The organism is Rossellomorea sp. NPDC071047 (assembly GCF_050270195.1).
Taxonomy (GTDB): Bacteria; Bacillota; Bacilli; order Bacillales; family Bacillaceae_B; genus Rossellomorea.
In genome coordinates, this window is sequence record NZ_JBNNJT010000007.1 from 57,672 (window position 1) to 115,342 (window position 57,671).

The window sequence follows — 57,671 nt, forward strand, 5'->3', positions numbered from 1 at the left end:
CTGAGCTTCGTGGCATTCCATGGCAACCCCCGGGCCGATGACTTCACTTAAGCCATAAATGTCACACGCTTTAATATCGAGCTTATTCTCCAACGTTTCTCTCATCGCATTCGACCAGGGCTCTGCCCCGAATATTCCATATTGTAAGGATAGTGAAGCCGGATCCTTCCCTAGTGCTTCCATTGTTTCTGCCAAATTGAGTACATAGGACGGTGTGCCGCATATGACCGTCGGCTGAAAGTCTTCCAGCAAAGTGATTTGTCTGGACATGTTTCCACCTGATACCGGTACTGTGATCATTCCAAGCTTCTCACTTCCATAATGAAGTCCCAAACCTCCTGTAAACAGTCCGTATCCGTATGCATTATGCAGGACATCCCCCGGTTTTCCACCTGACATGGCAATGGCCCGGGCCACAATTTCTCCCCACATGTTGATATCGTTTTGGGTATACCCTACAACCGTTGGCTTTCCACTTGTTCCGGAAGATGCATGGACCCTTACCATTTCTTCACGCTTGACCGCGAACAGGCCAAAAGGGTAATGATCTCGTAAATCCCCCTTTTTTGTAAGCGGTAACATTTTTAGGTTTGACAAAGACTTTATATCCTGTGGCTTCAGACCTCTCTTGTCAAATTGTTGCCGGTAAAAAGGGACTCGTTCATACACGTAAGCAGCAATATGTTGTAATTTCTCTAGTTGAAGGCGTTCCATTTGCGATCGACTGGCAGTTTCAATCTCATGCAAAATCAACGTATCGGCCTCCTGTCACTATATAAAAATATATTTATATAACGTTATTAATTCGTTTATATAATTATGTGTTATATTTATCTACTCAAAAGATAACGTTTCTGCTGAATATTGTCAATATATTTTCAGAAAATTCCTTCAAAGAAAATTCGGTTAAGGATAGGTGAGAAGCGAGCTTGTGAACAGGTATCTTTATTGGAGTCGGGCATAAAGGGGTTTGAGAATCCGTTTCGCCGTTAAAATCAAAAGTTCGCCGTTATTTGTACCCAATTTAAATAAACCAACTAAATATACTCCAGTGGTTCACTCCTAAAGAAGGACATCCCATACCAATAGAGAAATCTTACATATAACAAGGAGGCTATAATATGACCACAAACGCAGGAACAAGACAGATCCAGGCTTTAGAGCTGGAAATCATGGAAAAGAAAAAGCAGCTGGCACAGCTACGCAGACAACAAACACCGCAAAAGGTTGAAAACTACCTCTTTTTAACAACTGATCAAAAAACCGTTACACTAGAGGAACTTTTCAAAGACAAGGATGAACTTATTATCATTCATAATATGGGGAGGAATTGCCGTTATTGTTCCATGTGGGGGGATGGTTTTAATGGGGTGTATCATCATTTGTTAAGCCGTTGTGAATTTGTTCTATCCTCTCCAGACGATCCGGCCGTTCAAGAAGACTTTGCAGCTTCAAAAGGGTGGTCCTTTCCACTTGTATCATCGAAGGAAAACCATTTTTCACAAGATCTCGGGTTTAAAAACGAGAAAACCTCCATGCCAGGGGTATCCACTTTCAAGAAAAATGAAGAAGGGATCATTTATCATTGTAGCTCAGCTTACTTCGGGCCCGGAGATGAATATTGTGTCATTTATTCCTTACTGGATTTATTACCGGCCCCATCAGAAGATTTCGTCCCTAGACTGAAGCATAATCATCGTTCATCCTTTCAACTCACTAATAATGTTGCAGTTGGAGTGAAGCATTATCATGAGGCGATTCAATTTTACACAAATATCATTGGAATGAAGGTTGAAGAGCAGGGATCAAAGGAAACAAAGTTCTCGATGAATGGTCGGAATTTCTTCATTGAAGATAGTGATCATAACACCGTCCATTTCGAATTTGCTGTGGATGATTTTGAAAGAAGCAAGCAAAAGCTTCTGGACAGCGGCTGTAAGGTAGATCACGTCTATCACGCGAAAAGTGAAATGATATCTGATCCGTTTGGATTAAAGTTTCATTTGTATGAAGTCCGTAAAACCAACTAATAAAAAGCTTGCTTTGAAATTCAAAGCAAGCTTTTCTTATTATTCAGTAGCCGGTTTAAGCGTTGTCTCCTCTTTGATCGCTTCTTCCTGCAACTCTTTATCTCGTTTGATTCTTCCATTTCCGACTGACAGGGCTACTCCCACGCCTATCGCGATAAAGATTAAACCAGTTAAGAATACAGTTGTGAAGGCATCAGACCATGCTGTTTCAATGGAAGCAATCACGATGCTGCCTACCTCTTTCGGAACATCTAGTAAACCTGGTGTTACAAGCAGGCCGAACAGGGCATCTGTTTTCTCACTTAACCCTGCAAGGATTTGACTTGCAGCTGGATTATCCTGCTGTGCCGTCACTTCCTTCATATTCTCTTGAAGTGATTGATTCATAACGGCGTTCAATACTGTAATCCCAATCGTACCACCGATCGAACGGAAGAAGGTTGCCGATGATGTCACAGCCCCCAATCGGGACTTAGGGAATTCATTTTGAACAGCAATCATAAGTGTCGGCATCACCAGACCCATCCCGAATCCCATGACCACCATAAAAAAGTATGCTGTATATTCTTTAGAATCCGGACCCATCGTACTCATCAAGAAAAAGCCGACTACAGTAGTGAGCATACCTGCCGTAAGGACGGTACGGTATTTCAGTTTCAGTAATAATCTGCCTCCGATGATACTTGCCATGATCATCGCGATCATCATTGGAGTCATCGTAGAACCTGCCTGGGTTGGTGTAACTCCGAGAATCCCCTGCATGAACATCGGGACGAACATAATCGCTCCGAACATTCCTAGACCAAGCAGGAAACCTAACGCATTCGTCGTCGCAAACACTCTGTTCTTAAACAGGCTTAGATCCAGGATCGGTTCTTTTGCTTTGTTTTCGATGAAACCAAATAGAAGTAGTAACACGATGGAACCACCAAAAATCAGAAAGCTTGTTCCTGACGTCCACTCGAATTTGTCTCCTCCGAAATTCAACCCTATCAGTAAAAGCACTAACGCCGGAATCAAGGTAATGATCCCTAAATAATCTATGCTCACCTTATCGGTCGGGCGTCCAACGTTTTCATACTTCAAACCGATGAACAATAGAAGCGCAGATAATAAACCAAATGGTACGTTAATCAAGAAAATCCAGTGCCAGCTGATTGTATCAACAATAAAGCCTCCAATAAATGGACCGATAACGGAGCTTAAGCCGAATAGTGCTCCGAACACGCCCTGCCATTTTGCACGCTGCTCAGCCGTGAAGATATCCCCGATGATCGTTTGGGATAGAGGCATGATCATTCCCCCGCCAATCCCTTGAAGACCGCGATATAACACAAGCTGTTCCATGGAAGTGGCCGTTGCACACAGTCCTGATCCAATGATGAAAATGATGACTCCGATTAAATACAATAATCTCCTTCCATATAAATCCGATAACTTCCCGACAATCGGAGTAACGGTAGTAGAAGTAATCAGATAAGCCGTGGTCACCCACGCAAAAATGGAAAAACCGTTCAATTCAGCAATGATTGTTGGCATTGCTGTCCCTACTACGGTTTGTTCAAGGGCACTAAAGAACATCCCAATGATCAAGCCGGTCAGCACTAAGCGTTTATTGATCCCTGGTTGTATCGACATAATATGTTTCTCTCCTTATTCTTCTGTTGAATTCTTTTCCACGGCTGAAGCGAGCTTTTCATATATCATGACAAGTTGATTGACATCTTCTTCATCAAGAAAAGCCAGATAGCGGGAAAATATTTCTCTTCTTTTGGCTTTCGCCTTCTCAAAAACCTCACGCCCGGCTGCTGTTAGATCCAGTTTTACGATGCGTCGGTCCTTTTCATCCCTTTCCCGGGTGACAAAGTCATTTTTGAGTAATCGGTCGATCATGACCGTAATCGCACTGGGCTTTACGTCCAACCTATCTGCAAGCTCCGTCGATTTTGTACCTTCTGATGCTGATAGGAGATAAAGAATATAAAACTGGGGACCTGTTAAATTCATTTCTTTCAATGATGAAGTCAGATCTTGTTGAATATGTCTGTTCGAGATTTGAAATGCATTGAACAAACGATCTATATAAGAATGCTGGATATGCTTCGGGTCCATCTTGTCCTCCATTTCTATTCATGCCATTAATATTTAACCTATTTAAATATTAATGAGGTTATGTAAAAAAGTCAACGATTTTTTCTCCCCAACATCCGTTGAAAAAAAGTCAGAAAAAATCCATAATAAAACTTTTTTAAGTAAATGCTTACATGTGGATTTACATTTTTCTTATGAACGAAATTTGGGGACAGAATTTAAAATCATTCGCTTAAAAGGCTGATCCGGTCAGGTGTCATTTTAGAAATTCGGAGACACTTGATTGTGGATCAGCCTTTTTTTCGTATATGATAGACATTATGAAATAATAGACCTGAATGGATGATGAACGTGAAAAAGAGACAAACCGCAGAGTTTAGAGTGTATGGGCAACTGAAGGATGCCTTACTTTCCAGGAAGATCGCTCCGGGAACCCAGCTTGTGGAACAAATCATCTCTCTGAAGATGGATGTGAGCAGAACTCCCATCCGACATGCCTTGAAACGACTGGAAGCTGAAGGGCTGGTTCAGATCATTCCGAATCGAGGTGCATTTGTCGTACATCCTACAAAAGAAGAAATTATATCTTTCTTTGAATTAAGGAAGGAATTAGAATTCCTTACTGTTAAATATGGTCTCCCAAAGGTGAAAAAGTCGCATATGTCGAAGCTTTATGAGTTTCTGGAGAATGAACAGGAAACCTATAAACAAAAGGATCTGCAAAAATATGTCGAGCTCAATAAACAGTTTCATTTATTTCTCGCAGAGGTCAGCGGGAATAAATTCCTGATACGATATATGGATGAAATGCTTACTCAGTCTAACGTCTATCTATTTTTATTTGATGTGTTTTATCATGTGGAACCGGGTGAGAACGTCCGTTTCCGCGAACATGAAGAAATGGTGAAGGCGATTGAAAACAAAGATCAGCAAACCCTGCTGGAACTGATCGATCTTCATATGAAGCATAGTTTTGATGATTTACGTCTGGAGGATAATGGGTATTCATCACTTGAGTCTGTTTTAGTAGATTAATACGCGCAAAAAGCCGGTTCCCACTCTGTATTTGTGTGGGAACCGGCTATTATATTTAAAATAATTTCGTTGTCCAGTTTTCACAGTTCCATACTTCTGTCGCCACATCCTGATAGAATTCAGGTTCGTGACTGATTAAGAGGACGGTGCCTTTGTATTCTTTAAGGGCCCGCTTCAATTCTTCTTTTGCCTCAACGTCCAAGTGGTTGGTCGGTTCGTCAAATACGAGGACATTCGATTCTTTGTTCATCAATTTACATAGGCGGACCTTCGCTTTTTCTCCACCGCTCAGCACTTCTACCTTACTTTCGATATGCTTTGTCGTCAGACCGCATTTCGCAAGGGCAGCACGCACTTCCGCTTGATTGAAGGACGGGAACTCATTCCACACCTCTTCAATACATGTATTATTATTTTTTGTTTTGATCTCCTGTTCAAAATAACCGATATGGAGATAGTCTCCCAGCTCCACTGTACCTGAGATAGGTTTGATTTCCCCCAATATACTTCGTAGTAGAGTCGTCTTCCCGATACCGTTGGCTCCAGATAGAGCAATCTTCTGACCGCGTTCCATCTTAAGATTGAGTGGTTTGGACAATGGTTCATCATAACCGATCACAAGATCCTTCGTTTCAAAAATGACCCTGCCGGCGGTTCTTGCCTGTTTGAAATGAAACTCAGGCTTAGGCTTTTCGGCAGCCAATTCAATCATATCCATCTTATCCAGCTTCTTCTGACGGGACATCGCCATGTTTCGAGTGGATACTCGCGCTTTATTACGGGCAACGAAATCCTTCAATTCGGAAATTTCCTGCTGCTGTCTCTTGAATGCTGACTCAAGCTGCTGCTTCTTCATTTCATGGACGCGTTTGAATTCATGATAATCTCCCGCATAACGATTCAGCTCTTGATTTTCCATATGATAAATAAGATTAATGACACTATTTAAGAATGGAATATCATGTGAGATGAGGATAAACGCATTTTCATATTCCTGAAGGTAACGTCTCAACCAATTGATATGTTGTTCATCGAGATAGTTGGTCGGCTCATCGAGTAATAGAATTTCAGGTTTTTCAAGTAGAAGCTTAGCCAGTAAGACTTTCGTTCTCTGTCCTCCACTTAAATCGTGAACATCCTTATCCAAGCCAATATCATCTAACCCCAGACCTCGCCCGATTTCTTCTACCTTTGCGTCAATGATATAAAAATCATTATTCGTAAGGGCGTCTTGAAGAGTCCCGGTTTCTTCCAGCAATCCTTCCAGCTCTTCTGGTGTTGCCTCTCCCATTTTTGCAAATAACTCATTCATTTCTGTTTCCATATCAAACAGATATTGAAAGGCTGTCTTCAACACATCCCGGATTGTCATTCCCTGCTTAAGCTTCGCATGCTGATCTAAGTAACCGATACGGATCCGCTTCGCCCACTCCACTTTTCCTTCATCGGGCTCAAGCTTACCTGTAATGATATTCATAAAGGTAGACTTTCCTTCTCCATTGGCACCGATCAAGCCGATGTGCTCACCCTTTAACAGACGGAAAGAAACGTCATTAAAAATCGCACGGTCACCGAAACCGTGAGTCAAATGTTGAACTGATAATAAACTCATATTGTAAACACCTTTTCTTTATATACTAAAAATCGCTCCCTTTATTATAAGGGTCATTACGCTTAGAAGATAGAGGGAAATGAGCTGGTGTTTTTTTCTTCCTCTACTCGGATGGCCCCTGCTACATCGTAGTCGGCAGGGTCCAGTTCAGTAGGTACTCCGAGCGCAAGCTTCGCAAGCTCAGAACCAAGATACGGGCCGACCGTCAGTCCGGATGCTCCAAGCCCATTCGCCACCAGCACCCCGGGAAGTCCGGGCATCGCTCCGAAAACGGGGAGGAAACCGGGAGTGAATGGGCGAAAACCCACCCTTGTTTCTATCACTGTACTGTCATGGATGCCAGGTGCCACTTCCATAGCTTTGTGAAGGACTTCATGTACACCACCTGCTGTCACCCTACGGTCGAACCCCATATCATTTTCATGTGTGGCTCCCGCTACGACCCTTCCCTCAGGAAAAGCAAGAAGGTATTGGTCATTTGGTGGCATGACGACTGGCCACTCACTCGTTTCTTCTCCCTTTACCTCTAAATGAAGAATTTGCGCTTTTTGTGAGGATACTAAAAAGTTTATTCCCAGCGGTTCAAAAAGTGCCTTCGCCCAAACACCTGCTGTGACAATCACTTCATCTGCTTCAAGCTTTTCTTCTCCTATCGTGACGCCTGTGATCCTGTTATGTTCTTTCAAAAGTTTGGCCTCTCCATGACGGACTATAGCCCCGTTCTTTACAGCTCCATTAATAAGCGCCTGGCGCATCGCTCTTCCATCAACTCGTGCAGCCCCACTAACATGAACAGCTTGATACTCTTCAGATAAAAGCGGAAATCGTTGACGTGTTTCCTCAGCGGTAAGAATAGTGAGTTCACCGATTTCGGGTGCATTCACCCTGCGTTTTTCCGCTCTCTCCACCATTTTTCGAAGTTTATTTTCATCGGTATGAAGGCTGATCGCCCCTACACGCTTATAACCGGTTTCTGTTTCCCCGTCTGCTTCCAGCTGCTGAATGATGCCCGGATAATACTTCGCCCCACCTTTGGCAAGTCGATACCACACTTTATTCCGACGTTGGGAAAGCCACGGACAGACAATCCCGGCTGCGGCATCGGTTGCTTGTCCAGGGTCTCTACGGTCCACTACTGTCACGTGCGCCCCTGCCTTAGCAAGATGATACGCCGTGGAAGCACCAAGAATTCCAGCCCCGACAACAATATATGATTTCATTTAAAACACCTTTTCATATCGTTTTTTCTTTATTTTACTTGAGAAGAAAGGGGAACTCAATGGAGGTGCGGTTTTGTTGTACCTGGTACAATTTGACCTTTTTGTATCTGGTACATTTAGAAGCATCTGTACCTGATACACCCAACTTAACGACAACCCCAATTACCACCAGCAATTCCAGACAATTCTCACTACTTTTTTCGAAATAGATTGACAAGTTGTTTTAATTCATGATAAAAATTGTATAACCTAATATTGAATAAGCTTTGATGGAAACAAGTAGCGAGCATTTCCCTGTTAAAGAGAGCCGGTGGTTGGTGTGAATCGGTACAAAGATGATTGGTGAATTTCGATTCCGGAGCTTCTTTTGACGAGATCAAAAGACGGTTAAGGCCGTTATGTGTGAAGAGTGATGAGAAACGTTTTCTCATAACTAGGGTGGTACCGCGATATCCAAATCGTCCCTACGATATGTAGGGGCGATTTTTTTATGTTGTTTGGCACCTATCCCACACGTCAATAATAATCAGAAAACAGAAAGGAGAATGAGAATGAGTCAACGCGAACAATGGTCATCAAAGATTGGGTTTATATTAGCGGCAGCAGGGTCTGCGATTGGATTGGGGGCAATATGGAAATTCCCTTATATCGCTGGTCAAAATGGAGGTGGAGCATTCTTCCTGATCTTTATTCTATTTACTTTATTACTCGGACTTCCATTATTACTGGCTGAATTCTCCATCGGGCGGACAGCCGGGAGCAATGCCGTTGATTCGTATCGAAAAATCGCCCCCGGCACGCGATGGCACTGGGTCGGGATTCTTGGGATGATCACATCCTTTATCTTACTTTCTTTCTACAGCGTGATCGGGGGATGGATTGTTGTTTATTTATTTAAAGCCATTACGGGTCAATTGAACAACCTTTCCTCAGATCAATACGCAGAAGTATTTGGTGCAACGATATCAAACCCTGTAACAAGTGTGTTTGTTCAATTCCTTTTCATCTTAATGACTATCATCGTGGTTTCTAAAGGAGTTCAAAAAGGGATTGAACTTGCAAGTAAAATCATGATGCCGGCATTATTTATTTTATTTTTTCTATTGGTCGTTCGTGCAGTAACCCTTGATAATGCAATGGATGGAATCACATTCCTGTTGCAACCTGATTTTTCTAAGGTGACATCACAAACGATATTAGAAGCGATGGGACAGTCGTTCTTCACACTGAGTGTGGGTGTATCGGTGATGGTGACGTATAGTTCCTACCTGCCGAAAACACAGAGCCTGCCAAGATCAGCCATATCCATTGTAGCTATGAATATCTTCATCGTACTGTTAGCAGGCTTGGCCATTTTCCCGGCAGTCTTTGCCTTTGATTTAGAACCTGGGGCGGGTCCGGTATTACTGTTTAATGTTTTACCGACCGTGTTCAGTCAACTTCCTTTTGGGATGTTCTTCTTTATTGCATTCCTTGTCCTGTTCTTGTTCGCTGCATTAACATCCGCGTTCTCCATGCTCGAAATCATTGTTTCGGTCATTTCAAAAGGAGAACCTGAAAAGCGCAAGAAATGGTCCTGGATCATCGGACTTGCCATCTTTGTTTTTGGTATTCCATCGGCATTATCATTTGGGATACTTGGGGATATCACTCTATTCGGTAAGACCATTTTTGACTTGGCTGATTTCGCTGTCAGCAATGTGCTGCTTCCGATTGGAGCATTGCTTATTGCATTGTTCGTACCTATGAAAATGAAGAAAACAGCATTATACGAAGAATTGAAGCATGGAAGTGGATTGAAGAGGGGATTATTCGAAGCCTGGTTCTTCCTGATCCGTTTTGTGGCTCCGTTGCTGATCGCAATTGTAATGCTTGATGTATTGGGCCTATTCTAAGAATATAAAAAGGGTTGACCTGTCTATAAGGTCGACCCTTTTTTCATTAGACCCCATACCCCATAACAATTCCGCATGCGAGCCTTTTCCCCGCATCTCCTGAGGGCTGTGATCTGTAGTCATCCGGGCTTTGATGGATGATGACCCCTTTGCCTATGACGTCTTTCACTTTGAATTTATTCGTAAAAAACGACATTTTAGCGTATCCGTCATTTGAGAATAATACAGGAAAATCACCCGCATGATTACCATGGGGCTGATCGGTGGGGTTCCAATGTCCCCCGGCAGAAGAGAAAGGTTCCTTTGGATCTCCTACTTCACAGACCCCCTTTTCATGTAAGTGAAATCCATGGGGACCGATCGGATTTTGCCCCCCTTTTCCTTCCTTATATGATGGTAAACCGGTTATCTCTGCATATACTTCAACTCCATTTTGCACTTCCCGAAAAAAAACATATCCCTGCAATCCTGGTGCTAATGGACCTCCCTGTATTTGAGCGAAGGCCATGTTTGGAGCGTTCCGATAATAGGAATAACCGGGATTCCCATATTGATAATAATTCATCATTGGTTCACCTTCCTTCAAAACATTTTATGTTGATAGTCTGGGTGACATGATGAAAAAACCAGAACTTCACTTTTTATCCAAACGTTTGTTTAACCTCTGAAAACCTTGTCTACTCAATGGTTCTTCCTCTCATTCAAACGTTTGTTTAAATTTTCAACATGAAGATCGACACTTTGATCCCTCCCCCGGAGGTTCTCACCCATTCTTCCATTGAATACTACCTGTGGAATATACCAAATCCCCTCCCCTATGCTTAAATAGGCGAAAATATGATTGGTTTTATTTTCCTATTACTATTATCCCTTTTCATTTTGTCCAAAAAATGTTATATTTTCAGAAACTTCAGATTTTTTTATTATGCAGTACCATTTTAGGAGGGATTGATATGCAAGGTGAAATTAGGTTAATTCCATATTTCATGGACGAAATGATTGTTGATGCAAATGAAATTCCTAAAGGCGTTGATTTAATCCAATCTCCTAGTATGTGGAAGAATGGATTCAAAGGAAAAGGGACGACAATCGCTGTCCTCGATACAGGCTGCGATATGAACCATCCTGATCTGGCAGGGAAAGTAAAGGGATTCCGCAATTTCACCGACGATGATAACGGTGCCGAAGATAACGTTACTGATTATAGCGGACACGGTACCCATGTGGCGGGTACGATTGCTGCAAGTGAAAATGGTGATGGGGTTATCGGGGTTGCGCCACTTGCCGATTTACTGGTTATTAAAGTACTGGCAGGCAGCCGTGGGAGTGGCAAATACGAATGGATTGTGAACGGAATTCTGTATGCCATCGAACAAAAGGTGGACATCATCTCCATGTCATTGGGAGGCCCCACTGACCACAAGCCTCTGCATGAAGCGATTCAAAAAGCGGTGGATGCAAATATATCAGTTGTTTGTGCAGCAGGTAACGAAGGTGACTCCAATAGCAGCACCGATGAGTTTTCTTTTCCCGCTTGTTACAATGAAGTGATTTCTGTAGGAGCCATCGACCTTCAAAGAAAATCTTCTTACTTTACGAATTCCAATAATGAAGTCGATTTGGTGGCACCGGGAGAACAAATTTTATCTACCATTCCTGGAGAAAAATACGCTAAGCTCAGCGGTACCTCCATGTCTGCTCCACACGTTTCAGGAGCATTAGCCCTAATCAAAGAATTCGAGCAAGTATCTTTTGACCGTAAACTTTCAGAAACCGAAGTGTATGCACAACTCATTAAACGCACCGTTCCACTCGGATTCCCAAAAACTTTGGAAGGAAATGGGTTGTTGTTTATCACAGCACCAGACCTACTGAGGGAGCACTTGAGAAACCAGCCGCTTGCACAGATTGGGTAACGGACTTTGTACATGTTGATTTTTGGCTCATTTCTGCTTGATAGGAAAGAACCCCCTGCCCAAATGCATTTGGGCAGGGGGTTCTTTCCTATCAAGCGACCTTTCAGCTTTGCTGAAAGGCGAGTGAAACGGACGTTTCACTCGAATGAGCCAAAAATCGTGCACTTACCCTTCTTATTACTGAAAAGAACAGCCATCAGAGACTGTTCTTTTTTCTACTATTGTAATCTGCTCTCAACTTGCTGACATACTTCATCAGCACTTAGCCCACTTGCTTCAATCACGGATCCTTGAGTAGCTACATTTTGAATCCCCATTACATTGGAATCCATCCCTGTCACTACGCAGCAGTCACAGCCGTTTGCATCTGTTTCCTGTTTTAATTCAACGACGTCATGCCCCTTTTCACGTAAGGCTTGCACGACGTTTTGTAAGGATTGTTCAACACCAATTCTCATGCCTTTACACCTCCTGGTTCTACATATAGGTTTTTCTTTCGGGGAAAAAGATATTCGTCATTTATTTTTTATTTACTTGTTTGCCACTTTTTTTCTGACTTTGACCTTTTGAATTCCCCACCTGAATATCAGATCCGAATTCTACATCATTTTTAGCCTTTTGCTTTGCCAACTGTTCAGATGTTTGGTCCATACTCTTCTTTCCCTGTTTAGACATTCTCATCCCTCCTCTGACTTTTATAGAATTAGAATCCCCATTTCAAGGCAAAATATTTGAAGGGCATTCGATTCCTTTCAGCATGTTTAATTTTCACTATGCCGGGTAAATATTTTATATAACAATAATTAAAGGGTGGTATTCAAATGGATGAAGCAAAATTAAAAGAACTGATTGATGGATTAAATGAAGATTTAGCAAATGAATATGCTGCAGTTATACTTTACACAAACTACGCTGCTGTCGTGAGCGGCTTATATCGTCAAATCTTAAAGCCTTTCTTCGAAGAGGAAATCCCGGATGAACAAGGTCACGCTCTATACTTAGCTGAGAAAATTAAAACATTGGGCGGAGATCCGACGACAACTCCAGCTGCAGTGAAACAAACAGATAATGTGAAGGAAATGCTAGAGGAAGGCCGTAAAGCTGAAGCTGATACAATCGAGCGTTATAAAGTACGTAAAGAGCAAGCTGAGGAGTTGGGTCTTGTCGAGCTTAGCATCAAGCTCGATGACATGATTGCAGATGAAACCCATCACCTAGAAGAATTCGATCGCTTACTAAAGGATCCTTCCTTTAACTAATTCACAAAAAAAGACCGCTATATCAGCGGTCTTTTCTCATGTGAAAATTCGATAATCCTTCCATTCTTCCAGCAGTAATGACTGATATTTCGGTGACAGATAACGATCGTCGATCAGCCTTAGGACTCCCGTATCCTCCTCTGAACGGATGAGTCTCCCTCCGGATTGAAATACTTTATTTAATCCCGGGTAGACATAAGCATAGTCAAACCCATTTAATCCCAGTTTGTTAAAATAGTTCTTTATGATTTCATGATCCCTGCTTGGCTGAGGAAGCCCTACTCCTACAACGAATACACCTTTTAATCGATCTCCTTTCAAATCAATACCCTCTGAAAAGATGCCTCCCAATACGGCAAATCCAATAACCGGACGGTCTCTGTCGCTTTGATACTCGTTTAAAAACTTTTCTCTGTCTACTTCTTTCATATTTGGCTCCTGGATGATGAATTCTGCATCCATTGCATCCTTATTCATTTCCTCGAAGGCTTCCCGCATATAAGCGTACGATGAAAAGAAGACCAGATAATTCCCTTTATTCTCATTAAACGCTTCTGTAATGGAACGTGTAATCGTGGAGAGGGTTCTTTCTCTATCCTTAAAACGGGTCGAGATTGGATGGATCCCCACTTGCCATTGTTCTTTTTCAAATGGCGAAGGAATCAGAAAACGATAATCCTCCTCGCCCCCACCCAGTTGCTGAAAATAGTACGAAAAGGGGTGAAGCGTAGCCGAGAAGAAAACTGATGATCGAAACGACCTCGTTATTTGATTAATAAGCTTTGAAGGATCAATGCAAAATAGTTTCACTTCTACATCTTTAGGTGTTTGATTGATAACAAAGCGATGTTCATCAGAAAAGAGGTTGGAAATCCTCACAAAATTTAATGCATCAAAGTATAATTGAAGAAATTCCTCAGACCAATCCATTTCCGCTTCTCCCAAGTGTTTTTCTGCTATCTCAATAAAGCTTTGCACCTCATTAACTAATTCTGCATCCATCTCATTACGCACATCGGCTACATATTCTTTTTTCAAACGGAGGAATTGCTTATTAACCGCGACAGAACTTTGCTTCAGGGTCATATGCTCCGGATACATTCTTTTTACTTCTAAAAAATCGGACTTTCTCAGGGTGGCTGAATACATTTCCCGTCCCCTGCCAACAAGATTATGTGCTTCATCAATGAGGAGAGTCGTCTTATTCTTCCCTTCATCACTCATTCTTTTTAATGAAACCTTCGGGTCGAAGATGTAGTTATAATCACAGATGACACCGTCTACTAAGTAAGAAAGGTCGATTGAAAATTCAAACGGGCATACCCGGTGCTTCCTGGCGTATGTTTCAACAATTGGGCGGGTGATGATGGTTTCGTGCGTTAAAATATCAATGAGCGCAGTGTTAATTCGATCATAATAGCCATTCGCAAATTCACAATATTCTTTCTGACAAATCGTTTCTTCCTGAAAGCAAATTTTGTCTTTTGCCGTAATGGTAATAGTCCTGTGTGACAATCCTTCCCGTTCTAAAAGAAGCAGTGCCTCCTCTGCGACAGTACGGGTAATCGTCTTGGCCGTCACATAAAACCATTTTCCATCCATCGCTTTGATCGCAGGAAATAAGGTTGAAATGGTTTTCCCTGTTCCCGTCGGGGCATTCGCATACAAAGACCTGGCTTCGGAGACCGTCTTATAAACGGCACCGGCAAGCTTTTTCTGCCCTTTTCGAAAAGTTGGATAAGGAAATTCCATGTCGGGAATACTCCTTATCCGGTTTTCCTGATTGGTGAGTAAAAGTGAAGCAAATGGAGTATACGCAACCAGGGTCTCATCAACGATGTGTTCGAGCTCTTCCATTGAATAAGTACGGTTGAAAGACTTCGTTTTTTCAGATTCTACCTCTATGTACGTGAGCTGCACCCCAATATCCTTCAGTTTCTTTTCTTTTGCCAATAAGTAAGCGTAGCATTCACCTTGAGCCCAATGGACCCTGGCACCTTCTTCGATGTGTGCTACTGGCCTTGCCGTTGATTTAATCTCTTCTACGATTACTTCCCCGTTTTCATAATGGAGCCCATCACAGCGGCCTTCCAGTTGATAGACAATATTCTCCACCAATCTCTCTCCTTTTAGGAAGACTTCTTTCTCATCACCTTCTTTGTATTCTTTCTGTAGTTTTTGATGAAGCTTTGTTCCGATGGCCATGGAAGAGCGGGCTTGAAACCTGACATCTATGCTTCCTTCTTTATAAACGAACTCTACTAATTCCCTGATTGAAATCTTGACCGTTTTCCTCATGTGCCTTCTCACCTCTTTCTTTCCCACACAAATTATCATTCTAATTCTTTTTAGTGAACATATATATTAGACAAGCTTTTCGAACGGAGGATTCGGGGAATGAAGGCAAGATTCATTTTTTATTGTATAGGATTACTCGCACTATCATTAGGTGTTTCTCTTATTATTAAAGGTGATTTGGGGGCGGCCCCCTGGGATGCACTGGCCGTTGGTGAATCTACTTTGTTCAACCTTTCAATCGGGACATGCATCTTCATCAATGGATGTATTCTCATCTGTATAAACGCTTTGTTATTAAAGGAGCCTATCCAATGGTTAGCTGCCCTCTCCATCTTCGTCATCGGGATGATGGTTGATTATTGGATCACGATCGGTCTTGGAGCACTTGAACCGGCCGGGTTTGTTCAACAGTTGTCCCTTGTGCTGACAGGTATATTGCTACTCGGTATTGGAATCTCCATTTATCTTCAAGCCAAGCTTCCTTCAAGCCCCATGGATACATTTATGGTGGCGATCCATAGACGGTTCGGCTTAAATTTACGAAATTCCCGTTTATTGAACGAGGCGATTGCCATTACGTTAGCCATGGTGTTTCATGGAGCGGTTGGCATCGGAACAGTGATTGTCGCCTGTACGCTTGGATTTATTATTCATATCTTCTATCCTATCATGGAACGTATGTACGGGAAATGGAGTTGATTGACTATTTATTTTGTCTTGTTGTCCATAAAAAAACACTTAGTGATTCCTAAGCGTTTTGGTTGTTCATATATGTATTGGATAGATTGGAATCAAATTTTGCAATCTTATCATTATTCAACGGAAGATCGATTGTAACGACTGTTCCTTTATTAACAATACTTGAATAATGGACATGACCACCCATGGCTTCAATGATGCGCAAGGACACTGAAGTACCTAATCCAGTACCTTGGACCTTTGTTGTAAAAAACAATGTCCCAAGTCGGGCGATTTCATCTTTGGTCATCCCTTTGCCTGTGTCTTCTACCGTGACGATGGCTTGTGTATGGGTGACTTCTAAATTCACGCTTACTTTTCCTTGAGGGGGGGTCGCTTCAATGGCATTCTTGATAATATTGACGAAGGCTTGCTTCAACTTATTTCGATCTGTTAAAAGAAATCCATCTTCTTGGAGGTCCACTTCAAGGTATACTCCCTCTTTGAGGGCATACGCATTCAGGAGGACCGTGACATCCGAGAGCACCTCCTTTACATTGATTTTCTCTATCTTTTCGAACTCAGGCTTGGCAAAGTTCAAATAATCATTAATGATTTCCTCTGCCCTCCCTAACTCACTTAATACGATTTTCAAATATTCCTCATGAGTCCCTGTTACTTGCTTCTTCATTAATTGAAGGAATCCCTTGACGACGGTTAGAGGATTTCGCACTTCATGAGCAATGGAAGCAGCAAGCTCTCCCAGTGTATTAAGTTTTTCAGATTTCAGGATCTCTTCACGAAGCAAACGCTTTTCAATCATCCACTCATTGAGTTGTGCAGCTACACCGACCCCCAACACCTGGATGCCCCCGAATATCAAGACGTAGATCCCCATTTCTTTATTACCCGAAACAGGAACTCCCGCAATGAATGCGAATGAAAGTAGAATCCCAAGCATCACTAGCGCTGGCCAAAATCCAAGTAATACGGCAAATGTTACACGTTTCTTTGGTGGAAATGTCCAGAATCGATTTGAAATCAGGAACGGAAGGGTTCCTGCAAGAAACGCACTTACAAATCCGAAAATGATGGCATCCCCACCGTTGATGATCCGTGCGGTTATAATAAATACAAGAACAATGATCCCTGCTTTTCTTCCTCCATATAGCATTGAAAGAACCAATGGAATGTATCGGAAATCCCAATACAATCCGAAACTTTCATAAGCGAATATTAAACACATAAACGCGGCAATCCCATGTAATACACCGATGAAAACAGGTGATTTTCCAAGCCTGTGGTTTTCAAGGAGTGAAGTTTGAATGAGAACAGGAGCCAATATAATCAATACATGTAATAATAATTTCTCGATAATCATCGAATTGTCTCCCATTAAATAGAATCATTACTTTACACATACGACAAAATTCTCGTAATTCCTCTTTCATCTCTCATAAAATTAAGAAAAAAGTAACAGGAAGAGGGACGGACCTCGAGCATTGCTGTCGAGGTCCGTCCCTTAAGTGAGATTCTAATTCAGTTTCCCTTTGTAGGTGAGATCTTTTGGTTCAAGGTGGTTGTATTGTCCTTGGAGTATTTGTTGAATGTCTTGGATGGTCTGTTGGATTCCTACGGTTTGCCCTTTTATTTTGGTGAATTCTTCTGCCACGTAGAATGGCTGGCTCAAGTAGGCTTCCAGCCTCTCACCTATCTGAAATAGATTGAGATCCGCTTCAGGTATTTTATCTTTACCGATTGTATTCATGAGGACGCGAATTTCTTTGTAGCGTCTTAGCAGCTTCTTCGCTTTCTTGTGGATAGTTGTGTGGCTTGAGTCCAGGGCATCATCTTCAAGTAAAATCGATGTAGACTGCACCGGGTGGATGGCTGGGTACATCCCCCGGGTAGAGAGATCAATATCGAAGTAACATAGCGTATCAAGTGGACCGAACGGGTCGTCTTCATCCACTGCTTCACCGGTGGGATCAAACAATACAGTAGTGATTTCCGGATAGCTCTCTCCTTCGAATCGTTCTCTCAATTCATATAATTCACCTGACACAATATAGGATCGGTCAACATACAGGAGAATTCTGTCTTTATCCTCTATTAGGCTGACTTCTGCAAAGGCTTCATCAATCGAGTGGCATTTCGCATCAACAAACCCTTCAAGATCACTCAATCCAGGATAGGTTTTATCCGGCGTCAACAAGATTGATTGATATCCTTTTTCTTTTAGCACTTTCGTCATTTCTGCTAAAACAACAAATTGACCAACCTGTGCTCTCGCCACGAATCCATTCGTTCCGCCTTGGACAATCGGGGCAAACAAATCGAGCGTTTTGATTCCCGTTTCAATCATAGTTAGTTTCCCTCCTTGAATAATTAATTCATCCAGCGTGCAGTTGGCCAGATTCGCTAGTGTTACAATCGTTTTCACTTCGGCACGACCTACAGAAATTTTACCAGTACATAGATTGGATACCGTTGCAGGTCTTAACCCTACTGTTTTGGCAGCTGATGTTAAATTGGGTACACGCCGCCGAAGTAATGAAACATTCAACCTTAAATTCTCTTTCATGGTAAATATCCCCTCCTTACTTTATAAGGTAATACATTTTACTTTTAAAAGCAATATAATTTATCATCAAAACGTAATTTTTTTACTTTTAGGAGTAATTTATAGATACAAGGTGGAAAACCCCCTTTGCAGAAAATAGTCATTTCCTTCTATCACCTAGCAATTCCATAAAGATTAACCCCCATAATACAACAAAAAAATTACAATTATATTTGTAATTATCATACTATTTACCTATATAAGTATTTGTCAATGTCTGTTAGGCTTAAATTAAGTCAAATGACGAAAGAAGAATTAATATGACAGTAAATGTATTTTTAGACGATTATCGCCACTGTCCTCAAGGGTACATTCTCGCGAAAGACATCGATGAATGTATTGACCTGCTTCTGAATTTTTCTATCGCTCATCTTTCATTGGATCATGACTTGGAAAGCAAGACCCGTAATGGATTAATGCTCGTACACTATATGGTAGAAAAGCAGCTATTTGCAGAACGCATCACGATTCATTCCGCCAACTCTGTTGCAGGCAAACAAATGTTCAAGTATTTAAAAGAGGCTCAGAGTGAACACAAGATGCCTAAATCAATCAAGATCATATTACGACCTTTACCTCTAAGATGAGTTATCATATAAAAAAGAACTGTTCCCGGAACAGTTCTTTTTTTGTCCATTCATTTCAATTGGGTTTTTCTTACTTTATAATGAAGGCGACAGCAATTTGTAAAAGAGGGTTAAATTATGGAGTTTCTGAAAAAATTTCAATTTGTCGGAGGCAGAATAGCCAAAACCGGTATTGCCGTTTTTTTAACGGCTCTTGTGTGTGGGCTTTTAAATTGGCCAGCGACCTTTGCCGTCATCACAGCCATAGTCACCATTGAGCCTACAGCCGCCAATTCAATCAAGAAAGCATTCATTCGCTTCCCCGCTTCGGCGATAGGAGCACTATTTGCGGTGATCATTGCTTCCTCGTTCGGGGATCACCCCATTACATATGCGCTGGTCGCGCTGCTTACAATCATTACTTGCCACAAGCTCCATTTAGGGGCAGGCATCCTGGTCGCTACATTAACAGGGATTGCCATGATCCCCACCATACACGATCACTACGTAGCTACCTTTTTCATTCGCCTGGGCACGACCACCATCGGGCTGATTGTATCAACATTAGTGAACTTGTGGATCCTTCCACCAAAATACTCGAAAACGATTACGACCAAGATTCATAATCTCTATTTCAAAACGGGCAATCTATTAGAAAAAAGAGGCTCTGAAGTTCTTCAGAATCACTCTCTTCACCGTGATACAAAGTTGATCTTCAATGATATTTTAAGAGACATAGAATCGACGGACACCCTTTGCGAATATCAAAAGGAAGAATGGAAGCTTCACCGCTCCAGTCGTGAAGAATTACGTTATTTCCATTATGAGTATAAAAAACTTAACCTTTTAAGGCAGATCCTTTTTCATATTGGCAACTTAATATACTTACCTGTTCAGTATTCATTCAGTGAAGAAGAGAAAGATCGTATTTTACATGCGACTCAATCGTTGAAAGGGATCATGCATCATCCCTCGTTTCACATACCTGAACAGCATTTCACCTTAATGAAAGACTTACTCGAGGAATTTTGGGAAGATCATGAGGGCCTTCATACGAAACCCTTTCAGTCCATGAAGCATCACTTTTCCTGTGAGACGGTCATGCTTTACGAATTACTATCCATTCACGACCTATTAGAGGAGCTCAGTGAAATACATGTGTTAGAAGCCCAGCACCAAACCGTCCTTGAGAAAACGCTACACCCATAGACACTCAGAAAGGTATAGACAAACTACTGTCTATACCTTTTCTATTCAAAACTTATTTTAAAGCATTATTCGCTAGCATTGCTATCACCATATCATCCATGGGCGGATTGTGGAGACCGGCCCTGACATCACGGTAATAACGTTGCATTGGATTCGAGCGGAAAAGACTTCTTGCTCCAACGATCCTCATGGCAGTATCGACGATGTGAAAGGCACTGTTTGTAACAACATGTTTCACAGAGGCAAGCTCCGAAGCCATGACTTTCCGTTTTTCAGGCTCCCTCACCCACTTATCTGCCACCGAATAAAGAATTTGCCGAGCCTTGAATAGCTCTAATTCAATTTCACCAATTTTCCGTTGAACTTCAGGAACATCCTTGATCGGTCCCGGCAGACTGTTTGGTGAATAGTCCTTCGCAAATTGGATGGCATAGTTGCGTGCAGCAATCGCAACACCTATATAGCAGGCAGGTATGTGCAGGAGCCATGCTTTAGGAAGATCATTTTTCCCACTTGGATTTACACTATCACGTTCGACCAGGGCATAAGATGGGAGATGAACATCCGTGAGAACGAGATCATCACTCCCCGTCCCCTTCATGGAAATCGTATCCCATGTATCTTCAATGCTTACTCCTTCCAAGTCATGATTCACCAAGAAGAACCCCTTATCTTCGGTGTCACCGATTGTTGCTGATACTAGAGAGTAATCCAGAATTCTCGCCATAGAAGTAAAGGACTTCCTGCCGTTTAAATTCCATCCCTCTTCGGTTTTCACTGCTTTGGTTTCGGGAAGTCCTCCACGAGTGGGACTCCCCGTTGCCGGTTCGGATGCTGCCCGGTTAATGAGAGCGCTATTTGTGACAATCTCCTCACAAAGTTCCTTGAACACTCCTTCATCCCACGTCCGGGTTTCCGTCAGTTCCATCAATCCCCCGAGATGCCAGCCAATGGACAAAGCCGTTGCCGCATCACCTGTCGCAAGCCTTTCTTGAACCATTACCAGTTCATATAAGCTGATTTCTTCCCCACCGTACTCTTTAGGAAGAGATAATGTTCCATATCCCTTTTTCTTCAGGTCGTTGAAATTTTCATAAGGAAATTCATCTTCCCTGTCATACGCTTCCCCTCTCTCAGAGAACGCATCAGCAAGCTCACCAGCTAAATCAACGAGATTTCTTTGACGGTCATTCTGTATATACGGTTCATATATGTCCATTAAAACAGCACCTCCTGTTTAAGATCAGGTTTTACTTCTTCTATTTATCATAATCAATTCACATGTCTAACTCAAAGATATTGTTTACTAATCTTATCGGAATACACCCTTACCATTATCCGTATAAATCTATTTTCATTAAACCACTCTAAGGGTAAGATATCTAGTCATCTTTTTAGGAGGGATTCACCTTGAGTCATAGAAAAAATAAACTTTACATACTTCTTCTGATGCTCTCTTCTTGGGTATTCCTCTTACTAGCAGGGAAAGAGAGTTTAATAAAGTATTTACCTGCCTCTATGTTTATGTCATTCCTCGTTTATTCAGAAAATGTTTTCGCAGAAAGAGTGAAATGGTGGACCATCACTACCAGGCTTTTCCCGAATGTGAATGGCATTATGCCTTTTGTGATTGGGGTTTTTTTGAGCGGTTCTGTTTGGATTCTTAAATTCACCTATAAAAACATTTATCTTTATGTATTGGTCAATTTCCTTGTCGATACGTTCTTTACATACCCTTTCTACTCCCTTTTCAAAAAACTCGGTGTGTGGAAGCTAATCCGCTTAAGGCAGTATCAGCTATCACTTCTGTTCTTTGTTAAATCATTACTAATGTATGCGTTTCAGAAGTTTATCGGTGACCGGCTTTATTCGAAAAATGAAAGACCTGCTTCTAAACAACAAGGTCTGTATTAACCGAAAAAACCTGCTGCCCATATAGGCAACAGGTTTTTTTTATGGGTTAAGATGCATTTTCCTTGTCTTCTACTTTATATTCCTGCTCCCAGAATTCTGCATTTTTGATGCCGAGCTTTGTAGAGTTGAAGACTGGATCAAGACCTTGTTTCTTCTGCTCTTCGTAATCCTTGAGCGCTTTTAATGCAGGTTTAGCCAGAATAAGGATGGCGATTAAGTTCAGCCATACCATGATTCCAAGACCGATATCACCTAACGCCCATGCTAAAGCGGCTTCTCTCACTGCTCCGTAGAATGTAGCAGCAAGCAGAACAAACTTTAAGATGGTCATCGCCACTTTTGAATTCTTACCTCTCAATAGGTAGGCAACATTCGTTTCCGCCATGTAGTAGTAAGCCATAATAGTTGTAAAAGCAAAGAAGAATAAGGCGATCGCGACGAATGATGCTCCGAATCCAGGGATGACTGATTCAATCGCTGCCTGTGTATAACCAGGTCCAGCTTCAATACCTTCTAAATTGTTCGCAAGCATTGTTCCATCAGGAGCTTCTGTGTTGAAGGACCCAGTAAACAAGATCATGAATGCTGTAGCCGAACAAACCAGAAGAGTATCGATGTAAACGGAGAACGCTTGAACCAGCCCTTGTTTAGCAGGGTGGGACACTTCAGCTGCCGCTGCAGCATGTGGTCCTGTACCTTGTCCTGCTTCGTTGGAATAGATTCCTCGTTTCACTCCCCAAGATACAGCCATCCCGATGATCCCACCGAATGCTGAATCAAAGCCGAATGCACTTTTGAAGATAAGAGCAAAAACTGCCGGAATTTCAGTGATATTCATTCCTACAATGATAAGAGATAGAAGAATATAGGCAATCGCCATAAATGGGACTACGTAAGAAGCTACTCCAGCGATACGTTTGACCCCACCGAAAATGATGACTCCGATTAACACGACAAGACCAATACCAGTTACGGTTGTACTAAGCCCAAATGCATTTCCAAGTCCCAATGCAATGGAATTCGACTGAATTCCAGGCATTAATATACTCATCGCAAGCAATGTAGCCAGTGAGAAAAGAACGGCATACCATTTCCAACCGATCCCTTTTTCAATATAGTAGGCTGGTCCTCCACGGTATTCCCCATCCTGCTTCACTTTGTAGATTTGAGCAAGTGTGGATTCGATGAAGGCACTACTTGCACCGATAAAAGCAATCGTCCACATCCAGAAAACCGCCCCTGGACCACCGAAAGCGATGGCCGTTGCTGTACCGGCGATGTTACCCGTCCCGACACGTCCCGATAACGACAGCGCCAAGGCCTGGAATGAAGACACACCTGCTTTGGAGCTCCCCCCCTTAAACATTTGAACCACCATATCTTTAATCAACCGGACTTGTAAAAACTTCGTTAAAATAGAAAATAATAATCCTACACCCAAACAGAAGTAAATCATGACCGGAGACCAAAGGATCCCTACCAACTTGCCAACTAATTCTTCCATGGCATTTCCCCCTTTTCTTTGTAAAAATAATCTAACTATTAAGAATTATATTTTATTTGACACAAATTAGACAATCTTTTTTTATGACGAAATTTTCTTAAACGTGGAAAAACCCTTATATGCCAAGACTCTATACTCATAAAAAAATATTTGGGCAATCTAAAAAAGGGGTGAAAATATGTCGAGAAGAAAACTTCTTGTACCTGAATCCCGGGCCGCAATGGATCAATTAAAAGCGAAAGTTTCTGGTACACAAGATCCCAAAGAAGCGAAATATGAAATCGCCAAGGAACAAGGTATTCCTCTTCAAAGAGGTTATAATGGAAAATTAACTTCAGAGCAGGCAGGAAAAGTTGGCGGAAGGATTGGCGGTAACATGGTGAAGGAGCTTGTGAGAATGGCTCAGGAGAATTTAAATGAAAAATAGCTTAAGAAAAGGCCGGCATTTAAATAAATGCCGGCCTTTTCTTATGTTATTTCCCCCTGAGGATTTCTTTCAACTTATCCAGGTCTTTATAGATTTCCTTTTCTAATGAGCGATTGTAGAAAATCGATGCAGGATGAAAGGTGGGAAAAATCGAGTAGCTTTCATCGCTCATGATCCATTCATTTGAATCAAGATCTTTTAACCGCCTGATTTTAGCGTGAATCAGCTCACCATGCACTTGTGAGATCGTGTACTGATTCCCCAATAGTCTTTGTAACCCGATATTCCCCAAGGTTACAAGCTGTTTTGGCTTAATATGCTGAAGCTCATAATCCAGGATGGGAGCATGGGCCAGCTGTTCCTTACGATTAGGGGCCCTGTTATACTTCTTCTCCACGATCTCATTCTCCCCTCCTTTCTTAGGGACAATTTTATAAGGTCTGCTTCTGACCGTTGAGGTAAAATAAATGTCTTCCCTTGGAACCTCCAGATACTGAAAGAACTCATCCAACACTTTTCCTGCCCGTCCACTAAACGGCATTCCATTATGAATCTCGGTTTCACCCGGGGCTTCCCCGACAATCATGATCGTCGGCTGCCCGGGGCCGCGTCCGTATACAAACCCCTCACAGGGATAGGGCTCCATCCTTTTCTTACAGAGATCGACTAATTCTTCAGGTATCACGCTCATCATCCTTTGTGTATTCGTTATTCCCGTTATTCCCGGACAGCACCCCAAATACACATTCCCATGTTTATTTCACCTTAATAAAAGGAATAGTATGGATATAAATGAACCTTTAAAGGAGATGGATTGTGTGTCACAAGCTGAACTGAAACAACAAATCTTAAAAGTGCTCGACGAAAGCAAAGTAGGGACACTGGCAACGGTAAAAAATAATAAACCTCATTCCCGTTATATGACTTTCTCACATGATGAGTTGACTCTATATACGTCAACAAACAAGGAAACCCATAAGACAGATGAAATTGAGGACAATCCCAATGTACATATCCTTCTTGGTTACGAAGGAGAGGGGTATGGAGATACCTTCGTCGAAATCGAAGGTCGCGCCTCCATTGAAGAGTCTTCTCATTATAAGGAAAAACTATGGAATGACCATATGAAAAGATGGTTTGAAGGTCCAGACGATCCGAATTACATCGTCTTGAAAATCCAACCTGTCAGCATCCGCTTAATGAATGACGATGAGGATTCGCCGCAGTCACTTGAATTATAATTCAAATTTCCTTGACACGTTTTAATATTGATGTTATATTTATTTATTGTAATCTTGTAACATACATTGAAACGATAGAGAAGATAATTCGTAATTCTATTCTGTTTTGATTTAACAACTTATTCACACTGGATCGGCTTCGGAGCCGTTAGGATGTAAGAGAGGTAGGGCTTACGTCGTTTAGGTATATCAAACGACTCAAGGAATTGCCCGCGGCTGTTTATTATCTGCAAACAACGTTCAAGATATAAATATATTACTTGTGATGTTGCAAGTTACAGAGTTGTCTTTATCCGATTAAGGCAACACCAGAGGGATCGCTAACGGGATGATTAGCCCCTTAATGACAAAAACACCTCAAAAGTGCTGACTTTTGAGGTGTTTTTGTGTGTTTTGAAAATTCACACAACCTATCATCCGCTCTCCTTCAGCTGACTATGATACAACCCATGATAAAACCCTTTCTGCTTCAAAAGCTCATCATGAGATCCCCGTTCAATGATCTTTCCTTGATCAAGGACCAGTATTTGATCGGCCTGGCGGATGGTGTTAAGACGGTGGGCCACCACTACACTGGTTCTCCCCTTCATCAATCGTTTGAGAGCTTCCTGGATCTTCAGCTCTGTAATCGTATCGATGCTGCTCGTGGCTTCATCAAGAATAAGGATGGAAGGGTTTGAAAGGATCGCTCTTGCAATGGATAATAATTGTTTCTGTCCCTGGCTGATCCCACTGCCATCATGTCGTAATAAAGTATCGTAGCCCTCAGGCATTTTCTCTATGAAGGAATGGGCATTGGCCAATTTAGCCGCTTCCCTTACTTCTTCATCGCCCGCATCGAGTCTGCCGTAACGGATATTGTCTGCAATCGTTCCTTGAAACAGGAAGCTATCCTGCAGGACAAATCCCATTTGCTGACGAAGACTCCTCCGTTTAATGGTTTGGATGTTCTGGTCATCAATCTCAATGGTTCCTTCATTCAGTTCATAGAAACGGGACAGCAGGTTGGTAATCGTCGTTTTACCTGCTCCGGTCGGTCCGACCAACGCAACGGTCTCACCCGGCGTAATCGTGAAGGATACATCCTGAAGCGTTTGATCCCCTTTTTCATAGGAAAAGGATACATGACGGAATTCCACTTTACCTTCAACGGAATCGATTTCCACGGCATCCGCCTCATCCTTCGCTTCTTCCTCTTCATCTAAAATTTGAAAGACACGCTCAGCACCGGCAATGGCAGATAATAAAGTGTTATATTGATTTGCTAGTTCATTCAACGGACGGGTGAATTGACGGGCATACTCAGCGAAGATCACAATCACTCCAATGGTTATCATGCCATTTAATGCGAAGATCCCCCCGACTCCGGCAATGACGGCAAAACTTAAATTGTTCAACACATTCATCAGTTTTGGGATAAACCCGGAATAGGTATCCGCCCAATAAGCAGACGATCGCAATGTTTGATTTTTTTCCCCGAAATCTTTTATAGCGGTTTCTTCACGGGAAAAAGTCTTGATGATGCTGTGCCCTGAAATCGTCTCTTCAATATAGCCATTCAGCTCTCCGATATTTTGTTGATATTGTTTAAACAATCGTCCTGTCCTTTTGGTGATCCACCTCATCCCGAGAGCCATGAGAGGAACGATGGTCAATGTGATCAAGGTAAGCAACGGACTGAGCCAGAGCATGATCGTGACGGTCCCTACTAACGTCAGGACACTGGATATGATTTGAATGAACGAGCTATTCAACGTGGCACTTACATTATCAATATCATTTGTCACCCTGCTCATTAATTCCCCATGCTTCCGTTTGTCAAAGAAAGGGATCGATAGTTGATGCAATTGGTGAAAAAGGTCCTTCCGCAAACGGTAGACCGTATCCTGAGCCACACCGATCATCCAATAATTTTGGAACCATACGGACAGGGAATGGAAGATGTACACGGCTATTAAACCTAAAACAAGCCCAATCAATCCGGAAGTTTCTTTCGTTACAATGTATTCATCAATTGCTTTCCCAACAAGGAATGGCCCCAGAAGAGCTGCTGCTGAACTAATGAACACCATTAATATCACGAGGTACAGGATCACTTTCATTTCGGAAAGGTAGTTCCAAAGACGACGCAGCGTCCCTCTTGCATCTTTCGCTTTATCGTTTTTCCCCAGTCTCTTTCGCACATGCCTAGACATGATGTATTTCCTCCTCTCCGAATTGGGATTGAAAAATCCGCTGATAGAGGGAGGAGTCTTTTAATAGGGAGGTATGGGTCCCTTCTCCGATTAACACTCCATCTTCCAAGAGCAGAATCTTATCAGATTCCATGGCTGTACTTATTTTTTGTGTAATGATCATCGTCGTACATTCGTATTGTTTAAGGGCTTGAAGCAGCTTGGATTCTGTTTTCAAATCCAAAGCACTCGTACTATCGTCCAGTAATAATATCTTTGGTTTTCGAATGAGCGCTCTCGCAATCGACAGACGCTGTTTCTGTCCCCCTGAAAGATTGACCCCCTTTTGACCGAGTGCTGTATCATACCCTTGGGAAAGATTCATAATGGTTTCATGGATTTGGGCATCCCTTGCTGCTTGGATCATCTCTTCCCTTGTGGCATCTTCTTTTCCCCATAGGAGGTTTTCTGATATTGAACCAGAAAACAGTACTGCTTCCTGAGGCACGTACCCAATATTTTTCCGTACGTGGTTCAAAGGAAAGGAGCGGATGGCCTTACCGTCCAGTTCCACTACCCCCTCTGTCGCATCGTATAGGCGTGGTATGAGTTGGAACAGTGATGTTTTGCCTGATCCTGTCGCTCCCAGGATAGAAACCGTCTCACCTGCCTCCACTTTAAACGATAGACCTTCAAGCACCTTGCCTCGGGTTGAAGGGTAATGAAACGAGACATCCTTAAAGGTAATCTCTCCGTTCACCACAGTGTTTTCTTGTCGGACTTCTTCTCCGTCTATTAAATCTACCTCTGTTTGAAGAACTTCTTCTATCCGTCCGGCGGAAGCTCTTGCTCTTGAAAAACTCGTAATGATAAATGAGAAAATTGAGAAAACAGAAGAGATTCTCGTAACATAGGTGATGATCGCTACGACTTCTCCTACCTTAGCTCCACCTGAGGCAACATCTATACTTCCGAACCACAAAACGGATAGGAGGGCCAGATTCATCACAAGCATCAGAAGTGGCATGATGATCTCCATAAAGCGAAGAGCCCGGACAGTCCGATCCTTCAAATCTTCATTTGCTCCATGAAATCGGCCTTCTTCATACTTGCTTCGAGTATAAGCCTTGATTAACCTCATCCCGGAGAGGTTTTCCTTCATGACGTCGTTTACTTTATCCAGACGGGATTGAACTCTTTCAAAAAGGCTCCATCCACGTTTCAGGACCCATAACAGGAACATCCATAATACTGGAATCACGATTAATAAAATAAGGGCCAGACGAACATTCACGATGAGTGCCATGATCGTTGATCCGACAACAAGCAGGGGGGCTCTTAGCATAATGCGTAAGCTCATGAAGATCGTATTCTGCAGTTGCCTTACGTCATTTGTCATCCTGGTGATCAAGGATGAAGTCGGGAGTTTGTGAAAGCTTGCAAAGGAAAACGACTGAACCTTTTTATATAAGCTCTCCCGCACATCATAGCCAAATCCCTGACTCGTATGAGCGGCGAAAAATGAATTTGTCACGCCTGAAATAAATGCAAGGAGAGACATCCCCACCATAATGAAGCCCCATTTCATCACCACGTCCAAGTCTCCATTCATAATCCCTTCATCAATAATCCGTGCCATAAACAGCGGATTTAGTAGTTCTACAGCAAGCTCTACCAGCATTAAACTCCAGGCAACCGCCATGGCAGCACGGTAAGGCTTTAAAAAACGTATGACCTTCAAATGAACACCCCTCCGACAAAAAACTTCCATTATGTATATATATGTATCATCATATCGTTTTTTTATTCCGGGTGGTAGTTGGAAGTGTTAATGCAGAAGCTGAAGGTCATTCTCGTAGGGTTTATCAAATCTATATCAATATTCCCTAACAAAAAACCACACGATCCAAAAAGGACCGTGTGGTTTTTACACTTATTGATTGAAAGGAGGTGTATCCGTTCCGCCTTTGTCAGGCCTGTTCTTTTCTTCTTCAATTTTCCGATCCAGTTTAGAAAGATATTTTTGAGCAAAGTCCTTCCCACCCAGGCCAAAGGCCAAACCGAAGGCTAGTGCCAGTCCACCAAGAATCAGCATGAAGGCAATGTTGACGATGGAATCAGCCACTTTTAATTGATCCAAAGCCATAAAGAAACTTAAGGCAATGATGGCATATTTCGTGATAGTCGAAAGTACTTGGAAGTGATCACTCAATACGTTGGATATGATGCTCTTCACTAAGTTCCCTAAGTATAAGCCTGCCCCAAGAATGACGATGGCTGCCAATACATGTGGTAAATAAGCAAGAACACCTGTTGCCAAAGCTACCAGGAATTCCAATCGTACAATTTCCAGGGCTTCTACTACAAAGAGGAACACAATGATGATTTGAACGACTCTACCTACAAGTCCTGATAGATTCATATAAGTTGAGCCGGTTGATTCATACGGATTCTTATTCGTATGAATCCGTCCAATCCCCATATTACGTAATAGAGAATTGAATCCTACCCGGTTCAATAAACGTGCAACCATGGCTCCAACCCATTTACCCACCCAGATTCCCGCGAGAATGAGCAGAATCGCAATCGCAATGTTCGGAAGCATAACCAGTACCTGATTCAGCATGTTAATCGCCGGCTCTGAAATCCCACGAATGTCCAGTTGATCTAAAGCAGAAATCGTAACCGGAATCATGATGAGTACGAATACAATCGTACCAATGACCGATGAAACCGTTGTTCCTTGAAAGAGCTTGCCAATGCCGAATCGTTCAGAAACTCTCTCTGTTCCAATCGCCTGTAAAAAGTTCGTGACGATATCCCGGACAATTTTGGCTACAAACCAGCCAACGAGGAGAATGATAGCTGCGGCAAACAGCTTAGGAATAAACCCTAGGAAGTTTTGGAGCATTTCAGTGAAAGGCCCTGAAACCCCAGTGATATTAAGAGCCGCTAATACTCCCGGTAAGAATATGAGAAGCACGAGATAGAATACAATTCTTGCAGCCGTATAGACATATCGATGTACATCATTTTCATCTTTTGCTAATTTAGATCTTACCAGCGTGCTTTTAACTGCAGGTCTTGTACCCAGTTTCTCAATCAACACCTTCAGTACAGAGGCAACAATCCATGCAAATAATAGAATGAGTGCCGCTTTTAATACATTTGGAATCGCTGCCGCCATCGTACTCAACATACCGACCAATGGTGAAGCAATAAAGTTCAAATCAAGCATATTAAAGAAGGCAATAAACACGAACACAAGCAGAATAAAGTACACAATTTTACTAATGACTTTCTCCGATGTCCATTTCCTTTCTCCGTTCCTGCTGCCAAAATAAAGGTTGTCATCAATCTTCATCCGTTTTAAAATTCCGTATACGGCTTTTTCAACAGCCTTTGCTATGATCCAACCAATTAATAATACTAGTAGAGCCAATAACAGATCAGGAAGCTTCCCTAAGTACCCGTACCATTCTTGAGTTATATCATTGTTCATTCAATGTTCTCCCTTCAATTATGGAAATTGTAAAAAGCTAATACTTATCTACCCATAGATTTTTTTTCAAAACCTGACAAAAAAAGATAGTCTAAATGATTCATCAGGGAGTCTTAAGTAATAGAAAACCCTTAAGGCAAAGCGCCTTAAGGGTTTTTCATCATGGAAGGTCAATCGCGTTTTCTTTTTTAAAATCGTCTAAAGAGTAAGCAGTCATCCTTTTATGTGATACTGTATAAAGCAGATTATCAATATATAGGAGTCTTTGAATCTGATCTTCCCACTGTTCGTAATATTCTTTGTCTTGGCTTTCTTCTTCTGTGAGCTTAGACTTTAAAACGATTCCTTTTTCAGGTGTGATTTCATATAGGAGGGCACCTTGATAGTCAAAATCCAGTTCATGCCGGCTTCCCTCTTTTTCATGATAAACAGATATGGGAAAGCCATATAGATTTCTAGAAGGATCATGAAGCAATGCTTTGTGATCGTCCAACAAATAAGAGTGAGTACCCTGTCCCCCTATTATTTCAGTGTCCGTTTCCTTTGGATTCTGAAAGTCATTAATATCAAATAATGAAACCTTCATTCCCCGTCTAACGATTCTGGGTTCCTCATTGGTTGCTTTATCATCACCCACCACTTTCGTATCAAAACCAAACCCGATGAGATGATGTTCGTCAATGGGGTGAAGATAGGTGCTGAAACCAGGAATCTTCAATTCCCCCAAAACCTTTGGAGCTTTCGGGTCTGCCGTATCGATGACAAAAAGGGGATCGACTTGTTTAAAGGTGACCATATATGCCTTATCTCCCATAAATCTGACAGAATAGATTTGCTCTCCCTTGGCTAAATCCGTTACTTCACCAACATTCTTCATGTTCTCATCTAAGATATAGAGAGCATTGGATGAAGGTGAATCACTGTTCCACACCTCTCCTTTCGTCGTAGCAATCCGAAAGTAACCTTTATGTTCATCCATGGAAAATTGATTTAACGCCCTTCCTTCTACCTGCCCTGATGAAGCATACTCTATGTTTCCACCACTTACGGAAAATTTATAGATCTCCGTATTTGAAGAGGTCCACCCGTTCTTGCCATCTTCATTGTATTTTTCTACAGCCACATAAAGATTGTTTTTAGACATATACACTTTATCGCCGCTTCCAAGATACGTTTGAATGTTTAGAGAAGCCTCGGGATCTTCCATATTCAAGCCTGTCAATAAAGTATAGTTTGGGGACTGTGACTGCGGAAAATACTTAATATCTTGTATTGGAAGAGGTGTCGTTTCATCGCCTGTTAAACTATCCTTCACACGGGGTCTCAGATCAGGTTCCCCTCCTTGTTCAAGCATCCAGTAATTTGGGTACATATTCGAAATCAAATATACAGTCGAATCAATCTTCCTGGACGTTACATATTGACCTTCAAGCTCAACATGCCTGAGTAGCGATGGTTTAGCCTTGTCTGAGATATCATACAGAAACGCAACAGTCGTTCCTTCCACAGGCATAGTGGAAGCAATCGATTCTTTTATATCCCCTTGAAAATGGGCAGGCGCCCAGTTGTTACCGATGACGAGCAGCTTATCCTTCTGTAAAAATAGATGATGGGGCTGAATATTTTCTTTAAAGCTGGTAGAAGATACTACATTCATTTCCTTCACGGGATTTGCCTTTGTAATCAGCAGACTGCGGTCGGTTAATTGGTAAATATAACTTCCATCGGTCTTCACTATATCCCCTTCGTCAACCCCTTTAACCTGATTATTCGTTTCAGAAAAATCGGATCCCGATTGAGACGACTCTCCAGCTGCACTATCTTCAGATGACTTGGACTCCATTTCCCCTTCTCTTCCGAAAAGAGAAAACTCCGTATCTTCCTTATTTTTCTTTAAGATTTGTTTAAAATAGTTCGTAAGTTCTGCCTTGGATTGAATATTGGGTAGGTCAGAGGTTACAGAAAAGGGTATTTCTGTGTCTCCGTCATATGAAAAACCCCATTTGGTTTTCACGTTTGGAGAGATATGAAGTGTATACTGGTGTGTATCAGAGGGATACCCTTCTGGTGGTGGTTGAATTTGCAGGGTCTTTCGATTTTCATTCAATTTGAAGGAGACATTGATCCTCTCTCCATTGGAGTCTTCTACATAAATATTCCGGGACGTCACCGTTTCCTTATTCAGGGCAGTTGAAAATTGCAGATTCCATGAGTCATTTTCCATCACGAGAAGATCGCCATCCATCTCCCCCTCGGCTTTCACAACAGGTCTTTGACTATACGCAAACGTTCCAAGTGCCACTATCAGCACAAAACCAGTAATGATGAGCAGATAAGATTTCTTACTCATGCTATGACCCTCCTATATGTTCTATTTGTTGATTAGACGTTGGAAGGGATAAAATGTTACATGCGTGCGGAGTCTGCAGGTGGATTCATTTCGTTCAACTCTGTTTCTAAGCTCTGCTGAAGCCAATAAAAAAAGACCTCACAAAAGTAAGGTCCGTCCCTCTATCTCATTCGTCTTGCACTAACATTCAACCGTGCGTTTCGGATGACTTGGTTGATGACTTCAGAGAAGATGAGTCCGATGGCGATCGAGCCTGAAATCATGAAGGCTTTTGCTGCCAGGTTGATGGCAGCGTTGTAATCGTTCTGCACGAAGTTTCTCATGGCATCGTATGCCAGCCCACCAGGTACAAGAGGGATAATTCCGGCTACCGAGAAGATGATGACCGGGGTTCTGTACATTTTCGCAAATACCTGACTGATCACAGCAACGACAAAGGATGCAAGTAACGTCGCAAGTACCGCATCCGCGTCATTTAAACTCATTCCTATGTAGATGATCCATCCTAACATTCCAACAATTCCGCATTTGAAAAGGGACTGCTTTGGAGCGTTGAAGATAATCCCGAAAGCAGCAGCGGATATGAAGCTGGTCACTAATTGTTCGATGATGAGCATTCCCTTTTCACCTCAATCTTTTTTCCTGATACCAATCAAATGCACCCTATGTCAGAGTGAAAACTACGGCAATTCCTGTCCCGATGGCAAACGCCGTTAAAAAGGCTTCTGCTCCCTTTGATAAACCCGATACCAAATGACCTGCCATTAAATCCCGGACGGCATTTGTGATAAGGAGCCCGGGAACCAGGGGCATCACCGATCCAATGATAATCTTATCCAGTTCCTGACCGACTCCAAGCTCGACGAATCCATAGGAAAGCATACCGATAATAAAGGAAGCAAGAAACTCCGCAAAGAATTTAATCGGAACGAGGCGATGAAAATAAATCAGACTCGTAAATCCGACTCCGCCCGTGATCAGTGCCGGAATGAAGTCCTTCCACACTCCCTGGAACATGATGAGGAAGCAGCCACTCGCAATGGAAGCAGCCAATACCTGAATCACAAAGGAGTATGATAAATCTGATTGATCAAGTTTCTCCAGGGCATTGTAGGCTTCTTCAAGAGTAAGGTGTCCCTTGCTGATTTGCCTTGAAATACTATTCACGAGGGTTACTTTTTCCAGGTCAGTAGACCGCTCATTAATTCGAATCAGCTTCGTTTTCGTCGGTTCAGACGTTTCTATCGAAAAGATGATCCCCGTAGGCGTCACATAACTGTGAGATTCTGAAATCCCATAAGAAGCGGCGATGCGCATCATCGTATCCTCGACACGATACGTCTCTGCACCACTTTGCAGCATGATTTTACCCGCCAGCAGGCTGACCTCCATAATGTCATATCTTCTTATCATTTTTGCTTCCATACGATCTCTCCACACGTGCTATTTTTTGAATAGGTCTAGTGTATAGGAAAGAAGGGGTGTAAGCAATGAGGAATGGGATGATTTTACGTGGATTTAATATGTGTAGAGAGTTTTAGGATTGAACTTATGATCAAATTGTCGTAAAATCTTCAGTCTCCGAATCTTTACTAATCATCCTCCTATTCCCTTTTCTCTCTTCCTTTTAGAAAGAATGTACAAGACAGTGACCAGCATAAACCCTGACAGGACCAACAGTTGATATTCTTCTACCATCCCCAGGATCACTTCTCTATCACCCTCGTAAAGCTTGCCTATACTTAAGAATAAAAAGGTAGATGGAGCAATCCCCAGCATAGTAAGGAGAGAATACACTTTCAGATTCATTTTTGCCATGCCCGCCATGAAGGGAATGACGTTTCCAAAGTGAAGGGGGCTTGCGATCGCTACGCTCCAGATTCCATAGCGGCTGAACTTTTCCTGAGCTTCTTTCAGCTTCTTCCGTTTTTCAGGGTTGAGCTTCGCCTCAAGCTTCGCACCTAATTTCATGCTGATAAAATAAGGAATATAGCTCCCCGCTGTATAAAGAAAGCTCCCTAATAGAGAAATGACTCCTATCTCCATCCACGTTAATTCTAAAATAAATCCCATTGTTACGATAAAAAAAGTGCCCACAAAAGGGAAAGCACTTCCTTCAATAAATAGAGAAAGCAATACACCCCATATCCCCCACTCTGCCGAATAATTTGCCATGATTTCTTCCATCAAGGTCACTCCTATATGAACGAATATCTTAAGCATAAAAAAAACGCCATCATGCAAACAGAAGCCGTAGAAGTAATTGTTTCTAAGACCTGGGGTGTATTTTCTTCATATAAAAAAAGACCAGCCTCTTTAAGGAGCGGGTCCGGATGATCTATGATGCCTTCTAACCAATTCGGATTTGTCTTTTACATGAAAAAGAGATATTAATAGATAAGAAGATAATTTTTTCAGACTTGATTAAGGTGATTCATTAAGAGGATCGTGAAGTATGATGACGGGCATTGACTTAGGGGTAACCATGAAACCATAGACCTTTCCATCCTTGTCCTTATACGCTACAGAATAATCTCCAAACTGGGGTGAGAATTCGACGTTCTGGTATTCGAGGTCAAGATCCTGATACTTAAGGCTAACATACAGGTTGGCGGCGATTCTTGCGGTCAGGTGTTGTACACTGGAAATCCGGTTGGCTACTATTATGAGGATGATTGCTAAACCAAGTAACATGACTTTCTTTGTCCTGGACACTCTGATCATTCATCAAGCCCCCTTTTATTTCTTCATCACTACTATACTCGTATACTCTCTATTATATACCTATTCCCTGAACCATGACAAAAGATCTACTTTTTTCAGCAGCTCTTTTGTCATGGGTTGTAATATACTCTTTTACTCAAGATCCCTTTATATGAAAGGATTCCTCTTAATCTTAAACAACCGTTTAACCCTTTCTACCTTGTCAGATCAACAACTTTCTCTCTTAATCAAACGTTTGTTTAGTGGTCTAACATCTTCACCAGGCGAGTCATTTGGCTATGTAATTCGTCAATTGGAACGAAGCGTGCCTTCCTGAACATTTCTTTTCCATCTACAAAAACGATGATGACCGGGACAGTGAAGATGGATAATTCACCAGCTATCTCTGGTATTTTTTCTGCATCCGCATGAATGGCCTTCACATCTTGAAACTCTTCCAATACTCTCTTCACCTGTGGCAAGAGGGAGTGACAAACAGAGCAATTGGGTCTTGAAATGTATAGTAACACCATCTTTTCTGCAGCAAGTGTAGCTTTGATGTTTTCTAGAGAATGAACTTCTTCCATATCTTGAGATCTCCTTTCTTTGATTTCACACCACTATTAGGTATACCCACATCTCAATAGGTTTACCACCCGGAACCCACGGGAAAAGATAAACGACAAAACAATTTGAATGATGGAGGAGACCTGAATTGAAACCGACTGTTAAGGAATTTTATGACGATAAGGAATTAATTACAGAAGTTGAAAAGCTTTCTTCTCAAGGTGTCGATAAACATAATCTTTATGTATTATCCCATGATGATGACCGGACGGACAGAGTAGCTGATCGCGCTGACGCCAATGAAATCGGTGTAAAGGAAACAGGCATAGGGACTGCAGTAGGGAATATGATCCTGAAAAAAGGTGATGAACTCCGAAACAAGCTGATGGAAGTTGGATTTTCTCACGAAGAAGCGGATCGGTACGAAGAAAAGCTCGATGAAGGAAAGATATTATTGATTGTTAAAAACTGACCTGATAGAGAAATGACTTAGGATGATTCCCGGGAATCATCCTTTTCTGTCTTGAAAAACATATAGCTTCCCGTTTGAAGGTCTTCTAAACTTAGGGCCTCTATACCCACGTTTTATAAGCTCTTTTCTCATAAATATCATAATCCCGCCATGGCCAACGATAAGAACGTCCTCCCCCTCTTGTATGATCGCATCGACAATCCCGTTGATTCTTTTAAGAATCTCATTCTTACTTTCAGGCTGAGAGCGATGATTAAACCACCAGGCTAACCTGATCATAAACAAATGTAAAAACAGTGGAAGCTTTCTCTTGTAACTGAATAAGGGAGATAATCTGATTTCACGGAGTTCCTTCAAAGATACGATATCCCCGGCATAGATTTTTCGAGCAGTTACTTCTGCCCTGGTTAAGTCACTTGCGTAGCACTTCTTCCATTCAATATCATGAAGATCTACCTCATTCTCTTCTACGTCAGACTCATCGTACTCTTTTACCCACTTCATTAGTTCTTCGGATGTCACAAATCTATCAGGATATCCTCTTGTTACTTTAAAATGCCTCACCAGACCAATCTTCACACTTTCGCCCCCTTCTCTACCATTATACTATTTTTGGAAATGAAAAAAAGCATGCGATCTAAGCCGCATGCTTACTTTTATTAACCCAATGATACGTCCAGAATCATCATGACTACAAATCCAAGCATGAGTCCCAATGTAGCCAAGTCTGTACTCCCAGAGGATTGAGACTCCGGGATCAACTCTTCTACTACCACGAAAATCATGGCACCTGCAGCAAAAGCAAGTGCGTAAGGAAGCAATGGCTGTACTAATAGGACAGCAGCTGCGCCAATTACGGCAGCAATGGGTTCAACGATGGCTGAAAGCTGACCATAGTTGAAGGACCTCAGTCGTGACATTCCTTCTCCGCGCAACGGGATGGACAGGGCCGCACCTTCAGGCATGTTCTGTATGCCAATTCCGATTGCAAGCCCGATTGCCCCTACCAATGTTGCGTCACCAAGTCCCATTGAGGCAGCCCCAAAAGCCACACCGATGGCTAAACCTTCGGGAATGTTGTGAAGGGTGATAGCAAGGAACAGTAAGGTGGATTTTTTAAATTTGGTTGGAGGTCCCTCTGCCTTCTCCTTTTCATTTCCAAGATGTAAATGAGGGACTACAAAATCTAAAAGTCTTATAAACAGGCCCCCAAGTAAAAAGCCAATGGCTGGAGGCAGCCATGGAATCTGACCATTTTGCTCACTGAACTCTATTGAAGGAGCAAGAAGTGACCAAAACGATGCCGCTATCATGACACCTGCGGCAAACCCGAGCATCATATTCAATGTATGTTTTTCAATTTTGGTAAAGAAAAATACCGATGCCGCTCCCAGAGCGGTTAACCCCCAGGTCAGCGTACCTCCAAACAGTGCCTGCACAGCTGGATTGAATCCACTTAACCAATCTATGAACATGCCAACCCTCTCCTCCGATCAAAAATTTTGAATAACACCATTTTGCTTCAAGGAAACTTTCTTTGTCAAAGGAAATGTCATATTTACTACTTGTTTTCACTTGTACATATATGCTTTTATCTATGTTTGCGTTTGTATCAATCTTTATACTTCCACATCATAGAGACCTTATTCACAAGGTACAGATAGCTCTATCAAAATTATTTTCATTTTCCCTCTTCCTAAACTGGCAGAACTTGTTATATAATTAACTGTATTAAGACACATAGTACACTACATACAGTCGGGAGGGTGGATATGTTTGAGCTTGATTTAAGAAGTCGAAAGCCCATTTATGAACAATTAGTCGAGAAATTAAAAGAGTTAATCATTAATGAGGTGTTGAAGCCTGATGAACAATTGCCTTCCGTTCGTGCCTTGGCTCAGCAGCTGACCATAAATCCAAACACAATCCAAAAAGCGTATAGGGAACTAGAAACCCAAGGGTACATTTATTCTGTGAAAGGACGGGGTAGCTTTGTTAATCCATCAAATCACATTCAAAACGCGGAGAAAATCATGAAAGTTAAGGAAGAGTTGTCTAAACTTTTGTCTGAAGCTCTGTATTTAGGAATCACGCCTGAAGATTTAAAGCAGATGATTGCTGACATCGAGGCATCGGTAGGAGGGAACCAATCTGATGATAGAGATTAAATCATTAAGTAAATCCTTTGAAGGTACTAAAATTATTCATGACGTTTCCTTCTCTGTTCAAAAAGGATCGATCTATGGACTGCTCGGATCGAATGGTGCAGGAAAGACGACACTACTCAAATCCATTTCTGGGGTTCTGAAGCCCGAAAGTGGTGATATTTATATAAAAGATCAACCGGTTTTTGAAAATGTTCAAACGAAAGAAACCCTGGTTTTTATTCCTGATCAACCGTTTTTCTTCGCTCACTATTCATTAAATCAAATGGCAAAATTTTATCAAAACACCTATAGCCGTTGGGATGAGCACCAATATAAATCTCTAACCGGCCAATTCAGGGTAGATCCTCATAAGAAGCTTCATAAATTTTCGAAAGGCGTCCAGCGTCAAGCAGCTTTCATTCTTGCATTATCCACTCAACCGGATGTGCTCATCCTGGATGAACCCCTTGACGGATTAGACCCCGTCGTTCGTAAGAAGGTAAAAAGCGTACTGATCACAGAAGTGGCCAATCGGGAGATGACCATCCTTATCTCCTCTCACAACCTGCGTGAAGTGGAAGATATTTGTGATCACATAGGAATTTTGCATCAAGGAGAATTTTTACTGGAGAAAGAGCTTGATGATCTGAAATCCGGGATTCATAAAGTCCAGTTGGCCTTCAAAGGCGAGATGCCTCAGAAGCTCTTTACTGAGCTTGACCTTCTTCACAAAGAGATGAGGGGAAGCATATCTCTTTGCATCGTAAGAGGTGACGAACAAGAGGTGAGAAGCATGATTCAACCTTATTATCCGGTGATTTTCGATATGTTACCGTTGACCCTTGAGGAAATATTTGTTTATGAAATGGAGGACGTCGGATATGCCATCCAAAACATCATGGATCAATAAAGAAGTCATCATTCAAAGCCTTCGGAATGTTGGCTGGGTAGGGATCGTTTATTTTATCGGACTTCTCTTTTCTTTGCCGGTTGACATTATCGGTAAACTATCTAACGACAATCAGCCTTATCCGATTGCCATTTACGAAAACCTGTTTAAAATGCAATACCCGATCCAAATGGGCTTGATGCTGTTCGTTCCAGTCATCCTATCCCTTTTCCTTTTCCGTTATTTACATGTAAAGCAGGCAGCAGACTTCATGCATAGCCTTCCGCTTACACGCAGCAAATTGTTTTACCATTTTACCGGTACAGGATTTATCATTCTCATCATGCCAATTGTACTGAATACAGCGATTTTACTTTCCCTTTATTCATTTACGGATCTTCAGCAATTTATTGATGTTAAAGATATTTTCATCTGGTCTGGTATCACGATCTTAATGAACATCCTTCTGTTCACAGCCGCTACCTTTGTTGCGATGATAACGGGGCTGACAGCAGTACAGGGAGTAATGACTTACATCCTGCTTTTATTACCGGCCGGGATGTTTATGCTCGTGTGCTTTAGCTTGAAAAATCTCTTATATGGATTTCCAGAGGATTATTTCTTCAATATCAAAATTGAACAATATTCCCCTCTCATCAAGGCCGTATATCTTGAGAATAAAATTTTTTCCGCATTAGATGTGACATTACTCATAGCTATCACTCTCCTACTCTATGTTTTATCGTATGTCTTGTATAAAACGAGAAAAGTAGAAGCAGTGTCACTTGCCATTGTATATCCTGTCCTCCGACCCATCTTCAAATATGGAGTGGCTTTCTGCTTCATGCTTGTTGGGGGAATGTACTTCCATGAGATCTATCAGGAGGCTTCCTGGACAGTGGTCGGCTACTTTATTGGATCATTCATTGGCTACTATATTGCCGAAATGGTGTTACAAAAACAATGGAGAGTATTCCGACAATGGAAAGGATATGCAGGGTTTGCCATTACCCTCTCTCTTATCGGAGTGTTCATTCAATTTGATTTATTTCAATATGAAAAGAAGGTTCCTGATATGAAGGGTATAGAAAAGGTCCATGTCAGTAACAGCTATTATTCCCTGATAGACAATCCCGATAGCCTTATAAAGGATCACTTTATGGATGACCCTCACACCATTAAAGCCGCCCTGAACCTTCATAAGGAACTCGTCAACAATCAAGATCGCACCGTCACAGACGAGGATAGTGAACAGGTCTTCTTTTATTACAAGATGCACGATGGAAGCAAGCTTGTGAGGAACTACCGAATGAATATAGAAGAGTTTGAATCCCAATATGCTGCTTTATATAAAATGAAAAGTTATAAAGAAACAACGGACGAAATTTTCTCCGTAGATTCAAACAGTGTAGACAAACTATCAATTTATTCTGATATGGGAAATAGACAGAGAATAAGCATTGTCGACCCGGAACAAATCAATGAAGCCCTCGGGATTTTAAAAGAAGAAACCTATAATGATACGTTTAAAGATCGCGATAGAGTGAATCACTATAACGTTGAAATACTTCTATCAGAAAATCATTGGATCCATGTCGGTGTGGGTAATAACGATAAGAAATTCGAATCCTGGCTACAGGAGAATGGATACCTTGAAGATGTAAGGGTGACTGCATCGGACGTTGAGTGGATGTACGTGATTGATCAAGATCGTTACCGTAACCGACTGTTCAACGTCATGGATCCAGATACCGAAGCCCTGAAGTTAAAGAAAGAAAACAAAGGGATTGAAATAACGGATTCCAAACACGTTGAAGCCCTCATGGATCAACTCGTATACAATCAGATGACCAATGAATATATGGTGATCATCAAGTATAAAACCCACGGAAATGTCGAAGTGCGAGGGTTAAAAGCTGAAGATTCACCTTCATTCCTGAAGAATAAAACTGATAATTGACAATAGGAAGTTGAGGTGACACCCTATGGACACATTAGAAATTCATACACCCCCTCTCACGTTAGAGGAGATGTATGAACAATTTAATAAACTGATCTACCATGTCGCTTATACTATTACCAAGGACGCTCATCTATCACAGGATATCGTTCAAGAAACCTTTCTCAAAGCCTACATCAAGATGGATACTTTACTAGATGTGACGAAAACGAAGTCCTGGCTCATTTCTATCGCAAGATGTACAGCAATCGATTTCATCCGAAAAGAATCGAAACGCAATGAAATCTATATGGAAGATGATGAAGATGTTCAATCAATACTGGATAATAACCCTCTGGAAATGGAAATTGAAGCACGGTTTCTTAAGAACAGTATCCAGGAGAATATTAAGAGGCTGCCACTTTCTCAGCAGGAAGTCATGTCCTTGAAAGTGGCACAGGACCTTAGTGACGGGGAGATTGCTTTAAAGCTGAACCTCTCTCCTTCCACCGTCAAAACCCGTTTTCATCGGGCAAGAAAGCAACTGTACTCGATTGTTTATGCAAAACAGACCGCATAGGAAAAGGAGCCTTGTTGCAGAGGCTCCTTTAGTTGTTCTTGTAATAGATTGAAAATAAACTAGATCATTTGTGGCTTGAAAGACTCCATAACTTACAATGACCTATTATAGCACCTTACTTAAAAACGCCTGGGTTCGTTCATGTTTTGGATGACCAAAGAGCTCGGACGGTCTGTTCTCTTCCACGATATATCCGCCGTCCATAAAGAGGACCCGGTCCCCTACCTCTCTGGCAAATCCCATTTCATGGGTTACGACCACCATGGTCATACCTTCCTTCGCCAGTTGTTTCATTACCTCCAGCACCTCTCCTACCATTTCGGGATCAAGGGCTGAAGTGGGCTCATCGAACAGCATGATTTCAGGCTCCATTGCAAGTGCCCTTGCAATCGCGACCCGCTGCTTCTGCCCGCCTGATAAGGAGTCAGGGTACACGTACGCTTTTTCTGCAAGCCCCACCTTATCAAGCAACTCTAATGCCTTCTTCTCCGCCTTATCCTTTTGCCACTTTCTTACCTTCATCGGTGATAGCATAATATTCTGGATCACTGTTTTATGAGGAAAAAGGTTAAATTGCTGAAACACCATTCCCACATCCGTACGTACTTTATTGATATCTGTTTGTTTGGCCGTTATATCCCGGTCTTTAATATAAACATGACCATCGGTAATCGATTCCAAAAGGTTCAAGCAACGCAGAAACGTTGATTTCCCTGAACCCGATGGTCCTATGACTACAACCACTTCCTGCGGTTCGATATTGACGTTAATATCTTTCAATACTTCTAATTCTTCAAAGGACTTCTTAAGATTCACTGCTTTAATCATTCGGTTGCCATCCTCCGCTCAATATAGTTTAGTAGATACGTAAGAGATAGAGTAAGGATTAAATAAATAATAGCGACTGCTAAATACGGTTCCCATACACGATAATATTGCCCCTGCATGGCCCTCCCCCAGTACATAAGCTCTGGGGCGGCAATGACTGCTGCCAGGGAAGAGTCTTTCAATAACACGATAAATTCATTTCCAAGTGGAGGAATCATCCGCTTAAATGCTTGGGGGATAATGATATACCTCATAGCCTGGATATTGGTCATCCCCAAAGATCTGGCCGCCTCCATCTGACCCCGGTCAATGGATTGAATGCCCCCACGGAAGATTTCGGCGATATAAGCTGTGGCATTCAACGATAGTGCCACTAATGCAGACACAGCCGGATTAATTTCCGACATGATCATCGGCATCACACCAAAGTGAATGAGTAGGATCTGTACGAATAATGGCGTACCTCTAAAAAAGTTTATGTACCAAATGAAAGGTGTTCGAACGAGAAGGTAGGGGGAAATTCTGAATATCCCCATCAGCAGTCCGAATATTAAGCCTAATAAGATGGCTCCCACTGATAAACCGATTGTTAATAGTGCTCCCTTTAGAAAAAAAGGTAAGTATTCCCCAATAATGTCCCATCTGAAATCCAGCATATCATGACTCCTTTTGTCCCGGTAACGGCGTGAGGCCGCTTCCCTTCTCAATAGTAGTAAATAGACTCATATAAAAGGGGCAGGTGAAGAAGGAACAACCCTCTTTAAAATCTATAAAGAAGGTCATCCAAACTTTCACTACGCCCCTTATTCCCTTATTCCGCTTGTTCTAATAAAGCGTCAGTGTTCGGTTCTGTACCAAACCATTCTTTGTAAATCTCAGCATACGTTCCATTTTCAATCACTTCTTTAACCGCTTTATCGAAATCAGCTTTCAGCTCACTGTCTTTAGGGAACATTAAGCCATAAAATTCAGATTCGAAGTTTTCCGGATCTTCAACTGTATTGAAATTGTCATCCGGATTGTTTTTAACATATTCATTTACAACCGTATTATCGGTTACAACAGCATCGACTTGACCTTGCTTTAATGCCGTAATGGCTACTACATTGTTTTCGTATTTAGAGATATCAGGGCTGTTCTGCCCAACTATTTTCTCTGCTGCCGCCTGACCGGTCGTTCCATTTTGAACTCCGATCTTCAGTCCTTTCAGATCTTCGGCACTTTTAATATCCACACCTTCGCCAAACATGATCATGTGAGTGGATTCAAAGTAAGGGTTGGAAAAATCAAACGTTTCTTTACGATCATCATTGATGGTGATCCCGGAAATTCCCATGTCTACTTCCTTTCCGCCTTGAACTGCTGCAAATAACGGATCCCATCCAATGTTCTTCACTTCGTATTCATAACCCGCTTCTTTCATGACGGCCTCTAAGAAATCAATATCAAATCCGACAATTTCCCCTTTATCCATATATTCAAATGGAGCAAAGGCTGCATCCGTTCCCACTACAAGCTTTTCTTTTTTATCTCCGCTTGCTTCTTCACTTCCACAGGCAGTCATGATTGCTGCCATTCCAATCATTAATACTAGAAATAATCCTCTTACTTTCTTCTTCATCATTGGCCCCCTAAAATAGTTTGTATTTTCTAATAATTATAATTATACAACTTTTTTACTAGAAAACCAATAACTATTAGAAAATTACTAGTTTTCAGACTAATAACTATTGAAGTTATACGGATTTTTGTTTTTGGCTCTTTTCACAAAGATTGTTGTTTTCTAGCATAGAATCTGCAAGGGCTCTGTCAACCAGGTTTATGCTGGATGGTGAGGGGAACTACTCCGCTTTCCGCGGACGTTCGGCCGACCCTCCTATTGTTGGATGGTGTGTCCAACAATAGGGGTGCAGCTCACTTCGCTTCCGGGGTCTCGGCACGCCCGTACTTCCGCAGGAGTCTGCGCAGTTCCCCTCACCATCTTTAATAGGATCTTTGTGACAGAGCTTCTAGGTGTACCGGAAAACAAATAACTAGAAAAAATAATTCTGCTTCATTAAGGCAATGAATCTCTACTTAACTTAAAAGAGAATGTTTGCTAGAAAGCTGGTTTTAATTGTTTTAGATTAAAGATTCATGCTCAGAAAGTTGATTCTCGCTGCAGGATGCTCGACTCCTGCGGGAATAGCTGGACAGTACGAAAAGCGGAGGGGCTTTGCCCAGGGGCGACAAGCATAAGATGAGTCTGCCGGAAAGGCGCTGTTTGCCTTTTTGGCAGACTTGGCTTATGACCTCGAGCCCCTAAGCCCCGTAGCTGGACAGGTGAGACCCCGGAGGCGCAGCCGAGGAGGCTCACCGCCAGCCCCGCGGAAAGCGAGCATCCTGGAGCGGAAATCAACTATTACTTTCTCCTCTACAATAGCAACAAACTTTACGAAAAGGGGTTTTTAATAATGCATAAAAAGATTTATCTGATATCTTTGTATTATCTCAATTAATATCTTTAACATTGACAGTCTCATCCATAGGTTTCAAAATAAGAGTATATGCCAAGTTTAAAGGGAGAGTTTATGGATACTCATTCGTCTGATTTATATGAATACTTAGTTGATCATTCCTTGGATTTCACTGAAGACTGGTTGAAGTTCCAGAATATTAAATCCGGATCACACTATTCGCCCGATTCTCCTCCAGAGGTACTTAACAAAATAAAAGAACAAAACTCTAATTATGTGAAGATCATCGCCAAGTGTCTGTTACTTTCTCAAGAAGAGTCAAAGGAATTGATTTATAACTGGACTTCACAAACAGCTGCTGATCGAAGTAAATCCAGTACTACTCTCGATGAAGTTGTTCGTAACTCAGGTGTGTTCAGAAGAGTGTATTGGACGTATGTCGAAAGGTTTGTGGAAGAATCAAACGTAAATATCCAGTTGAAAGAAGTATTTGAGTGGGAACGAAAGATCAATTTCGCATTGGATTATGTGTTAGAAACGTTCACTTCCACGTTCCTGAACATATTAATGAATCGACTCCAAGCACAGTCTACCCTGATTAAGGAATTAAGTACGCCGGTCATTTCTTTGACTTCAGAGGTAGGACTTCTGCCTATCATTGGAGATATTGATACGACACGTGCCCGTACGATACTAGAGGCAACCCTTCAACAAAGTGCCGATGCCCATTTATCCATGTTGATCATCGACTTATCAGGTGTGGTATTGGTTGATACCATGGTCGCTCAGCAAATCTTCCACCTCATCGATGCCTTAAGTCTGCTTGGAGTGAAGAGTGTCATCACCGGGATTCGTCCGGAAGTAGCTCAGACAGCCATCCATTTAGGATTGGATTTCTCCAATATCCATACTGAAAATTCCCTCGAGCGGATCATTGCCGATGTAATTCAGGAAAATAGCGAATTTTTGAAGGTGTAGGAAAATGGAGGTAAAATAAAAAGACTGATTCTAGAGGGGTACCCCCCTTCAGAATCAGTCTTTTTTATCAAGAATAATGATGAGAAGCTTTATAACTCGCTTTCACCATATATTCATGTTGAAGCAGTTTCACTTCGAATAAAGTGATCGGGTCGAAATATCGCTCCGGATTTGCTTTCATTTTCTTTAACGTTTCTTTGTCGGTTGCAATTTCCGTTTCTGTATCTTTAATCGTTACGTCCAATTGTTTAAATGGCTCTGCGAAGAAAGAGTGAACATCCTGCTGTAATGATTTTTCAAACAAATCAAACTGTAGGAAAAATTTATTAACGACGGATGCCGTGATATCCTGATAATCTTCGTTCTCTAAATAGCGCTTGTATTGATTATAGAGTAACGACTTATTCTGAGGTAGTACACCTAACAGCTTCCCGGCACTCTTTAATAGGAACTGCGCCGGTTTAAAGCGCAATAGAATATTTTCTTTATCAATCTGGGCTCTCGTTCCCATTCTACTTACATCACGGCGCCAGTCGTCCATTACTTGGAAATCACATTGTAAAACGACTTTATCCTTGCCGAATAACTCGTTGAAGGTTTCACTCATCTCATTCAAATAGTTCTGGCTGTCTTGAAGCTCCTGCTTTGAAAAGGCAAGCCACTCCTCAAGGGATTTGACATAACGGGGCATGAGATCATCTTGGATATACCCTTGAATCCGCGTATTCATCGCTTCGTTTAACTCTGTATGGATCTGTTTGAAATCACTTTCTTCACTTATCAGATCAGAGCAGCCGCTAAGGATACCGGGGATTTTCTCAGAGACTTCCTTCTTCATCGCTTCTTTCTTTTTATGGAAAGATTCCTTAATGACTGATACCTTATCGCTCTGCATGTCACTCAAGTAGTTTTCAAAGCCGTTCAAACGTGTCAGGATATCTTCATTCTTCTCAATTGTCTCTTTCAGCTCATTTTCACGATTCTTGCGTTTTGAGTAAAGATCTCTTAATGTTTTTCTGACCAGGTAAAATAATTTGGCTCCACGTTCCGCTTTGAGCACGTTTCCATTAACCATATACTGTTTCTTTAGGAAGGACTGAACATCCTGTCGCTGCAGATGAACGGCTTCCAGGGATGAGTATGGTAACACCTCTGCGTCCGGGAACCATTCCCGGGCTTTGTTTCGGGCTGATTCAATGATCTCTTCTGTACGGTCAGAATGAGATACTTTGTCCATCTTATTTAATAAGAAATGTACATTCACAAGCTGTCCGATTTCCGTTAATTTCCTTAAGGTTTGTCTGTCCTCTGCATTAAACGGGGCATCGGCATTCAAGACATACAGTAAACCATCAGCTACAGGATAAAAGGCTGTCAGGTCATCCAGATGCCTTTGTCCGGTTTGAACGTCAATGATGGCACTCCTATTTTTCTTAAGAAACTCAGACGGGAGCTTATATTCTACGAATGCTTCTCTTTGCATCAGCTCTTCAAAATCAGCGATGCTCTCTACTTTGTGAACTCCATGATCGTGAATCTCCTTCACTTCTACCTGCTGATCATGATAGCTATAAATGATGGTGGAGTTTTCAGCCTCACCGACGCTCTCACCTAAAACGGATTGAACAAAGGAAGACTTTCCGCTTGAGCCACTCCCTGCGATTAATAAGTGGTGTTCACTCAGATCCATTAACTGCTCCGCAATCCACTTCGTTTTATAACCTACAGAAGCATCATTTCGTTCTGACCAATCAATGATTTTATTCAGGAACAGGATAATGTCTTCAAAGCGGGCTTGATAGGAGTCTCCTTCCAGCAGGATCATTTCCGCCTCATCCGTCACCATCTGTTCAATGCTGTACGAAAAGACATCGTTCCAGGCTAAAACGGCAGCTGCCGGGAAAAGTGGTTGATGATCCCTGCTCACTTTCAGCCAATTGCTGAGCATGCTTGGCATAAAGCCTTCCAGGTCTTTCACTAAGTAGTTGCCTTCCAGGAATCCTACGTATGCTTCCTGGAATTGTGATAGGATGTCCTCCCATGATTCGTTCGGGAGAATTTCTACATATTCAAAGATTGTATTGACCGTCAGCATCCATTCAATATGGGCGACCGGATTGCTTCTGTAACTTGTCCATAGAGAGGATACGAGGTCCTTAAATTGTTGACGGTCCTTTTCATAAACCGCAATCAATAAATCGTAGAAATAGGTAGACGCAAAGGATGTTGTGTAACCTCGATCCCCATATTCCCTCAGAATGGTGAACCAGGCAGGGTCCTGGGTCCGGATCGATTCCTGAACCGCCAGTTCCACGGCTTTATTCCAGTCCTCTTGTTCTTCATAAAAAGCCCGGGCGAGTTCAGTTACGTTGGGATAATCCGGATCGATCGTCAAGGCTTTGTCGATGGTACGATACGCTGACTGGATCTTATTTCGTTCAATATAAAGAGAGAATAGTTGCAGGGCTACTTCCAGTGTTAAAATCGTACTTTCCGTTTGGATAGCTGTATAGACATCCTCCGCTGACGATAACAACCCAAGCTCATAGTAAGAATCCGCGATATTCTTTTTTGCCCAAGGTTCTAATTCGTTCTGGATGCTTTCCCATTTGAAAATAGCCGCTTCATAGTCCTTGCTATGAAAATAGACCTCACCCTGAGCATAGCGAATGAACGTTAAATCATACGGTTCATTTTGCTGCTCTTCTACAAAAGCTTGACCAAGCACTTCAATTGGATGACGGTTCGTGTCATAGTCTACTAAAAAAGTTCCATAGAATGACTTTTCCATTAGTAATTTTTCTTCTGTCATAATGTCCTCCGTTATATGTGGATCCCCCTGTTCAAGGAACCTCACAGACTAGTCTATTTCTATCATTCTAACAGAATTTCCTTGGGATAAAATTTCATTTCCTTTTCAATTTCCGATTGCTACTTTCTGCTGTGATCCTTAAGAATCACTTCCATTACAGAAGAAAGGACTATCCGTTACTAAAGGCTACATGCGCCTTCAAAAACAGATAGTCCTTTTTACTTACCACCATTATTCAGCCATCAAACTAGGCGGATGTCTGGTGTACAAACTTTTTTTGTTTGCGCCCCTCAAGTATCGCTACAACTAAAGCAATGAGCAGGAATAAGCTTGAGATCTGGAATAAAACACCCGTCTCAACATATTGTGCAAGCACTCCGAATACTAAGCCGCTTAAGCCGATTCCAAGATCAATGGAAGAGAAGAACATCCCATTGGCCACTCCCCTTCTATTGTCAGGAGTTAAAGACAAGGTCCAGGATTGGAGTGTCGGAATAAGAGATCCAAATCCAACTCCAAACAAAATACCTGATACGATGATGAGCAAATCAGAATGGGCGTAGGATAATACCCACATACCGATAAAGGTAATCACGATACAAAAGAGAACAAGCCCCTTAGGTCCGCGTTCATCAAACCATTTCCCTGCAATCGGTCTGGAAAGGGACGCCATGATCGCATTACATAAATAGAACAAGAAGATATGCTGGATTCCACGTTCTTCCCCAAAGATGACGATAAATGTTACGATCGACCCGTAACCAAAGGTCACCATGATCGTAATGAACGCTGGAAACCAGCTGGATTTTTCAACTAATGAACCCAGGTATGAAAACTTCAAGTCTTCCTTTTTCGTTTCTTTGACGACTTGAGGTGTACGGTAATGAACGACTCCTAACAAGATAACCGCAATGACGCCCAGTGCACTGGAAGTAATGATAAGGTTCGTGAACGTCGTTACCTGGAATAAATATATCCCGAGACTTGGAGCTATAATCATTCCAATCGTAATCGACAATCCGTAATATCCCATTCCTTCACCTAAACGTGATTTCGGCACCACATCCACGGCTGCCGTCCCATTCACCGTTGTAGACCATCCCCATGCCAACCCGTGTACAAACCTGAATAAAAGAAAGATGAATACCACACTAGACAATGGATAAATCACCGTGATCAACAATAACGAAATTCCACCTATTAAAACAAGAGGTTTCCTGTCCCTGTATTCCAGCATAAACCCAATGAACGGCCTGCTTAACACTGCACCTATCGAAAATAACGTCGTCACTAAACCAATTTCCAAACCAGAAGCCCCTATTGACTTTATATAAGGCGGAAGCGTAGGTATCAACATCTGAAACGACATAAACACAAACAAGTTTCCTACCATCAGCATAATAAAAGACCTCGTCCATAAAGGATCCTTTACCTTCGCCATAAGAAAACCCCCTTTCTCCATCTATCAATAATCCCCACAATACATTCAGGAGGATAATATTTCGGATTACTAAATAATAGCACAAAAAACACATTTGCGATACGATTTACAACCCGTGAAAACATGCTAGTTTTTTACAAATATTGCACAATGAAATTTGAGGAATTTATATGGTTGAATCCAATATATAGAGGGAAAGTAATACTAACTGTTTTTTTGGCTCATTCCGGGTAGAGAAGGACAGTCGCTAGAGCAAATTCATTTGCGTTAGCGACTGTCCTTCTCTACCCGGCCTTTCAGCGCCAGCTGAAAGGCGAGTGAAACGAACGTTTCACTCGAATGAGCCAAAAAAACGAATGCAAAATCACCAAAACATACTCACCTAATTTATTGGTAGAACCATCTAATTCCCAACCTTTTATTGAAAAGACAAAGAATTATACTATAATAACAACATGGCTCAAATTTCTGAATAATCTTATTTGCATGCCTACTCATACATAATTATTTTATATTTTTTATAATCATACAATTACGAATGGAGGTAGTTCTTTGAATTATACGTTACGACCATTGGGCGATCATGCCGTCGTTATACAATTAGGAAATTCAATTCAGCAAGAAACACACGAAAAGGTTAAAGCCGTCACCACCTTTTTTGAATCCCGGACAATCGACTGGCTTGTTGAATACATACCGGCATTTACAACCGTCACACTTTATTACGACCCAATCAAAATCATAGAATCCTACAAACCTTTTCAGAGTACATTACCTTACACAATTGTCTGTTCAGAAATTGAACATATGCTTTCCCAACTTACAATCTTAGAACAATCAGATTCCCGAATCGTCGACATTCCCGTCTGCTACGGTGGAGAATTCGGACCAGACCTTGAAGAAGTCGCGAACCATAATCACATGTCTACCGAAGAAGTCATCGCAAAACATTCCAATGGTGACTACCTCGTATACATGATTGGATTCGCCCCGGGATTCCCTTATATCGGAGGCATGTCCCAGGATATTGCGACACCGAGAAGGGAATCACCCCGCCTCAAGATCCCGGCTGGCTCAGTTGGAATTGCCGGAGAACAAACAGGCGTATACCCGATCGAAACACCTGGAGGGTGGCAGCTGATTGGCCGTACCCCCCTAAAATTATTCAAACCAAATAACGACGACTCACCAAGCTTACTAAAAGCAGGTGATCGAATTCGTTTCACTCCCATTTCATTTGAAGAATATAAAGCATTGGAGGAGGAACAATGATTAATGTAATGAAACCGGGCCTCCTTTCAACGATTCAGGACCTTGGAAGGTATGGCTATCAAAAATATGGCGTCATTGTGAGTGGAAGTATGGATCCACTTGCTCATAAAATCTCTAACCTGCTGGTAGGGAATGATGAGGACGAGGCCACTCTTGAGATGACACTTATGGGTCCAATGCTTGAGTTCCAGGAAACCAGCCTTATATCGATTTGTGGAGGGGACTTATCTCCGACCATTGATGGGAAGCCGGTTCCCTTAAGGAGATCACTTTTGATCAAAGCTGGAAGCATTCTTAAATTCGGGGCATGCAAGAGCGGCTGCCGCAGTTACCTTGCGATTGCAGGTGGATTCAATGTAGCAACGGTGATGAACAGCAAGTCAACTTACGTAAGAGCAGGGATTGGAGGATTGAATGGTCGTTCCTTAAAAGAAGGTGACAACCTAAAAGCCGGGACGCTTTCGACGGAATCTGAAAATATGATCGACTATTTACTTCCCTATTTAGAGAACAATGATTTCACGGAAATTGATTGGTCGATTTCTTCTGAATTCATCTCGGCTTATCAACAGAAGAAAACGATTCGAGTGATGACCGGGACCGAGTACGATTCATTTTCAGCAGAAAGCCGGGAACACTTTTTCAATGAACCCTTTAAAGTATCTGCTCAATCAGATCGCATGGGTTACCGTTTGGAAGGTCCGTCCCTCCATCTCGAGAAAGATTTTGATATGATTTCAGAGGCAGTTGCTTTTGGGACGATTCAGGTTCCTTCGAATGGGAAGCCTATTGTTCTGTTAGCTGATCGGCAAACGACGGGAGGCTATCCAAGAATCGGTCAAATCGCATCAGTGGATCTTCCTCTGATTGCACAGGCAAAGCCTGGAGAAGAATTGACCTTTACGATGATTTCTCATGAAAAAGCCCAGGAACTCTACATAGACCGTGAACGACAATTAAGGCATTTAAAGCAAGGGATCGCCTTGAAATTCAACTCGTAGGAACTTACATGACAGTAAAGGAGCGAACTTCTTGAAGAAAAAATCAAATTTCAGCGTATTGTTAGGGGCTGCGTTCTTAATGGCGACATCCGCCATTGGACCTGGCTTTCTGACTCAAACAACCGTATTCACTCAAACCCTGGCGGCAAGCTTTGGTTTCGTCATCCTTGTTTCAATCCTCATTGATATTGGTGCCCAGCTTAATATATGGCGCATCATTGCCATTTCTGAAAAAAGGGCTCAGGATATTGCCAACGATGTCTTGCCGGGATTAGGCTACTTCCTTGCCATCCTTATAGTGCTGGGCGGACTGGCCTTTAACATTGGAAATATAGCCGGAGCTGGATTAGGCACGAATGTCCTGTTTGGTATTTCGCCTGAAATGGGGGCATTATTCAGTGGAATTGTCGCAGTAGGAATTTTCCTGGTGAAAGAAGCCGGTAGATTAATGGACAAGTTCGCCCAGATCCTCGGGTTACTCATGATTATCCTTACGGTTTACGTGATGTTTACAGCAAATCCTCCTGTAGGGGAAGCTGTTACGAAAACATTTGCACCAGACACCATTGATTTTCTAGCCATCATTACCCTCGTAGGCGGAACCGTTGGTGGATATATCACATTCGCCGGTGGTCACAGGCTTTTGGAAGCCGGAATAACAGGGAAACAAGCACTGCCTGAGATCACGAAAAGCTCAGTATCCGCAATCGGTATCGCATCCATTATGCGTATCTTCCTTTTCCTTGCTGCTTTAGGAATTGTGTCACAAGGTCTGCAATTGGACCCTTCCAACCCGCCAGCGTCTGTATTCCAACTGGCTGCAGGTGATATAGGGTACAAGATGTTCGGGATCGTCATGTGGTCCGCTGCTGTTTCATCCGTTGTGGGGGCTGCCTATACATCGGTTTCCTTTATTCGAACGTTCAGCCCACTATTGGAGAAATATCATAAATGGCTAATCGTAGGGTTCATTACCGTTTCAACACTGGTTTTCGTCATTGTAGGTAAGCCTGTTGCGATTTTAATCCTCGTGGGTGCCCTTAATGGATTGATTTTGCCAATAGCACTAGGGGTTATGCTTATCGCCGCTCATAAAACCAAAATCGTCGGTGATTACAAGCACCCGATTTGGATGACCATTTTCGGTGCGTTGATTGTCGTGGCCATGTCTTACATGGGTGTATACTCATTAATTAAAGGCATTCCTCAATTGTTCAGTTGATTGTAAAAGAAGGGCATCGATCCGTTTTGAATCGATGCCTTTTTGTTAACCTCTATCGTGAATTCGCCCCTTAGTATCTAGCACCACATCAATTGAAAACTAAAAAAAGAGACCACTAAAGGCCTCTCTTCTCACACTACTGAATAATATTCTTCACTCGCCCGACTTGTCCATCTTCTAAGCGGACTTTAATGCCGTGGGGATGATTTGGTGAATTGGTTAAAATATCTTTGACAATTCCACGTGTAAGCTTGTTTGTTCTTTGGTCTTTTTTCAGGACGATATCCACTTCAAGACCCTGTTTGACATTGGATCGTTGTTGTCCGCTCATTGTATTTCCCCATTTCATTAAATGATTTACGGAAGGCTAGTCTTCATCCTTCACATCGATATCTTCCGGAATCGGTTCACTTAAGTATTCAGCAAGCTGACGCTTCATTTTTTCCATTTGCTCCAGATGCTGATTGAATTGGTCCCGGTATAATAAATATTGATCTCCGTCGTGGACCGCCCGTATTTTATTTTGCTGAATGAGGATCTCAATATACGATTCCGGCAGTGACAGATATTCGGCTGTTTCTTTAATAGTGAGATACATCGGCTTTCTTCCTCGCTTATTCTACTAACTCAATCTTCGCAACGGCTTCACAGTGCATCGTTTGCGGAAACATATCAACAGGCTGGACCTCGATTGTCTTGTAGCCTCCATCCTCTAAAATACGAAGATCACGGGCGAGTGTCCCAGGGTTACAGGATACATAAACCACGCGCTTTGGCTTCATGGCAAGGATGGTATTCAGAAGCGCTTCATCGCAGCCCTTTCGTGGAGGATCCACTACCAGGACGTCGGCTCTGATTCCATCTTTATACCATGTGGGTATGACGACTTCTGCAGGTCCTGCTTCGAACTCTACATTGGTCATGCCATTCAACTCCGCATTCTTCTTCGCATCTTCAATCGCCTGTGGGACGATTTCAACTCCATACACCTTCTTAGCCTTTTGGGCAAGGAATAAGGATATCGTTCCAATCCCGCAATATGCATCAATGACCGTTTCTTCTCCTTGTAAATCGGCATACTCCAAAGCTTTTTCATAAAGTACTTTCGTCTGCTCAGGGTTGACCTGATAGAAGGACCTTGCCGAGATCGCAAATTTCACGTTCCCGATATAGTCATGGATCACTTCTTCCCCCCACAGGACGCGTGTGGAATCTCCCATGATCACATTTGTTTTTTTAGAATTCACGTTATGAACAATCGATTTTAATCCTTCAATATTCTCGACAAGCGCATCAATGATTGCATTCTTATGAGGAAGCTCAGTCGTACGAGTGACCAACACGACCATCACTTCTCCCGTCGTATACGCCGTCCGGGTCATAATATGACGGAGGGTCCCCTTATGATTCTTCTCATCGTAGGGACGGACCTCCAGTTTCTCGCATATATCCTTCACATGCTGAATCACTTCATCATTTTTTTCATACTGGATGATACATTTGTCCATATCGATAATTTCATGGCTTCGTTTTTGATAGAAGCCGGCAACAAAGCGTCCGTCTTTTTCCCCTACAGGCACTTGGGCTTTGTTGCGATAGCGCCACGGTTCGTCCATTCCGAGGACCGGGTGAACGGTTAGGTCATGAAGCTTTCCGATGCGCTGCATGACATCACGTACATTTTTTTCTTTTGCCTGCAGCTGTCCTTCATAGGTCATGTGCTGAATTTGGCAGCCACCGCATTCTTTGTAGATCGGGCATGGAGGATCCTGGCGAAACGGGCTTTCCTTGGTTCGCTCTGTCAGTCGACCAAATCCATAGCCTTTACCCGGTTTCACGACTTTAACCTTCCCTTCCTCACCTGGTAGGGCATTTGGGACGAATAACGGATAACCCTCAACCTTCATCACGCCATTCCCATCATGGGTTAAATCTTCAAATATGGCTTCATCTATATAATCATTTTTTTGAACTGGTGCTTTTTTACTCACGTATATCTTCCTTTACGAATTCCTTTTTAAGACTCTACTGATTGTACCATAAATGGGGGTGGAGAATGAAATGACTGGAGGTCCGTCCCTCACTATATAAAAAAGCATCGGCCCCTGTGGCTCGATGCTTTAGTCGTTTAGTTTGACGGCATGTTTTCGCGATCTGCGTTTTGAATGGACTCGATTGCTCCATTCAGGTAACGCTTGAAGTCTTCACCTTTTTCAACATCGCTCTTTTCAAGAGATTCGATGATACATTTGAAATTATCAATAAGATGATCTGATTTCATGCCTCTGCTTACCAGTACGCTGTTCAACCAAAGCGCATAGTCAGAAAATACTTTTGAATCTCTGACATTAGATGCCGATTCCAGGTAGTTAAAGTGGTGAACATTGTCTTCATAGCATTTCTTTCGTCCGGCCTCACCGTACTTAACATCTAATTCAGGGTATCGTTCGTACAATCTTTCAACTGCTTCATCTATGACACTCTTATACTTATTTTCCATCAGTACGCCACCACCTTAAAGCGATCAATTGATGGAATGATGGAGGCGAGCTCCTGATCCGGATATTTCTTCTCCAGCTCGTGAATCCGTTTATAGTCCTCACTTTGCACCCATGTCATGAAGTGCTCCTTTGAATCCCATTCCATATGAACAGTGATTTCTCCCGGCTTTTTCTCATTTTGTAAGAGGAGGAATCGTTGGAATCCTTCCGCCTTGTCGACTAAACCTGAACGGGAATGGTAGATTGCAATCACTTCATCAGCCTTCTCATCGGGCACTACAAATGTTGAATGTACGATATACATTGAATTCACCTCTCC

General features: G+C 42.1%; 55 protein-coding genes and 1 other annotated feature (1 of these 56 only partly in view). Of the genes, 20 read left to right on the forward strand and 35 right to left on the reverse strand.

Annotation, left to right across the window (positions count from 1 at the left end):
* Window positions 1-753 carry the 5' portion of a phenylacetate--CoA ligase family protein gene (locus tag ACQKFO_RS20635; RefSeq protein ID WP_427600659.1) on the reverse strand. 573 nt of this gene lie to the left of the window's left edge, so the window shows 753 of its 1,326 coding nt (coding positions 1-753); its start codon is at window positions 751-753; its stop codon lies off the left edge, out of view.
* Window positions 754-1,121: 368 nt separating this feature from the next.
* On the opposite strand from ACQKFO_RS20635, the gene ACQKFO_RS20640 reads away from it, so the two are divergent.
* Window positions 1,122-2,030 (forward strand): DUF899 family protein, encoded by a 909-nt coding sequence (locus ACQKFO_RS20640; RefSeq protein WP_427600660.1) that lies wholly within the window; start codon window positions 1,122-1,124, stop codon window positions 2,028-2,030.
* Between the two features lie 39 nt (window positions 2,031-2,069).
* Here the strand turns inward: ACQKFO_RS20640 and ACQKFO_RS20645 are convergent, their stop codons facing one another.
* Both ACQKFO_RS20645 and ACQKFO_RS20650 read right to left on the reverse strand, forming a co-directional pair.
* Complete coding sequence (locus ACQKFO_RS20645; protein ID WP_148995061.1) at window positions 2,070-3,668, reverse strand: MDR family MFS transporter; 1,599 nt, start codon at window positions 3,666-3,668, stop codon at window positions 2,070-2,072.
* A gap of 15 nt (window positions 3,669-3,683) precedes the next feature.
* Window positions 3,684-4,142 carry a MarR family winged helix-turn-helix transcriptional regulator gene (locus tag ACQKFO_RS20650; RefSeq protein WP_427600661.1) on the reverse strand — a complete coding sequence of 153 codons (459 nt, stop codon included), beginning with the start codon at window positions 4,140-4,142 and terminating at the stop codon, window positions 3,684-3,686.
* A 330-nt stretch (window positions 4,143-4,472) separates the two neighbouring features.
* Between ACQKFO_RS20650 and ACQKFO_RS20655 the strand changes: the two genes are divergently transcribed.
* Complete coding sequence (locus tag ACQKFO_RS20655) at window positions 4,473-5,156, forward strand: GntR family transcriptional regulator (protein ID WP_427600662.1); 684 nt, start codon at window positions 4,473-4,475, stop codon at window positions 5,154-5,156.
* Between the two features lie 55 nt (window positions 5,157-5,211).
* Here the strand turns inward: ACQKFO_RS20655 and ACQKFO_RS20660 are convergent, their stop codons facing one another.
* Together ACQKFO_RS20660 and ACQKFO_RS20665 are read right to left on the reverse strand one after the other, a co-directional pair.
* Window positions 5,212-6,768: an ABC-F family ATP-binding cassette domain-containing protein gene (locus ACQKFO_RS20660; protein ID WP_427600663.1), complete on the reverse strand. Its 1,557-nt coding sequence runs from the start codon at window positions 6,766-6,768 to the stop codon at window positions 5,212-5,214.
* A 62-nt stretch (window positions 6,769-6,830) separates the two neighbouring features.
* Window positions 6,831-7,988 (reverse strand): NAD(P)/FAD-dependent oxidoreductase, encoded by a 1,158-nt coding sequence (locus ACQKFO_RS20665; RefSeq protein ID WP_427600664.1) that lies wholly within the window; start codon window positions 7,986-7,988, stop codon window positions 6,831-6,833.
* Between the two features lie 257 nt (window positions 7,989-8,245).
* Window positions 8,246-8,457 (forward strand) — a binding site (T-box leader).
* Window positions 8,458-8,539: 82 nt separating this feature from the next.
* Between ACQKFO_RS20665 and ACQKFO_RS20670 the strand changes: the two genes are divergently transcribed.
* The gene (locus tag ACQKFO_RS20670; RefSeq protein WP_427600665.1) at window positions 8,540-9,883 is read left to right on the forward strand and encodes a sodium-dependent transporter; all 1,344 of its coding nucleotides are present in this window, start codon (window positions 8,540-8,542) and stop codon (window positions 9,881-9,883) included.
* 46 nt (window positions 9,884-9,929) lie between these two features.
* On the opposite strand, the gene ACQKFO_RS20675 is transcribed toward ACQKFO_RS20670, so the two are convergent.
* Entirely contained in the window at window positions 9,930-10,448 is a 519-nt protein-coding gene (locus tag ACQKFO_RS20675; RefSeq protein ID WP_427600784.1) for a superoxide dismutase family protein, read from the reverse strand.
* 388 nt (window positions 10,449-10,836) lie between these two features.
* On the opposite strand from ACQKFO_RS20675, the gene ACQKFO_RS20680 reads away from it, so the two are divergent.
* Complete coding sequence (locus ACQKFO_RS20680; protein ID WP_427600666.1) at window positions 10,837-11,799, forward strand: S8 family peptidase; 963 nt, start codon at window positions 10,837-10,839, stop codon at window positions 11,797-11,799.
* A gap of 218 nt (window positions 11,800-12,017) precedes the next feature.
* Here ACQKFO_RS20680 and ACQKFO_RS20685 read toward each other — a convergent pair whose 3' ends face one another.
* Window positions 12,018-12,257, reverse strand: a complete 240-nt coding sequence (locus ACQKFO_RS20685; RefSeq protein WP_113968558.1) for a YkuS family protein — start codon at window positions 12,255-12,257, stop codon at window positions 12,018-12,020.
* Between the two features lie 61 nt (window positions 12,258-12,318).
* The gene (locus ACQKFO_RS20690; RefSeq protein ID WP_187443187.1) at window positions 12,319-12,474 is read right to left on the reverse strand and encodes a hypothetical protein; all 156 of its coding nucleotides are present in this window, start codon (window positions 12,472-12,474) and stop codon (window positions 12,319-12,321) included.
* Window positions 12,475-12,620: 146 nt separating this feature from the next.
* Here ACQKFO_RS20690 and ACQKFO_RS20695 point away from each other — a divergent pair, with 146 nt between their 5' ends.
* Window positions 12,621-13,058, forward strand: coding sequence for a ferritin-like domain-containing protein (locus ACQKFO_RS20695; RefSeq protein WP_427600667.1), 438 nt, complete (start codon window positions 12,621-12,623; stop codon window positions 13,056-13,058).
* 36 nt (window positions 13,059-13,094) lie between these two features.
* Here ACQKFO_RS20695 and ACQKFO_RS20700 read toward each other — a convergent pair whose 3' ends face one another.
* A complete protein-coding gene (locus tag ACQKFO_RS20700) occupies window positions 13,095-15,356 on the reverse strand; it encodes a helicase C-terminal domain-containing protein (RefSeq protein ID WP_427600668.1) in 2,262 nt (753 codons plus the stop codon).
* A gap of 99 nt (window positions 15,357-15,455) precedes the next feature.
* On the opposite strand from ACQKFO_RS20700, the gene ACQKFO_RS20705 reads away from it, so the two are divergent.
* Window positions 15,456-16,055: a YczE/YyaS/YitT family protein gene (locus ACQKFO_RS20705; RefSeq protein ID WP_427600669.1), complete on the forward strand. Its 600-nt coding sequence runs from the start codon at window positions 15,456-15,458 to the stop codon at window positions 16,053-16,055.
* A 49-nt stretch (window positions 16,056-16,104) separates the two neighbouring features.
* On the opposite strand, the gene ACQKFO_RS20710 is transcribed toward ACQKFO_RS20705, so the two are convergent.
* Together ACQKFO_RS20710 and ACQKFO_RS20715 are read right to left on the reverse strand one after the other, a co-directional pair.
* Complete coding sequence (locus ACQKFO_RS20710; protein ID WP_427600786.1) at window positions 16,105-17,361, reverse strand: ATP-binding protein; 1,257 nt, start codon at window positions 17,359-17,361, stop codon at window positions 16,105-16,107.
* 207 nt (window positions 17,362-17,568) lie between these two features.
* Window positions 17,569-18,618 (reverse strand): hypothetical protein, encoded by a 1,050-nt coding sequence (locus tag ACQKFO_RS20715; RefSeq protein ID WP_427600670.1) that lies wholly within the window; start codon window positions 18,616-18,618, stop codon window positions 17,569-17,571.
* A 299-nt stretch (window positions 18,619-18,917) separates the two neighbouring features.
* Between ACQKFO_RS20715 and ACQKFO_RS20720 the strand changes: the two genes are divergently transcribed.
* On the forward strand, window positions 18,918-19,244 hold the full coding sequence (locus ACQKFO_RS20720; RefSeq protein WP_341357296.1) for a cyclic-phosphate processing receiver domain-containing protein: 327 nt from the start codon (window positions 18,918-18,920) through the stop codon (window positions 19,242-19,244).
* A gap of 117 nt (window positions 19,245-19,361) precedes the next feature.
* Entirely contained in the window at window positions 19,362-20,432 is a 1,071-nt protein-coding gene (locus ACQKFO_RS20725; RefSeq protein ID WP_427600671.1) for an aromatic acid exporter family protein, read from the forward strand.
* Window positions 20,433-20,484: 52 nt separating this feature from the next.
* On the opposite strand, the gene ACQKFO_RS20730 is transcribed toward ACQKFO_RS20725, so the two are convergent.
* Entirely contained in the window at window positions 20,485-21,651 is a 1,167-nt protein-coding gene (locus tag ACQKFO_RS20730; RefSeq protein ID WP_427600672.1) for an acyl-CoA dehydrogenase family protein, read from the reverse strand.
* Between the two features lie 191 nt (window positions 21,652-21,842).
* Between ACQKFO_RS20730 and ACQKFO_RS20735 the strand changes: the two genes are divergently transcribed.
* Entirely contained in the window at window positions 21,843-22,346 is a 504-nt protein-coding gene (locus ACQKFO_RS20735) for a hypothetical protein (RefSeq protein WP_427600673.1), read from the forward strand.
* Window positions 22,347-22,392: 46 nt separating this feature from the next.
* Here the strand turns inward: ACQKFO_RS20735 and ACQKFO_RS20740 are convergent, their stop codons facing one another.
* On the reverse strand, window positions 22,393-23,850 hold the full coding sequence (locus tag ACQKFO_RS20740; protein ID WP_427600674.1) for an alanine/glycine:cation symporter family protein: 1,458 nt from the start codon (window positions 23,848-23,850) through the stop codon (window positions 22,393-22,395).
* A gap of 178 nt (window positions 23,851-24,028) precedes the next feature.
* Here ACQKFO_RS20740 and ACQKFO_RS20745 point away from each other — a divergent pair, with 178 nt between their 5' ends.
* Window positions 24,029-24,277: a small, acid-soluble spore protein, alpha/beta type gene (locus ACQKFO_RS20745; RefSeq protein ID WP_427600675.1), complete on the forward strand. Its 249-nt coding sequence runs from the start codon at window positions 24,029-24,031 to the stop codon at window positions 24,275-24,277.
* Between the two features lie 46 nt (window positions 24,278-24,323).
* On the opposite strand, the gene ACQKFO_RS20750 is transcribed toward ACQKFO_RS20745, so the two are convergent.
* A complete protein-coding gene (locus ACQKFO_RS20750; RefSeq protein ID WP_427600788.1) occupies window positions 24,324-24,968 on the reverse strand; it encodes a uracil-DNA glycosylase in 645 nt (214 codons plus the stop codon).
* Window positions 24,969-25,095: 127 nt separating this feature from the next.
* Between ACQKFO_RS20750 and ACQKFO_RS20755 the strand changes: the two genes are divergently transcribed.
* A complete protein-coding gene (locus ACQKFO_RS20755) occupies window positions 25,096-25,518 on the forward strand; it encodes a pyridoxamine 5'-phosphate oxidase family protein (RefSeq protein ID WP_427600676.1) in 423 nt (140 codons plus the stop codon).
* A 413-nt stretch (window positions 25,519-25,931) separates the two neighbouring features.
* Here ACQKFO_RS20755 and ACQKFO_RS20760 read toward each other — a convergent pair whose 3' ends face one another.
* The 9 genes from ACQKFO_RS20760 to ACQKFO_RS20800 all read right to left on the reverse strand — a co-directional run bounded on the left by ACQKFO_RS20760 (window position 25,932) and on the right by ACQKFO_RS20800 (window position 36,834).
* Complete coding sequence (locus tag ACQKFO_RS20760) at window positions 25,932-27,713, reverse strand: ABC transporter ATP-binding protein (RefSeq protein WP_427600677.1); 1,782 nt, start codon at window positions 27,711-27,713, stop codon at window positions 25,932-25,934.
* A complete protein-coding gene (locus ACQKFO_RS20765; protein WP_427600790.1) occupies window positions 27,706-29,394 on the reverse strand; it encodes an ABC transporter ATP-binding protein in 1,689 nt (562 codons plus the stop codon). Before ACQKFO_RS20765 ends, ACQKFO_RS20760 begins: the two co-directional genes overlap by 8 nt.
* Before the next feature lie 231 nt (window positions 29,395-29,625).
* Entirely contained in the window at window positions 29,626-31,194 is a 1,569-nt protein-coding gene (locus tag ACQKFO_RS20770; protein ID WP_427600678.1) for a mechanosensitive ion channel, read from the reverse strand.
* Window positions 31,195-31,354: 160 nt separating this feature from the next.
* Window positions 31,355-33,544, reverse strand: coding sequence for a beta-propeller domain-containing protein (locus tag ACQKFO_RS20775; protein ID WP_427600679.1), 2,190 nt, complete (start codon window positions 33,542-33,544; stop codon window positions 31,355-31,357).
* A 161-nt stretch (window positions 33,545-33,705) separates the two neighbouring features.
* Window positions 33,706-34,161 (reverse strand): threonine/serine exporter family protein, encoded by a 456-nt coding sequence (locus tag ACQKFO_RS20780; RefSeq protein WP_044339076.1) that lies wholly within the window; start codon window positions 34,159-34,161, stop codon window positions 33,706-33,708.
* Window positions 34,162-34,207: 46 nt separating this feature from the next.
* Window positions 34,208-34,969 (reverse strand): threonine/serine exporter family protein, encoded by a 762-nt coding sequence (locus ACQKFO_RS20785; protein WP_427600680.1) that lies wholly within the window; start codon window positions 34,967-34,969, stop codon window positions 34,208-34,210.
* Between the two features lie 171 nt (window positions 34,970-35,140).
* On the reverse strand, window positions 35,141-35,731 hold the full coding sequence (locus tag ACQKFO_RS20790) for a DedA family protein (protein ID WP_427600681.1): 591 nt from the start codon (window positions 35,729-35,731) through the stop codon (window positions 35,141-35,143).
* 237 nt (window positions 35,732-35,968) lie between these two features.
* Window positions 35,969-36,268, reverse strand: coding sequence for a hypothetical protein (locus ACQKFO_RS20795; protein ID WP_427600682.1), 300 nt, complete (start codon window positions 36,266-36,268; stop codon window positions 35,969-35,971).
* A gap of 239 nt (window positions 36,269-36,507) precedes the next feature.
* The gene (locus tag ACQKFO_RS20800; RefSeq protein WP_427600683.1) at window positions 36,508-36,834 is read right to left on the reverse strand and encodes a thioredoxin family protein; all 327 of its coding nucleotides are present in this window, start codon (window positions 36,832-36,834) and stop codon (window positions 36,508-36,510) included.
* Between the two features lie 128 nt (window positions 36,835-36,962).
* Between ACQKFO_RS20800 and ACQKFO_RS20805 the strand changes: the two genes are divergently transcribed.
* Window positions 36,963-37,286 (forward strand): general stress protein, encoded by a 324-nt coding sequence (locus ACQKFO_RS20805; protein WP_427600684.1) that lies wholly within the window; start codon window positions 36,963-36,965, stop codon window positions 37,284-37,286.
* A gap of 36 nt (window positions 37,287-37,322) precedes the next feature.
* Here ACQKFO_RS20805 and ACQKFO_RS20810 read toward each other — a convergent pair whose 3' ends face one another.
* Both ACQKFO_RS20810 and ACQKFO_RS20815 read right to left on the reverse strand, forming a co-directional pair.
* Window positions 37,323-37,865 (reverse strand): histidine phosphatase family protein, encoded by a 543-nt coding sequence (locus tag ACQKFO_RS20810; protein ID WP_427600685.1) that lies wholly within the window; start codon window positions 37,863-37,865, stop codon window positions 37,323-37,325.
* Window positions 37,866-37,945: 80 nt separating this feature from the next.
* Entirely contained in the window at window positions 37,946-38,761 is an 816-nt protein-coding gene (locus ACQKFO_RS20815) for a ZIP family metal transporter (RefSeq protein WP_427600686.1), read from the reverse strand.
* A gap of 297 nt (window positions 38,762-39,058) precedes the next feature.
* Here ACQKFO_RS20815 and ACQKFO_RS20820 point away from each other — a divergent pair, with 297 nt between their 5' ends.
* Genes ACQKFO_RS20820 through ACQKFO_RS20835 form a run of 4 tightly spaced genes read left to right on the forward strand, consistent with a single transcriptional unit; the run spans window position 39,059 to window position 42,841 of the window.
* The gene (locus ACQKFO_RS20820) at window positions 39,059-39,454 is read left to right on the forward strand and encodes a GntR family transcriptional regulator (protein ID WP_427600687.1); all 396 of its coding nucleotides are present in this window, start codon (window positions 39,059-39,061) and stop codon (window positions 39,452-39,454) included.
* Window positions 39,441-40,343, forward strand: a complete 903-nt coding sequence (locus ACQKFO_RS20825) for an ABC transporter ATP-binding protein (RefSeq protein WP_427600688.1) — start codon at window positions 39,441-39,443, stop codon at window positions 40,341-40,343. Before ACQKFO_RS20820 ends, ACQKFO_RS20825 begins: the two co-directional genes overlap by 14 nt.
* Entirely contained in the window at window positions 40,315-42,282 is a 1,968-nt protein-coding gene (locus ACQKFO_RS20830) for a DUF6449 domain-containing protein (RefSeq protein WP_427600689.1), read from the forward strand. The genes ACQKFO_RS20825 and ACQKFO_RS20830 overlap by 29 nt, the downstream gene beginning before the upstream one ends.
* A gap of 25 nt (window positions 42,283-42,307) precedes the next feature.
* Window positions 42,308-42,841 carry an RNA polymerase sigma factor gene (locus tag ACQKFO_RS20835; RefSeq protein ID WP_427600690.1) on the forward strand — a complete coding sequence of 178 codons (534 nt, stop codon included), beginning with the start codon at window positions 42,308-42,310 and terminating at the stop codon, window positions 42,839-42,841.
* Window positions 42,842-42,946: 105 nt separating this feature from the next.
* On the opposite strand, the gene ACQKFO_RS20840 is transcribed toward ACQKFO_RS20835, so the two are convergent.
* From ACQKFO_RS20840 to ACQKFO_RS20850, 3 genes are all read right to left on the reverse strand, one after another.
* Window positions 42,947-43,669 (reverse strand): amino acid ABC transporter ATP-binding protein, encoded by a 723-nt coding sequence (locus ACQKFO_RS20840; protein ID WP_427600691.1) that lies wholly within the window; start codon window positions 43,667-43,669, stop codon window positions 42,947-42,949.
* Window positions 43,666-44,322 (reverse strand): amino acid ABC transporter permease, encoded by a 657-nt coding sequence (locus tag ACQKFO_RS20845; protein ID WP_427600792.1) that lies wholly within the window; start codon window positions 44,320-44,322, stop codon window positions 43,666-43,668. The genes ACQKFO_RS20840 and ACQKFO_RS20845 overlap by 4 nt, the downstream gene beginning before the upstream one ends.
* Window positions 44,323-44,480: 158 nt before the next feature.
* Window positions 44,481-45,290, reverse strand: a complete 810-nt coding sequence (locus ACQKFO_RS20850; RefSeq protein WP_427600692.1) for a basic amino acid ABC transporter substrate-binding protein — start codon at window positions 45,288-45,290, stop codon at window positions 44,481-44,483.
* A 949-nt stretch (window positions 45,291-46,239) separates the two neighbouring features.
* Here ACQKFO_RS20850 and ACQKFO_RS20855 point away from each other — a divergent pair.
* On the forward strand, window positions 46,240-47,103 hold the full coding sequence (locus tag ACQKFO_RS20855; protein WP_427600693.1) for an STAS domain-containing protein: 864 nt from the start codon (window positions 46,240-46,242) through the stop codon (window positions 47,101-47,103).
* A 67-nt stretch (window positions 47,104-47,170) separates the two neighbouring features.
* Here ACQKFO_RS20855 and ACQKFO_RS20860 read toward each other — a convergent pair whose 3' ends face one another.
* Together ACQKFO_RS20860 and ACQKFO_RS20865 are read right to left on the reverse strand one after the other, a co-directional pair.
* On the reverse strand, window positions 47,171-49,915 hold the full coding sequence (locus tag ACQKFO_RS20860; RefSeq protein WP_427600694.1) for a GTP-binding protein: 2,745 nt from the start codon (window positions 49,913-49,915) through the stop codon (window positions 47,171-47,173).
* A 247-nt stretch (window positions 49,916-50,162) separates the two neighbouring features.
* Entirely contained in the window at window positions 50,163-51,356 is a 1,194-nt protein-coding gene (locus tag ACQKFO_RS20865) for an MFS transporter (protein WP_427600695.1), read from the reverse strand.
* Between the two features lie 552 nt (window positions 51,357-51,908).
* On the opposite strand from ACQKFO_RS20865, the gene pxpB reads away from it, so the two are divergent.
* The 3 genes from pxpB to ACQKFO_RS20880 are packed head-to-tail and all read left to right on the forward strand — an operon-like array spanning window position 51,909 to window position 54,851.
* Window positions 51,909-52,628, forward strand: a complete 720-nt coding sequence (gene pxpB, locus ACQKFO_RS20870) for a 5-oxoprolinase subunit PxpB (protein WP_427600696.1) — start codon at window positions 51,909-51,911, stop codon at window positions 52,626-52,628.
* Window positions 52,625-53,629, forward strand: coding sequence for a biotin-dependent carboxyltransferase family protein (locus tag ACQKFO_RS20875; protein WP_427600697.1), 1,005 nt, complete (start codon window positions 52,625-52,627; stop codon window positions 53,627-53,629). The genes pxpB and ACQKFO_RS20875 overlap by 4 nt, the downstream gene beginning before the upstream one ends.
* Window positions 53,630-53,660: 31 nt before the next feature.
* Window positions 53,661-54,851, forward strand: a complete 1,191-nt coding sequence (locus ACQKFO_RS20880) for an NRAMP family divalent metal transporter (RefSeq protein ID WP_324746485.1) — start codon at window positions 53,661-53,663, stop codon at window positions 54,849-54,851.
* Between the two features lie 136 nt (window positions 54,852-54,987).
* Here the strand turns inward: ACQKFO_RS20880 and ACQKFO_RS20885 are convergent, their stop codons facing one another.
* The 5 genes from ACQKFO_RS20885 to ACQKFO_RS20905 form a co-directional block, all read right to left on the reverse strand.
* The gene (locus ACQKFO_RS20885) at window positions 54,988-55,182 is read right to left on the reverse strand and encodes a YwbE family protein (RefSeq protein ID WP_427600698.1); all 195 of its coding nucleotides are present in this window, start codon (window positions 55,180-55,182) and stop codon (window positions 54,988-54,990) included.
* Window positions 55,183-55,218: 36 nt separating this feature from the next.
* Window positions 55,219-55,449, reverse strand: coding sequence for an excisionase family DNA-binding protein (locus tag ACQKFO_RS20890; RefSeq protein ID WP_427600699.1), 231 nt, complete (start codon window positions 55,447-55,449; stop codon window positions 55,219-55,221).
* A gap of 16 nt (window positions 55,450-55,465) precedes the next feature.
* Window positions 55,466-56,842 (reverse strand): 23S rRNA (uracil(1939)-C(5))-methyltransferase RlmD, encoded by a 1,377-nt coding sequence (rlmD, locus tag ACQKFO_RS20895; RefSeq protein WP_427600700.1) that lies wholly within the window; start codon window positions 56,840-56,842, stop codon window positions 55,466-55,468.
* 137 nt (window positions 56,843-56,979) lie between these two features.
* On the reverse strand, window positions 56,980-57,351 hold the full coding sequence (locus ACQKFO_RS20900; protein WP_427600701.1) for a hypothetical protein: 372 nt from the start codon (window positions 57,349-57,351) through the stop codon (window positions 56,980-56,982).
* Window positions 57,351-57,656, reverse strand: coding sequence for an antibiotic biosynthesis monooxygenase family protein (locus tag ACQKFO_RS20905; protein WP_427600702.1), 306 nt, complete (start codon window positions 57,654-57,656; stop codon window positions 57,351-57,353). Before ACQKFO_RS20905 ends, ACQKFO_RS20900 begins: the two co-directional genes overlap by 1 nt.
* Window positions 57,657-57,671: the final 15 nt, after the last annotated feature.

Coding starts and splice junctions, on each gene's coding strand:
- ACQKFO_RS20640 (WP_427600660.1), top strand. CDS start 1,122: ATGACCACAAACGCAGGAACAAGACAGATCCAGGCTTTAGAGCTGGAA.
- ACQKFO_RS20645 (WP_148995061.1), bottom strand. CDS start 3,668: ATGTCGATACAACCAGGGATCAATAAACGCTTAGTGCTGACCGGCTTG.
- ACQKFO_RS20650 (WP_427600661.1), bottom strand. CDS start 4,142: ATGGACCCGAAGCATATCCAGCATTCTTATATAGATCGTTTGTTCAAT.
- ACQKFO_RS20660 (WP_427600663.1), bottom strand. CDS start 6,768: ATGAGTTTATTATCAGTTCAACATTTGACTCACGGTTTCGGTGACCGT.
- ACQKFO_RS20665 (WP_427600664.1), bottom strand. CDS start 7,988: ATGAAATCATATATTGTTGTCGGGGCTGGAATTCTTGGTGCTTCCACG.
- ACQKFO_RS20670 (WP_427600665.1), top strand. CDS start 8,540: ATGAGTCAACGCGAACAATGGTCATCAAAGATTGGGTTTATATTAGCG.
- ACQKFO_RS20675 (WP_427600784.1), bottom strand. CDS start 10,448: ATGAATTATTATCAATATGGGAATCCCGGTTATTCCTATTATCGGAAC.
- ACQKFO_RS20680 (WP_427600666.1), top strand. CDS start 10,837: ATGCAAGGTGAAATTAGGTTAATTCCATATTTCATGGACGAAATGATT.
- ACQKFO_RS20685 (WP_113968558.1), bottom strand. CDS start 12,257: ATGAGAATTGGTGTTGAACAATCCTTACAAAACGTCGTGCAAGCCTTA.
- ACQKFO_RS20690 (WP_187443187.1), bottom strand. CDS start 12,474: ATGTCTAAACAGGGAAAGAAGAGTATGGACCAAACATCTGAACAGTTG.
- ACQKFO_RS20695 (WP_427600667.1), top strand. CDS start 12,621: ATGGATGAAGCAAAATTAAAAGAACTGATTGATGGATTAAATGAAGAT.
- ACQKFO_RS20700 (WP_427600668.1), bottom strand. CDS start 15,356: ATGAGGAAAACGGTCAAGATTTCAATCAGGGAATTAGTAGAGTTCGTT.
- ACQKFO_RS20705 (WP_427600669.1), top strand. CDS start 15,456: ATGAAGGCAAGATTCATTTTTTATTGTATAGGATTACTCGCACTATCA.
- ACQKFO_RS20715 (WP_427600670.1), bottom strand. CDS start 18,618: ATGAAAGAGAATTTAAGGTTGAATGTTTCATTACTTCGGCGGCGTGTA.
- ACQKFO_RS20720 (WP_341357296.1), top strand. CDS start 18,918: ATGACAGTAAATGTATTTTTAGACGATTATCGCCACTGTCCTCAAGGG.
- ACQKFO_RS20725 (WP_427600671.1), top strand. CDS start 19,362: ATGGAGTTTCTGAAAAAATTTCAATTTGTCGGAGGCAGAATAGCCAAA.
- ACQKFO_RS20730 (WP_427600672.1), bottom strand. CDS start 21,651: ATGGACATATATGAACCGTATATACAGAATGACCGTCAAAGAAATCTC.
- ACQKFO_RS20740 (WP_427600674.1), bottom strand. CDS start 23,850: ATGGAAGAATTAGTTGGCAAGTTGGTAGGGATCCTTTGGTCTCCGGTC.
- ACQKFO_RS20745 (WP_427600675.1), top strand. CDS start 24,029: ATGTCGAGAAGAAAACTTCTTGTACCTGAATCCCGGGCCGCAATGGAT.
- ACQKFO_RS20750 (WP_427600788.1), bottom strand. CDS start 24,968: ATGAGCGTGATACCTGAAGAATTAGTCGATCTCTGTAAGAAAAGGATG.
- ACQKFO_RS20760 (WP_427600677.1), bottom strand. CDS start 27,713: ATGTCTAGGCATGTGCGAAAGAGACTGGGGAAAAACGATAAAGCGAAA.
- ACQKFO_RS20765 (WP_427600790.1), bottom strand. CDS start 29,394: ATGGCGGTTGCCTGGAGTTTAATGCTGGTAGAGCTTGCTGTAGAACTA.
- ACQKFO_RS20770 (WP_427600678.1), bottom strand. CDS start 31,194: ATGAACAATGATATAACTCAAGAATGGTACGGGTACTTAGGGAAGCTT.
- ACQKFO_RS20775 (WP_427600679.1), bottom strand. CDS start 33,544: ATGAGTAAGAAATCTTATCTGCTCATCATTACTGGTTTTGTGCTGATA.
- ACQKFO_RS20780 (WP_044339076.1), bottom strand. CDS start 34,161: ATGCTCATCATCGAACAATTAGTGACCAGCTTCATATCCGCTGCTGCT.
- ACQKFO_RS20785 (WP_427600680.1), bottom strand. CDS start 34,969: ATGGAAGCAAAAATGATAAGAAGATATGACATTATGGAGGTCAGCCTG.
- ACQKFO_RS20790 (WP_427600681.1), bottom strand. CDS start 35,731: ATGGAAGAAATCATGGCAAATTATTCGGCAGAGTGGGGGATATGGGGT.
- ACQKFO_RS20795 (WP_427600682.1), bottom strand. CDS start 36,268: ATGATCAGAGTGTCCAGGACAAAGAAAGTCATGTTACTTGGTTTAGCA.
- ACQKFO_RS20800 (WP_427600683.1), bottom strand. CDS start 36,834: ATGGAAGAAGTTCATTCTCTAGAAAACATCAAAGCTACACTTGCTGCA.
- ACQKFO_RS20815 (WP_427600686.1), bottom strand. CDS start 38,761: ATGTTCATAGATTGGTTAAGTGGATTCAATCCAGCTGTGCAGGCACTG.
- ACQKFO_RS20820 (WP_427600687.1), top strand. CDS start 39,059: ATGTTTGAGCTTGATTTAAGAAGTCGAAAGCCCATTTATGAACAATTA.
- ACQKFO_RS20825 (WP_427600688.1), top strand. CDS start 39,441: ATGATAGAGATTAAATCATTAAGTAAATCCTTTGAAGGTACTAAAATT.
- ACQKFO_RS20830 (WP_427600689.1), top strand. CDS start 40,315: ATGCCATCCAAAACATCATGGATCAATAAAGAAGTCATCATTCAAAGC.
- ACQKFO_RS20835 (WP_427600690.1), top strand. CDS start 42,308: ATGGACACATTAGAAATTCATACACCCCCTCTCACGTTAGAGGAGATG.
- ACQKFO_RS20840 (WP_427600691.1), bottom strand. CDS start 43,669: ATGATTAAAGCAGTGAATCTTAAGAAGTCCTTTGAAGAATTAGAAGTA.
- ACQKFO_RS20850 (WP_427600692.1), bottom strand. CDS start 45,290: ATGAAGAAGAAAGTAAGAGGATTATTTCTAGTATTAATGATTGGAATG.
- ACQKFO_RS20855 (WP_427600693.1), top strand. CDS start 46,240: ATGGATACTCATTCGTCTGATTTATATGAATACTTAGTTGATCATTCC.
- ACQKFO_RS20860 (WP_427600694.1), bottom strand. CDS start 49,915: ATGACAGAAGAAAAATTACTAATGGAAAAGTCATTCTATGGAACTTTT.
- ACQKFO_RS20865 (WP_427600695.1), bottom strand. CDS start 51,356: ATGGCGAAGGTAAAGGATCCTTTATGGACGAGGTCTTTTATTATGCTG.
- ACQKFO_RS20875 (WP_427600697.1), top strand. CDS start 52,625: ATGATTAATGTAATGAAACCGGGCCTCCTTTCAACGATTCAGGACCTT.
- ACQKFO_RS20885 (WP_427600698.1), bottom strand. CDS start 55,182: ATGAGCGGACAACAACGATCCAATGTCAAACAGGGTCTTGAAGTGGAT.
- ACQKFO_RS20890 (WP_427600699.1), bottom strand. CDS start 55,449: ATGTATCTCACTATTAAAGAAACAGCCGAATATCTGTCACTGCCGGAA.
- ACQKFO_RS20900 (WP_427600701.1), bottom strand. CDS start 57,351: ATGGAAAATAAGTATAAGAGTGTCATAGATGAAGCAGTTGAAAGATTG.
- ACQKFO_RS20905 (WP_427600702.1), bottom strand. CDS start 57,656: ATGTATATCGTACATTCAACATTTGTAGTGCCCGATGAGAAGGCTGAT.